Annotated in this window: 51 protein-coding genes, 1 tRNA gene and 1 other RNA gene (2 of these 53 only partly in view); 37 read left to right on the forward strand and 16 right to left on the reverse strand. The window is 45.5% G+C overall.

What is annotated here, in order from left to right; translation table 11 throughout:
• From J3U67_RS04245 to J3U67_RS04255, 3 genes are all read right to left on the reverse strand, one after another.
• Positions 1–621, reverse strand: partial view of a biotin--[acetyl-CoA-carboxylase] ligase gene (locus J3U67_RS04245; RefSeq protein ID WP_267403973.1) — the 5' portion only. 1107 nt of this gene lie to the left of the window's left edge; 621 of the gene's 1728 nt are visible here — the first part of the coding sequence; it begins with the start codon at positions 619–621; its stop codon lies off the left edge, out of view.
• A gap of 157 nt (positions 622–778) precedes the next feature.
• Complete coding sequence (apbC, locus tag J3U67_RS04250; protein ID WP_267403975.1) at positions 779–1858, reverse strand: iron-sulfur cluster carrier protein ApbC; 1080 nt, start codon at positions 1856–1858, stop codon at positions 779–781.
• Between the two features lie 89 nt (positions 1859–1947).
• Positions 1948–2472, reverse strand: coding sequence for a hypothetical protein (locus J3U67_RS04255; protein ID WP_267390923.1), 525 nt, complete (start codon positions 2470–2472; stop codon positions 1948–1950).
• A gap of 741 nt (positions 2473–3213) precedes the next feature.
• Here J3U67_RS04255 and J3U67_RS04260 point away from each other — a divergent pair.
• The 4 genes from J3U67_RS04260 (at position 3214) to bfr (J3U67_RS04275) (ending at position 7720) form a co-directional block, all read left to right on the forward strand.
• Positions 3214–4614 carry an OmpP1/FadL family transporter gene (locus J3U67_RS04260; protein WP_267403977.1) on the forward strand — a complete coding sequence of 467 codons (1401 nt, stop codon included), beginning with the start codon at positions 3214–3216 and terminating at the stop codon, positions 4612–4614.
• A 230-nt stretch (positions 4615–4844) separates the two neighbouring features.
• On the forward strand, positions 4845–5738 hold the full coding sequence (locus J3U67_RS04265; protein WP_267390921.1) for an SDR family oxidoreductase: 894 nt from the start codon (positions 4845–4847) through the stop codon (positions 5736–5738).
• A gap of 1033 nt (positions 5739–6771) precedes the next feature.
• Positions 6772–7236 carry a bacterioferritin gene (bfr, locus tag J3U67_RS04270; protein ID WP_267390920.1) on the forward strand — a complete coding sequence of 155 codons (465 nt, stop codon included), beginning with the start codon at positions 6772–6774 and terminating at the stop codon, positions 7234–7236.
• Positions 7237–7246: 10 nt separating this feature from the next.
• On the forward strand, positions 7247–7720 hold the full coding sequence (gene bfr / locus J3U67_RS04275) for a bacterioferritin (protein ID WP_267390919.1): 474 nt from the start codon (positions 7247–7249) through the stop codon (positions 7718–7720).
• A 77-nt stretch (positions 7721–7797) separates the two neighbouring features.
• On the opposite strand, the gene cysG is transcribed toward bfr (J3U67_RS04275), so the two are convergent.
• Positions 7798–9204 carry a siroheme synthase CysG gene (cysG, locus tag J3U67_RS04280; RefSeq protein ID WP_267403979.1) on the reverse strand — a complete coding sequence of 469 codons (1407 nt, stop codon included), beginning with the start codon at positions 9202–9204 and terminating at the stop codon, positions 7798–7800.
• A gap of 259 nt (positions 9205–9463) precedes the next feature.
• Here cysG and J3U67_RS04285 point away from each other — a divergent pair, with 259 nt between their 5' ends.
• The 8 genes from J3U67_RS04285 (at position 9464) to J3U67_RS04320 (ending at position 19039) form a co-directional block, all read left to right on the forward strand.
• Positions 9464–10186 carry a phosphoadenylyl-sulfate reductase gene (locus J3U67_RS04285; protein WP_267403981.1) on the forward strand — a complete coding sequence of 241 codons (723 nt, stop codon included), beginning with the start codon at positions 9464–9466 and terminating at the stop codon, positions 10184–10186.
• A gap of 63 nt (positions 10187–10249) precedes the next feature.
• Complete coding sequence (cysD, locus tag J3U67_RS04290) at positions 10250–11164, forward strand: sulfate adenylyltransferase subunit CysD (protein WP_100151521.1); 915 nt, start codon at positions 10250–10252, stop codon at positions 11162–11164.
• Positions 11164–11766, forward strand: a complete 603-nt coding sequence (locus tag J3U67_RS04295) for an RBBP9/YdeN family alpha/beta hydrolase (protein ID WP_267403983.1) — start codon at positions 11164–11166, stop codon at positions 11764–11766. The genes cysD and J3U67_RS04295 overlap by 1 nt, the downstream gene beginning before the upstream one ends.
• An 8-nt stretch (positions 11767–11774) precedes the next feature.
• Positions 11775–13070, forward strand: a complete 1296-nt coding sequence (locus J3U67_RS04300) for a sulfate adenylyltransferase subunit 1 (RefSeq protein ID WP_267403985.1) — start codon at positions 11775–11777, stop codon at positions 13068–13070.
• 487 nt (positions 13071–13557) lie between these two features.
• Entirely contained in the window at positions 13558–14220 is a 663-nt protein-coding gene (locus J3U67_RS04305) for a S24 family peptidase (RefSeq protein WP_267403987.1), read from the forward strand.
• Positions 14221–14857: 637 nt separating this feature from the next.
• Positions 14858–15835, forward strand: coding sequence for an L-lactate dehydrogenase (locus J3U67_RS04310; protein WP_100141086.1), 978 nt, complete (start codon positions 14858–14860; stop codon positions 15833–15835).
• 192 nt (positions 15836–16027) lie between these two features.
• The gene (locus J3U67_RS04315) at positions 16028–17812 is read left to right on the forward strand and encodes an assimilatory sulfite reductase (NADPH) flavoprotein subunit (RefSeq protein WP_267403989.1); all 1785 of its coding nucleotides are present in this window, start codon (positions 16028–16030) and stop codon (positions 17810–17812) included.
• Positions 17813–17902: 90 nt separating this feature from the next.
• On the forward strand, positions 17903–19039 hold the full coding sequence (locus tag J3U67_RS04320; protein ID WP_267403991.1) for an acyltransferase family protein: 1137 nt from the start codon (positions 17903–17905) through the stop codon (positions 19037–19039).
• A gap of 89 nt (positions 19040–19128) precedes the next feature.
• Here the strand turns inward: J3U67_RS04320 and J3U67_RS04325 are convergent, their stop codons facing one another.
• Both J3U67_RS04325 and rnpB read right to left on the reverse strand, forming a co-directional pair.
• Complete coding sequence (locus J3U67_RS04325) at positions 19129–20436, reverse strand: MFS transporter (RefSeq protein WP_267403993.1); 1308 nt, start codon at positions 20434–20436, stop codon at positions 19129–19131.
• Positions 20437–21042: 606 nt separating this feature from the next.
• Positions 21043–21399: RNase P RNA component class A (gene rnpB / locus J3U67_RS04330), an RNA gene on the reverse strand.
• Between the two features lie 142 nt (positions 21400–21541).
• Here rnpB and J3U67_RS04335 point away from each other — a divergent pair.
• The 3 genes from J3U67_RS04335 to J3U67_RS04345 all read left to right on the forward strand — a co-directional run bounded on the left by J3U67_RS04335 (position 21542) and on the right by J3U67_RS04345 (position 26370).
• Entirely contained in the window at positions 21542–23383 is a 1842-nt protein-coding gene (locus J3U67_RS04335) for an ABC transporter ATP-binding protein (protein ID WP_267390908.1), read from the forward strand.
• Positions 23384–23483: 100 nt separating this feature from the next.
• On the forward strand, positions 23484–25181 hold the full coding sequence (gene dld, locus J3U67_RS04340; protein WP_267403995.1) for a D-lactate dehydrogenase: 1698 nt from the start codon (positions 23484–23486) through the stop codon (positions 25179–25181).
• 199 nt (positions 25182–25380) lie between these two features.
• Positions 25381–26370, forward strand: a complete 990-nt coding sequence (locus J3U67_RS04345) for an aldo/keto reductase (protein ID WP_267390906.1) — start codon at positions 25381–25383, stop codon at positions 26368–26370.
• Between the two features lie 32 nt (positions 26371–26402).
• Here the strand turns inward: J3U67_RS04345 and J3U67_RS04350 are convergent, their stop codons facing one another.
• The gene (locus J3U67_RS04350) at positions 26403–27302 is read right to left on the reverse strand and encodes a LysR family transcriptional regulator (RefSeq protein WP_267390905.1); all 900 of its coding nucleotides are present in this window, start codon (positions 27300–27302) and stop codon (positions 26403–26405) included.
• A gap of 341 nt (positions 27303–27643) precedes the next feature.
• On the opposite strand from J3U67_RS04350, the gene mgtE reads away from it, so the two are divergent.
• Complete coding sequence (gene mgtE / locus J3U67_RS04355) at positions 27644–29077, forward strand: magnesium transporter (RefSeq protein ID WP_267390904.1); 1434 nt, start codon at positions 27644–27646, stop codon at positions 29075–29077.
• Positions 29078–29094: 17 nt separating this feature from the next.
• A complete protein-coding gene (gene prmC / locus J3U67_RS04360) occupies positions 29095–29940 on the forward strand; it encodes a peptide chain release factor N(5)-glutamine methyltransferase (RefSeq protein WP_267390903.1) in 846 nt (281 codons plus the stop codon).
• Between the two features lie 90 nt (positions 29941–30030).
• On the opposite strand, the gene J3U67_RS04365 is transcribed toward prmC, so the two are convergent.
• Together J3U67_RS04365 and J3U67_RS04370 are read right to left on the reverse strand one after the other, a co-directional pair.
• The gene (locus tag J3U67_RS04365; RefSeq protein WP_267390902.1) at positions 30031–30681 is read right to left on the reverse strand and encodes a site-2 protease family protein; all 651 of its coding nucleotides are present in this window, start codon (positions 30679–30681) and stop codon (positions 30031–30033) included.
• A 65-nt stretch (positions 30682–30746) separates the two neighbouring features.
• A complete protein-coding gene (locus J3U67_RS04370; protein WP_267403997.1) occupies positions 30747–31367 on the reverse strand; it encodes an L-threonylcarbamoyladenylate synthase in 621 nt (206 codons plus the stop codon).
• Between the two features lie 207 nt (positions 31368–31574).
• On the opposite strand from J3U67_RS04370, the gene J3U67_RS04375 reads away from it, so the two are divergent.
• The 6 genes from J3U67_RS04375 to J3U67_RS04400 all read left to right on the forward strand — a co-directional run bounded on the left by J3U67_RS04375 (position 31575) and on the right by J3U67_RS04400 (position 36409).
• Complete coding sequence (locus J3U67_RS04375) at positions 31575–32021, forward strand: macro domain-containing protein (protein ID WP_267390898.1); 447 nt, start codon at positions 31575–31577, stop codon at positions 32019–32021.
• Positions 32022–32036: 15 nt separating this feature from the next.
• Entirely contained in the window at positions 32037–32492 is a 456-nt protein-coding gene (locus J3U67_RS04380; protein ID WP_267390897.1) for a GNAT family N-acetyltransferase, read from the forward strand.
• A 324-nt stretch (positions 32493–32816) separates the two neighbouring features.
• A complete protein-coding gene (locus tag J3U67_RS04385; RefSeq protein ID WP_267403999.1) occupies positions 32817–33953 on the forward strand; it encodes an RNA ligase RtcB family protein in 1137 nt (378 codons plus the stop codon).
• Positions 33953–34561 (forward strand): peptide chain release factor H, encoded by a 609-nt coding sequence (gene prfH / locus J3U67_RS04390; protein WP_267404001.1) that lies wholly within the window; start codon positions 33953–33955, stop codon positions 34559–34561. The genes J3U67_RS04385 and prfH overlap by 1 nt, the downstream gene beginning before the upstream one ends.
• Positions 34562–35091: 530 nt before the next feature.
• The gene (locus J3U67_RS04395; protein WP_267390894.1) at positions 35092–35493 is read left to right on the forward strand and encodes a GFA family protein; all 402 of its coding nucleotides are present in this window, start codon (positions 35092–35094) and stop codon (positions 35491–35493) included.
• A gap of 280 nt (positions 35494–35773) precedes the next feature.
• Entirely contained in the window at positions 35774–36409 is a 636-nt protein-coding gene (locus J3U67_RS04400) for a DUF421 domain-containing protein (RefSeq protein ID WP_100141102.1), read from the forward strand.
• 65 nt (positions 36410–36474) lie between these two features.
• On the opposite strand, the gene J3U67_RS04405 is transcribed toward J3U67_RS04400, so the two are convergent.
• Positions 36475–37035 (reverse strand): NAD(P)H-dependent oxidoreductase, encoded by a 561-nt coding sequence (locus tag J3U67_RS04405; RefSeq protein ID WP_267404003.1) that lies wholly within the window; start codon positions 37033–37035, stop codon positions 36475–36477.
• Positions 37036–37143: 108 nt separating this feature from the next.
• Between J3U67_RS04405 and J3U67_RS04410 the strand changes: the two genes are divergently transcribed.
• Complete coding sequence (locus J3U67_RS04410; RefSeq protein ID WP_267404005.1) at positions 37144–37491, forward strand: winged helix-turn-helix transcriptional regulator; 348 nt, start codon at positions 37144–37146, stop codon at positions 37489–37491.
• Between the two features lie 384 nt (positions 37492–37875).
• Here the strand turns inward: J3U67_RS04410 and J3U67_RS04415 are convergent.
• Together J3U67_RS04415 and mutS are read right to left on the reverse strand one after the other, a co-directional pair.
• Positions 37876–37952, reverse strand: a tRNA-Met gene (locus J3U67_RS04415).
• 70 nt (positions 37953–38022) lie between these two features.
• The gene (gene mutS / locus J3U67_RS04420) at positions 38023–40647 is read right to left on the reverse strand and encodes a DNA mismatch repair protein MutS (RefSeq protein ID WP_267404007.1); all 2625 of its coding nucleotides are present in this window, start codon (positions 40645–40647) and stop codon (positions 38023–38025) included.
• 191 nt (positions 40648–40838) lie between these two features.
• Between mutS and J3U67_RS04425 the strand changes: the two genes are divergently transcribed.
• The 10 genes from J3U67_RS04425 (at position 40839) to rpoH (ending at position 51288) form a co-directional block, all read left to right on the forward strand.
• Positions 40839–42161: a murein transglycosylase A gene (locus J3U67_RS04425; RefSeq protein ID WP_100151540.1), complete on the forward strand. Its 1323-nt coding sequence runs from the start codon at positions 40839–40841 to the stop codon at positions 42159–42161.
• A 140-nt stretch (positions 42162–42301) separates the two neighbouring features.
• Positions 42302–43753, forward strand: a complete 1452-nt coding sequence (locus J3U67_RS04430) for a hypothetical protein (protein WP_100141107.1) — start codon at positions 42302–42304, stop codon at positions 43751–43753.
• Positions 43750–44898 (forward strand): hypothetical protein, encoded by a 1149-nt coding sequence (locus J3U67_RS04435; RefSeq protein ID WP_100141108.1) that lies wholly within the window; start codon positions 43750–43752, stop codon positions 44896–44898. Before J3U67_RS04430 ends, J3U67_RS04435 begins: the two co-directional genes overlap by 4 nt.
• Positions 44899–44918: 20 nt before the next feature.
• On the forward strand, positions 44919–45455 hold the full coding sequence (locus J3U67_RS04440) for a GTP-binding protein (protein WP_100141109.1): 537 nt from the start codon (positions 44919–44921) through the stop codon (positions 45453–45455).
• Between the two features lie 5 nt (positions 45456–45460).
• The gene (locus J3U67_RS04445) at positions 45461–46120 is read left to right on the forward strand and encodes a peptidase M23 (RefSeq protein WP_100141110.1); all 660 of its coding nucleotides are present in this window, start codon (positions 45461–45463) and stop codon (positions 46118–46120) included.
• Positions 46121–46141: 21 nt separating this feature from the next.
• Positions 46142–46507, forward strand: coding sequence for a roadblock/LC7 domain-containing protein (locus J3U67_RS04450; RefSeq protein WP_100091176.1), 366 nt, complete (start codon positions 46142–46144; stop codon positions 46505–46507).
• A gap of 558 nt (positions 46508–47065) precedes the next feature.
• The gene (gene ybeY, locus J3U67_RS04455; RefSeq protein WP_100141111.1) at positions 47066–47581 is read left to right on the forward strand and encodes an rRNA maturation RNase YbeY; all 516 of its coding nucleotides are present in this window, start codon (positions 47066–47068) and stop codon (positions 47579–47581) included.
• A 2-nt stretch (positions 47582–47583) separates the two neighbouring features.
• Positions 47584–48423, forward strand: a complete 840-nt coding sequence (locus tag J3U67_RS04460; RefSeq protein WP_267390884.1) for an HlyC/CorC family transporter — start codon at positions 47584–47586, stop codon at positions 48421–48423.
• 263 nt (positions 48424–48686) lie between these two features.
• Positions 48687–50216, forward strand: a complete 1530-nt coding sequence (gene lnt, locus J3U67_RS04465; protein WP_267404066.1) for an apolipoprotein N-acyltransferase — start codon at positions 48687–48689, stop codon at positions 50214–50216.
• A 223-nt stretch (positions 50217–50439) separates the two neighbouring features.
• The gene (gene rpoH, locus J3U67_RS04470) at positions 50440–51288 is read left to right on the forward strand and encodes an RNA polymerase sigma factor RpoH (RefSeq protein ID WP_100141113.1); all 849 of its coding nucleotides are present in this window, start codon (positions 50440–50442) and stop codon (positions 51286–51288) included.
• A gap of 92 nt (positions 51289–51380) precedes the next feature.
• Here the strand turns inward: rpoH and J3U67_RS04475 are convergent, their stop codons facing one another.
• A complete protein-coding gene (locus tag J3U67_RS04475) occupies positions 51381–52223 on the reverse strand; it encodes a GNAT family N-acetyltransferase (protein ID WP_267390882.1) in 843 nt (280 codons plus the stop codon).
• Positions 52224–52762: 539 nt separating this feature from the next.
• Between J3U67_RS04475 and J3U67_RS04480 the strand changes: the two genes are divergently transcribed.
• Together J3U67_RS04480 and J3U67_RS04485 are read left to right on the forward strand one after the other, a co-directional pair.
• Positions 52763–53101, forward strand: coding sequence for a P-II family nitrogen regulator (locus tag J3U67_RS04480; protein WP_267390881.1), 339 nt, complete (start codon positions 52763–52765; stop codon positions 53099–53101).
• Positions 53102–53141: 40 nt separating this feature from the next.
• On the forward strand, positions 53142–54458 hold the full coding sequence (locus J3U67_RS04485; protein WP_267404068.1) for an ammonium transporter: 1317 nt from the start codon (positions 53142–53144) through the stop codon (positions 54456–54458).
• An 83-nt stretch (positions 54459–54541) separates the two neighbouring features.
• On the opposite strand, the gene J3U67_RS04490 is transcribed toward J3U67_RS04485, so the two are convergent.
• Genes J3U67_RS04490 through orn form a run of 3 tightly spaced genes read right to left on the reverse strand, consistent with a single transcriptional unit; the run spans position 54542 to position 57251 of the window.
• Complete coding sequence (locus tag J3U67_RS04490) at positions 54542–55015, reverse strand: CinA family protein (protein WP_267390880.1); 474 nt, start codon at positions 55013–55015, stop codon at positions 54542–54544.
• Positions 54996–56654 carry a glucose-6-phosphate isomerase gene (gene pgi, locus J3U67_RS04495; protein WP_267391032.1) on the reverse strand — a complete coding sequence of 553 codons (1659 nt, stop codon included), beginning with the start codon at positions 56652–56654 and terminating at the stop codon, positions 54996–54998. Before pgi ends, J3U67_RS04490 begins: the two co-directional genes overlap by 20 nt.
• Positions 56655–56702: 48 nt before the next feature.
• The gene (gene orn, locus J3U67_RS04500) at positions 56703–57251 is read right to left on the reverse strand and encodes an oligoribonuclease (RefSeq protein ID WP_100141117.1); all 549 of its coding nucleotides are present in this window, start codon (positions 57249–57251) and stop codon (positions 56703–56705) included.
• A gap of 265 nt (positions 57252–57516) precedes the next feature.
• Here orn and J3U67_RS04505 point away from each other — a divergent pair, with 265 nt between their 5' ends.
• A protein-coding gene (locus tag J3U67_RS04505; protein WP_267390876.1) for a M48 family metallopeptidase crosses the window boundary here: on the forward strand, positions 57517–57671 show its beginning. Its footprint extends 1132 nt past the window's final position; 155 of the gene's 1287 nt are visible here — the first part of the coding sequence; its start codon is at positions 57517–57519; its stop codon lies beyond the right edge, outside the window.

The raw sequence follows: 57671 nt of genomic DNA on the forward strand, positions 1-57671 counted from the left end.
GCCAATGCCGATAACAGCGGTGGTTTGTTGCTGATGACTGACGGTTTCAATCAGGATGCCGCCAAGTTTGCTGTTGTCCAGCATCAGGTCATTGGGCCATTTAATTTGAGCGGGGATGCCGAGTTCGCGCAGGGTCTGGGAGATGGCCACTGCTACGATAAGTGCCAGTCCGCCAAGTTCGGCTTGTGGGCGCTGGAATGTCCAGCTCAGGCTAAACATCAGGCATTCGCCAATGCGATTTTGCCATGCTTTGCCCTGACGGCCGCGTCCGGCTGTTTGTTCGTAGGCCAGATAGATTTGTGGTGGGCTGTCTATGGGTACGTGGCGTACCTGTTCCAGCAGAATGGTGTTGGTGGAGGTGGTCTGAGCCAGCAGATGCGGTTCAAAGCCGTACTGGCGCGCGCAGTGATTGAAGGTGTTTTCGGGTATCAATGCCAGTGTTTTGGTAAGCTGCCAGACGCCATTGCGCTGACGCAGAAGACTTTGGATATGGGCAGGCATTTCCTGCCAGGCTGCGTTGAGCTGGGGTATTTTGCAGTTCAGGGTTTTTGCCAGTGTCTGTACTTCATGCGCCAGACCATCGGCAAGCAGGGCCAGTAAAGGCCAAAACGGTGTGTTCATAAAATGGCATGGCCATTGTTTTGCTGATAACAATGGTTTGGTTTAAGGGGCTGGTCTGCTGCATGGCCGGATGCAAGCAGGATTTATTAGTGGCTGTGTGTTCAAAATCAATGTGAATATTATCGCATGGTTTGGTGAAAGTATCTTTTTCTGCGGTTTATTCGACCACGATTTTTGGAAAACGCTGGCTATAGTCTTTGCCCTGATCGGCCAATGCCTGTACCAGCTGCCATGCTGCCTGCTGGTACAGGGCAGCAATTTGCGGATTTTGCTCTGCTAATGCGTAGGCCTGACCGTTATCCATGGCTTCGCGGACGGATAAGGTAAGTGGTAATTGGCCAAGCAGGGGAACACCAAGGTTGTGTGCCAGTTCCTTGCCGCCGTTGTGTCCAAATACGGGTTCGGCATGTCCGCAGTGGGAGCAGATATGGACGGACATGTTTTCGAGTACGCCGAAAATGGGAATGTTAACTTTCTGAAACATGTTGACGGCTTTGCGTGCGTCAATTAAGGCTACATCCTGAGGTGTTGTGACGACGACGGCGCCGGTTACGGGTATTTTCTGTGCCAGTGTTAGCTGGATGTCGCCGGTACCGGGCGGCAGGTCAATAATTAGGTAGTCTACATCATCCCATTGGCTTTGAAACAGGAGTTGCTGTAAAGCCTGACTGACCATAGGGCCACGCCAGATGACGGCCTGATCGGTATCGACGAGAAAACCGACGGACATTACCTGAATCTCACCCGTAGCCATGATCGGTATCATTTTACCCTGATGCTGACGCGGTTCTTGTCCGGCAACGCCAAACATGGTTGGCTGGCTGGGGCCGTAAATGTCGGCATCAAGCACGCCAACGCGTGCACCCATGCGGCTTAAAGCTACAGCCAGATTGGCACTGGTGGTGGATTTGCCGACGCCGCCTTTGCCGGAAGCGACGGCAATGATGTTTTTAACGCCGGCGATAGTTTGGATGCCGAGCTGAACTTTATGTGTACCGATGTCCAGCTGTACCTTTACGAACAGGGGTTTGTCGCCGAATTTGGCGGTGATGGCGTGAGCGATGCGCTGTTGCAGCTCGTGAATGAGGTGGGCTACTGGATAGGGAAAAACGAGCTCAAGGTGGATGCCGTCGTTGTCGATGATAATGTTGCGGACAGCTTGTTCACTGCCGAGTGTCCGGTTGCTGTCTGGCAGGGTGATGCTGTTAATCAGGGTGGTAAGGGATTGTGTGTCCATGCAATTTAAATCCGCTGCTGAATTTCTGGCGCATATTTTACCCTATATTGGCCTATGAACTGGTTAATGGGGCGGGCGGAAACCGGAATTTAGGCTGATGGCGGCATTTGATCAGGACTAATGATATGACCAGAATCTGGCTTGCAGGTATGTTGCCGGTTGCGTATCCACATTAAGCGCAGGCAAAGATAGGCAGGATAAAGCAAGAGAATGGAAACGATGAGGTAGCGCAAATTGTGCCATTCTACAACCATTTGCCCGTGTGCCAGTGCCCATCCTGCCCATAGCCATTGCCACCATGCGGGCAGGCTAAACGCGAGCACAATCAGTAAAGCGGCAATGCGGACCGGTGTGAGCGGCCAGAACTGATGCTGCTGCATGGCGCGGTTAAGTTGCAGCAGAACGATGAAGGCGAAGCTAAGAGTCAGTACCATGCCGCCGTTGGCGATGACCTGTAGCCAGCTGAAGGCAATATCCGGTGATAGGGGTAAGCTGTTGCCCGATACAGGTGTTTGTTCTAGTGAGACGCTGGCACCAATATTCAGGATGAAACTGTAAATCAAATCCAGCCAGAGCAGCATTAACGGCCAGGTGCGTTTCAAGCGTTGAAACATTGTTGTCTTACCATGAGAACAGATAATAATGCGACAGTGTAACCATTGCTGTATGGTGCTGTAAATGGCTGTCTGGTAGTTGTTTCTACTGAGAAAACCAGCAGATGTTGTTACAAGCTGGATAAAAAACGAATGCAAAGAGGTAGAAAGTATGGCTGATTGATGCCGCTTATTTGCTGGATGTTATGTATAAAAAATATTTAATGATTGCAAAGTCGGGCAAAAGCAGAAGCGGTGTACGTAGCCGTGGAAGCAGTGCAACCAAAGCAGGTTTTATACATGAATGCATGACCAGTAAATATTTATACTGTACGCGGTAAGTGTTGGTTTGCCTACAGCGGCTGCCAGACAGAGCCAGAGGCCGGCGGATGAAGCGGAGCATCTATATTTCAATAGAAGACTGAATAAAGCAATTATATGGCGTTCTGATATTTTCTATCAATGGAATGGGTGGTGCCTGTTATTTTTTATTCATTTGTGATTGGGGTAGAGAGATATTTTAGAATGCTGAAAGATATTGATTTTCAGTTGTGTTTCTGAATAAAAGTGGAATTCATTATGCATTTAGGGTAAAAAATAATTATATTCAGATATAAGCAATTTAATTTATCTGAATAATTGTAAGGACGGTAAACGGCAATGAAAGTTTTTTTGGGTTAGAATAAACACTCGAATTTTTATTTTTGATTTTGACCTTGTGAAAAGGTCTTTTTTATTTTCTGCTTTTTGAGAAAAGACATAATGACAAGACGTTTGCCAGTTGTGTTTGAAATGAGCGCTGTTGTGATCAGTGCCGCAGTTTTGAGTTCTCCTGTTTTGGCTTCCGGATATCATTTAGGTTTGCAGTCGGTGACGTCGGTAGCAGCCGGTAATGCGGCAGCGGCTGAAGCTGCTGATGCTACGACGATTGTTAGTAATCCGGCAGGCTTGGTGCATGTGGAGGGTACGCAGATTGATACTAATCTGTTTGTGATTAAACCGGATATTAAATATAAGAATGCGAGAGGAACGTTTTCGGATGGTTCTGCTGTCAGTGGTCCGGCACACGGTAATATTGCCAATACGGCTCAGTTGGTGCCGCAGCTGTATTTTTCTCATCGGCTGAATGAACGATGGGGTGTGGGGCTGGGTGTTTATATACCGTATGCGGCCAGAACCAATGATAGTTCCGCTTCGGTGCTGCGCTATAACGTGAATAAAACCAATGTGAAGGCGCTGGATATCAATCCGGCTGTGGCTTTTAAAATCAATGACCGGCATTCGCTGGGTGTGGGGCTGATCGCGCAGTATCTCCATGCAGAAGTGCAGAAATACGCTGATTTTACGCCGGTAGGCAGTGCGCAGACTAAAATTCCTCCAGCGATGCTGCATCAGCGGGCGCCAGGAGCATTTGATGCACGTGCTACGGTAAAAGGTAATGACTGGGGCTATGGTTTCAATGCGGGCTGGCTATGGGATGTGAATGATGATGTGCGGGTGGGTGTGAGCTATCGTTCTAAGATTAATCAGCATCTGCATGGTACAGCGCGCTGGCAGCCGGTAGGAAAGTATGCAAAACAGTATGCGCCACTGTTTGCGCAGTTTGGTTTTAAAGAGCTGGAAGGGGCGCAGGTACAAATTACCACGCCTGAAGTGGTATCGGTGCACGGGATGTGGAAAGTGAATCCACAATGGAATCTATTTGGTAATGTGAGCTGGACGCGCTCTTCACGCCTGCATGAGCTGGATATCAATTTTGAAAATGATAAGGCGATTGATCCGGTACATGGTGCCACTTCGCATACCACGCATATTGCAACCAACTGGCGTGATACCTATGCAGTTGGTGTAGGGGCTTCCTATCAGCAAACCCCACGCCTGCAATGGCGTTTTGGTGTGAATTATGATCAGTCGCCGGTACGCAGTTCGTCTACACGCCTGTCTACTATTCCAGATGGTAACCGCTGGCTGTTTGGCGCCGGTGCTAAATATGATGTAAATAAAAAGGATACGGTGGCGGTGTCGTATGCCTATCTGCATATCCAGCATACGCGAATGAATCAGCAGGATGATGGGGCACACGTGTCGAGTAATGTGCGTGGAGAGGCGGATTACCGTTCGCATGCACATATCGCTGGTGTTTCGTATACGCATCGCTTCTGATATCAGCCTAGGCAGTATACATGCAGGACAGTATAGGTACTGTCCTGCATTTGTTTTGCCCAGTAGTTTTGCATGATTTGTCTTTTCGTTCTCAAGCCATTGAGATTAATAAATTTTAACTAGAATATTGACATAAATTACAAGTAGTTTTCTTTTCTGTTTCATAATCTGTCGTATGATGGTTTTGCTGTTCCATCTGGATAAAGCATTGTTAAACAAGGAGATGTATTATGAAGCATCAAGAAGGTTTACAAGATCCTAAAACCAAGTACTACCATCAGGATTATGCCAAACAACGTCAGCCAGCGCCCGGCCTGCAAAGCAGAATGGACCCTGTACCTGATTGTGGTGAAAAAAGCTATGAAGGTCATGGCCGTTTGTGTGGGCGCAAGATTTTGGTAACGGGTGCCGATTCCGGTATTGGTCGTGCTGCTGCCATTGCGTATGCGCGTGAAGGTGCGGATCTGGCGATTAATTATCTGCCGGAAGAAGAAGAGGATGCTAAACAGGTTGCAGCACTGGTACAGGAAGCTGGCCGTAAGGTTGTGTGTCTGCCGGGTGACTTAAGTGATGAGCATTTCTGCAAACAGTTAGTAGAAAAAACGCATCAGCAGTTAGGCGGTCTGGACGGTCTGACTTTGGTGGCTGGTAAGCAGACGGCTGTTGAGCGGTTTTGTGATATCAGTACGGAACAGTTAAAAAAAACATTCGAAATTAATGTTTTTTCGCTTTTTTGGGTGATTCAGGCTGCAATGCCGCATTTGCCTGCCGGTGCCACTATTGTGACCACCAGCTCTGTACAGGCTTATGAACCCAGCCCGAATCTGATAGATTATGCCTCTACAAAGGCCGCTATTGTGGCTTTTACGCAGGGTCTTGCTAAACAGGTAGCTGCTAAAGGAATTCGCGTGAATTCTGTGGCTCCCGGCCCTATCTGGACTGCTCTGGAAATTACCGGCGGTCAGCCGCCTGAAGCCATTCCAAAATTTGGTCAGAGCGAATCTATTCTTGGCCGTGCCGGCCAGCCTGCCGAACTGGCTTCTACTTATGTTTTCCTGATGTCGGATGAATCCAGCTATGTAACCGCTCAGGTGTATGGTGTGACCGGCGGTATTTTGCTGTAAGACATTTTGTTGTTTTTCTAATAAATCCGTACTGAAATTCGGTTTCTGTACCGGTGTAATACCGGCAGTAAAATGAGTTTCAGTGCGGATTTTTATTTTTTCTGTGAGCAAAAACCATATTTGTTTCGCTATTGGTGCATAAAAATATTTATTTGTAATATTTATATTTCTCATTTTTGTTTTTTTCATACAATAGATAAAAAAATGATATTTTGCATCGCGGAGGATAAATTGGGAGTGAAGAAGCAGTAGTGATATTTCCTTTTTGCCGCAATTCACTTATGTACTGGATAAGAAAGAAGCATGTGTCAGCAGGACGCGCTGCAAGCTGTGTTCAGGAGAGGGTGCCTAGATTTCCTGCCGAAATAAAAGGCTGGCTGAGGTATAGAGCTGGACGGAATGAAAATGGTTATGTTTTACGCTAATTGCTTGTTGATTCTGTATATTTTGGCCGCTAAGGATGCAGACTAATGGTGAAATTATGTTAATTTATATAAATTTTATTATAAATTTGCCGTCTGTGATGGTTTAGTTGAATGATTCTAATAAAGTGTGATAACCATTATTGTTTTAATACTATGTTTTTATGGAATTTTTCTGTTAATTTTGATTTTTTCAATTAATTATTATGAAAATTACTCTTATTTAGATTAAAAATAGTCATGATATTTAATGTTATGATAAGCCCAAACAGTTGTATTGGTTAGGGTAATGTAATTTTAACACCTGATTTAGTGCAACTGTTCAAGGGGGAAAAGGGTTGCAGGTTAATTTTAGCCTGCAACCCCAGACTGCAGAAAATATTGGTTCAGGATATTTATCCTCTACGTATAAGTTACTATCCGACAGTGGTTTTTTGCTTAAGAAGCAAGACAAATACGCTGCTCACGGGTAGAAAAATAACAGACATAATTTTTCATTAAATGGTTATCTGCGCTTGATGCTTGTCGCGTCAGGCCGGTAGTGGTTTAGTGATTCATCACAACTGCTTGGTAAGTAAGATGCAGCAGTTTTGAGTAAAAAGGATGCAAACATGGAAGGTAAAAAGGTTGTATTGGAATGTTTAAACCGTTTACTGGCAGGAGAGCTGGCCGCACGTGACCAGTATTTTGCCCATTCGCGGATGTATGAAGATATGGGCTATATGAAGCTGTTTCAGCGTATAGACCATGAGATGCAGGAAGAAACCGACCATGCGCACCAGTTTATTCACCGTATTCTGATGCTGAACGGCAAACCGGAAATGGTACCGGATGCGATTAATGTGGGCACGGATGTAGTCAGCATGCTGGAAAATGATCTGGCTACAGAGCTAAGCGTGCGCCAGAATTTAAAAGATGCGATTAAGCTATGTGAGCAGGAGCAGGATTATGTGACGCGTCAGTTTCTGGTGGCTCAGCTGAAAGATACGGAAGAAGACCATGCACACTGGTTAGAACAACAATTGCGCCAAATTGAGGTGATGGGCTTGCCCAATTATCTGCAAAGCCAGCTGTAAGGAGAACGATATGCAGGGAGATCGTTTGGCCATTCAGGCATTGAATAAAAATCTGGGTTTGTTGTTGGTTTCCATCAATCAATATTTTCTGCATGCTCGTATTCTGCGCAACTGGGGTTTCAACGAGCTGGGTGAGACTTTATATAAGCATTCGATTCGCGATATGAAGAGCGCAGACGCGCTGATTGAACGTATCCTGCTTCTGGAAGGTCTGCCGAATCTACAGGAGTACGGCAAAATTCTGGTGGGTGAGAATATTACTGAGATTCTGCAGTGTGACCAACGGGCAGAGCAGGCCAAACACATTGCTCTGGCTGATGCCATAGCTGTGTGTGAAAACCAGCTGGATTTTGTGTCACGTGATTTGCTTGAACAGCAAAAAGCGGTGAATGAGGAATATTTGGACTGGCTGGGTACGCAGCTTGATCTGATTAAAGAAGTTGGATTGAATAATTTTGCGCAGTCTGCGGCAGTAACAGATTGAGCGATTCCAGTGAACAAACAGGATAACAGCACTTGTTCACAAGTGCTGTTTTTTTGTGTTTGCTGTAGGCGCTGATACTAAGCCGCTACTACGCTTTCGTGTGCACTGCTGGGCTGAAACCATGCCAGCTGCTGGCGCAGACTGACTACTTCCCCAATCACAATCAATGCCGGTGTGGCAGCTTGTTGTGCCAGGGAGGCTAGCTGGTGGAGCTGGCCGGTTGATACGGTTTGCTGTGGTAGCGTGCCTTGCGAGATGATTGCTACCGGTGTGGTGGCGGCTCGTCCATGGGCAATCAGCTGGCGGCTGATTTCCGCTGCCGTGAGGGTACCCATATAAATCACCAGTGTTTGCTGAGCACCTGCTAGTGTGTGCCAGCCATGTGACTGTGCAGCCAGCTGCTGATGGCCGGTTATAAACAGCACACTCTGGGCATAATCCCGATGGGTAAGCGGAATACCGGCATAGGCGGTAGCGCCTAGGCCAGCACTGATGCCAGGAATGACTCTGAAAGGAATTCCCGCTGCCTGTAATACCGCACATTCTTCACCACCACGGCCGAACACAAAAGGATCACCGCCTTTTAGGCGCGCAACACGTTTACCTTGCTGTGCCCACTTTACCAGCAGCTCATTGGTCTGTTGCTGTTGTACCTGATGGTTGCCACAGCGCTTACCAACGCTGATTTTCAGGGCATCGCGGCGTACCAGCTCAAGTACCTCTGCCGATACCAATGCATCATATAAAACCACATCTGCTGCCTGAAGTGCCTGTAAGGCGTGCAAAGTGAGCAGACCGGCATCACCTGGGCCGGCACCAACCAGCACCACTTCACCCTGTAGTAGTGGCTGGTGGGCATTTAGTTGCTGCTGCAACAGCGATTCTGCTGCCTTTTCATCACCACTGGCCACATACTGGGAAAAGCGGCTGTGCTGAAATAATTGCTCCCAGAAGCGGCGGCGTTCGCTCAAATGCTGAAAGGTTTGTTTTACCTGTGTCCGCCAGCGTCCGGCCAGCGCCGCTGCTTTGCCGATTGAAAACGGCAGTAGCGTTTCTATTTGCTGACGAATCAGCCGCGCCAACACTGGTGCGTGGCCGCCGCTGCTTATAGCCACCTGTATTGGACTGCGGTCAATCAATGCCGGCACGATAAACGAACAACATGCCGGCTGGTCGACACAATTGCAGAATGTTGCCGCTGCTTCGGCTGCCAGAAATACCTGCCGATTTAAGGCAGGGTCGTTAGTAGCGGCCACTACCAGAAACACACCACTTAGCAGCGCAGGACTAAATTCTGTGGCGATGTGTTCGGCTTGCTGTGCGGCAAACCAATCCTGAAAACGGCTGGTGGTTTGCTGTGCCACCACCTTTAGTTGTGCTCCGGCCTGTAGCAGGGCATTAGCCTTGCGTTCGGCCACCTGTCCGCCGCCCACCAGTAACACTTTGCGCTGGTGTAATTGAGTAAATATGGGGTAGTGATTCATGTTGGTTTGTCTTTGTTGTGTGCACGCTATCTTATAAGTGCCACTGTGTGGCTGAAAAAGAAGCTTTTTTTCTAACCAAATCGTTGGCGGTTATATCTGTATGAGCCATGTTCGGGACGGAAGTTTGGTTATAAAGAAAGAAATTTTTATTCTTTCCTTGCCGCAGGCTACGCTTGCTACTATCTGAATCAGACAGACAGTAAGCTGCTTAAACAGTTGCTGGCATTAATAAATTGTGCTTTCAGGAACTTAAAAGAATATGTTGCGCCCCCGCTTGTGGAGCCCACCGCATGATGCGGCCGCCACCCAACGCTTGCCGGTACTTACTGCCGAACTACAAAACCGTTTAGAGCAGATTGTCAGCCAGCATCAGCACGTTAAATTTGCTTCTAGTCTGGCCGTTGAAGACATGGTGATTACCGATGTGATTGTGCGCGCGCAGCTGCCTGTAGAGGTATTTACCCTTAATACTGGTGCGCTCAATAGTGAAACCTGTCAGTTGTTAGACGCCGCCGGCCAGCACTGGGGTATCCAGATTGTTGAATATCGGCCAGATGAGGCGGCTGTTGATGCGTATGTGGCTGCACATGGCAAGCTGGCTTTCTATGACAGTGTTGCTCTGAGGCGCGAATGCTGCCATATCCGCAAAATCGAACCGCTCAACCGTGCACTCAGTGATGCAGATGCATGGATTACCGGACAGCGGCGCGAGCAGTCCAGTACCCGTACCGAGCTGGCATTGGTTGAGCAAGATCAGACTCATGCGATGGCCAAATACAATCCGCTGGCTGATTGGCTGGAAACTGATGTGTGGGCTTATGCCGAAGTGAAGCAACTGCCGGTAAATGCTTTGTATATGCAGGGCTATCCGAGCATCGGCTGTGAGCCGTGTACGCGTCCGGTAAAAGTGGGTGAGGATATTCGGGCTGGCCGCTGGTGGTGGGAGAGCCACGATAGTAAAGAATGTGGTTTGCATAAATAAGCAGAATTTAACTCAGGCTTGCAGGTGCGCTGTCATGCGCTGCAGCCACTACGGAATAAACCAATGAGTATTCAAAACAAACATCTGGATTGGCTGGAAGCGGAATCCATCTACATTATCCGCGAAGTGGTCGCTGAAGCACGCCATCCGGCGCTGCTGTTTTCCGGTGGCAAGGATTCGGTAGTGCTGCTGGCACTGGCAGTAAAAGCGTTTCAGATACCTGGTCACAGTCTGCAATTACCGCTAACACTGGTGCACATCGATACTGGCCACAACTATCCCGAAGTGATTGCGTTTCGTGATGCCACTGTACAGCGGCTGGGTGCGAAACTGGTGGTGGGCAGTGTGGAAGAATCCATTCGCCGAGGCAGTGTTACCTTGCGCCGAGCTACCGATTCGCGCAATGCCGCCCAGGCTGTCACCTTGTTGGAAACCATTGAAGCCAACGGCTTTGATGCATTAATGGGCGGTGCACGTCGCGATGAGGAAAAAGCGCGTGCTAAAGAACGCATATTCTCGTTCCGCGATGAATTTGGTCAGTGGGACCCGAAAAACCAGCGTCCGGAATTATGGGATTTATATAATACTCGTCTCCATCCGGGCGAAAACATGCGTGTTTTTCCAATTTCGAACTGGACCGAACTGGATATCTGGCAATACATTGCGCGTGAACAGCTGGCTTTACCTGACATCTATTATGCTCACCAGCGTGAGGTGGTGGAGCGCGGAAACATGCTGGTGCCGGTAACGCCACTGACACCGAAAAAAGAGGGCGAAGTGAGCGTGGTACGCAGTGTACGTTTCCGTACAGTAGGCGATATTTCCTGTACTTGTCCAGTGGCGAGCGAAGCCGCAACCGCCGCTGAAATAATAGCTGAGACGGCACAAACCACGATTTCCGAGCGCAACGCCACGCGCATGGACGATCAAGTTTCGGAAGCGGCCATGGAAGAGCGTAAGAAAGCAGGTTATTTCTGATGGCTGCCACACTCACCAATTCAGCGCCTCAGGTCTATATTGTGCATGGCTTTCAAAGCAGCCCAGATGATAACTGGTTTGAGTGGCTGGCTCGGCAGGCGCGTTCTGCCGGTGCTGTTGTCACCATACCGGCAATGCCTGCACCCGATTATCCGCAAGCAGCGGTATGGCAGCAGACACTGGATCAGATTATCGGCCAGCCTGAAGCTCAGACCATACTGGTCGGCCACAGCCTCGGCGTTATTACCCTGCTGCGTTTTCTTAGCCGTCACCAGCCTGCAAAGCTGGGCGGATTGATACTGGCCGCTGGTTTTGCCTCGCGCCTGCCTACGCTGCATATACTGGATGAATATATCGATGCCAGCCAGCCTGATTTCAGTGCATTACAGCACATCAGCATGCCGGTGCACAGTATTATTTCCACCAACGATCCCTATGTGCCAGAAGCCGCCAGCCAATCCATTGCAGCATCACTGCACAGCCACATCGATTATGTATCCCATGGTGGCCACCTGATGGCTGAAGACGGCTTCAGCGAATTGACTCCAGCGTGGCAGAGCCTGAAGCAGATGCTGACGCAGGTCGTTACCACCAACCAATGAGACATCGAATGAGTACTGATTCCGTATTGCGATTTATTACAGCCGGCAGCGTGGACGATGGTAAATCCACTCTAATTGGACGTCTGCTGTTTGACAGCCAGTCTTTGCTGGCTGATCAGGTAGCCTCACTGTATCGCGGCAAGCACAAGCGCACTGCCGAGGGCGTTCCTGATTTCGCCCAGCTTACTGACGGGTTGGCGGCCGAGCGGGAGCAGGGCATTACCATTGATGTTGCTTACCGCTATTTTGCAACGCCGGCACGCAAATTCATCATTGCTGATACCCCCGGCCATGAACAATATACCCGCAATATGGTGACTGGAGCCTCTACTGCCGATGCCGCCATCATTCTAATAGATGCCACACGGTTGGATTTCAGCGAACAGACACCGGCCTTACTGCCGCAAACCCGTCGCCACAGCGCCATTCTGAAACTGCTGGGTACACCGCACATCATCGTAGCGGTAAACAAACTTGATTTGCTGGATTACAGCGAAGAAAAATTCAACGCGATTAAACGTGCCTACAGCGAGCTGGCTGCCGCTTTAGATTTGCGCCGCGTCAGCTATGTACCAATATCGGCGCTAAACGGCGACAATATTGTTACTGCTAGCGCACATATGCCTTGGTTTCAAGGGCAACCGCTGCTGCCTTTATTGGAAAGCTTGCCCGCTGCTAATCGTCATAGTCAGTTGCTGAAGGCACCCGCTCTCTATCCAGTACAGCGCGTCGCACGGCTGGATGGCAGCAGTGCTGATGATTTTCGCGGCTATCAGGGTCGGCTAGAACAAGGGTGCCTGAAAATAGGCGAGCCCGTACGTATCGAACCAGCCGGCCAGAGTAGCACCATTGCAGCCATATACAGTCCGGATGGTGCCGTAGATCAGGCTCAGACAGGTGATGTGCTCACTTTAGTGTTGGCTGATGATGTAGATGTATCCCGTGGAGACAGTATTGTCGCTGCCGGCAGTGATTTGCATCCGGTCAGCAACATCAGTGCATCGTTGTGCTGGTTTGACAGTAAACCACTCAACTCAGCCAGACGGTACTGGCTCAAGCATGGTTCGCAAACGGTGTATGCAAAAATCAGAAAGGTTGAATATCTGCTGGATGTGCAAAGTCTCAATCATCAGGAGGACACCGACAGCCTGCAACTAAACGACATTGGACGGGTACAAATCAGCGTGCAAAAACCACTTATTGCCACTACCTACGAGGCCAATCCGGCGGCTGGTGCCTTTATCCTAATCGATGAAGCGACCAATCATACCGTTGCAGCCGGCATGATTGTTGCCTTATCTTAGGCGTCACATGCATAAAAGTTCGCGGTGAAAATATACTGTCTCCGCGCAACACAGTATGCAGAAAACATGAATGCTGTTGTATCTTGTTTATGCTTTGCAGGTATAGGTGCAGCAGTTTAGGTGGCAGGTGTTGATAAAAACACACATATACGACAAACGAGTTAATATTATGTAAAAATATGTTATATGGATAAAATCAATCCAGCTTCATAATTGAATTTGAATAAGAGGTTTGTGTAAAAAACAGATAAAAATGATGTAAAAATTAATTTTTTTGATGTTGGGCTGAGAGAAGAAAGAGAATGTTAACTAAGCCTGCTAGCGAATTATCATCTTAATATTATTATATAAAGTGGATGGTATAATTTTTACAGTGAAATAGGGAATAAACTGACATGTTTTATATATTGAAAATAACTATTGCTATAAACAAAACATAACACAAATTAAGTTAACATCATTATGTCTTTTAATCGGGAGATAACAGATGTTAAGCGATCGCATCAAACAGGCGCGGCAGCGTATCGCCCTGTCACAGCAACAGGTAGCCGATAAAATGGGCGTCTCCAAAACCGCAGTATTCAAATGGGAAAACGGCAATTACGAACCCAAAAATTTGGACATACTGGCCAACATACTGGGTGTAAGTCTTACCTGGCTGCGTGAAGGTCGCGGTAATCCTTTTCCAGCGCAACCAGACGATATTCCTGCTGCTATAGATTCCGGCCCGTATAATCAGGATGAGGTAGCTGTCTGCCTGTACCCCTCCATTGAGCTGGCCGGCTGTGTGCGTTCCAAACAGGCACATAAACAGCATTGCAAAAAATTCAGCCTGAGTACCGAGCTTTTAGAGCGTAAAAAAATCAATGCAGAGATGGTAGTATGTTTTCCAGTGAGCGACAACAGCATGGAACCGATTTTTCCACACGGGACCATTTTTGCTGTCGACTTAAACCGTACCAGCATCATCGATGGCAACCTGTATTTGATAAAGCAAAATCACCGCTATCGCGTCCGGAAACTGTACTCCATGCCGAATGAAGAAGTACGACTGCACGCTTACAATACTGCTGAGTATCAGGATGAATGCGCCCCTGTCAAACAGATCATCATCATTGGTCGAGTATTTTATTATGCCGTAGAGCTGTAAATGCACACTCTACTTGCAGACTGTCATATTCAAGAGATGGTGCAGGATGCACTTTTTTCTGCTCTTACATTGGCCAAACGGGTTGCCTGCCGGGTTTCAGAGAGGCTGATTTTGTTTAATATCTACCAGTTTGGAAAAGCCTAAGCAGAATATAGCCGGCAAATGCATCCCAACCGCTTACCCCATCACCTACTATCTTCTATTCTCTCATTTTTGCACACAAACTATATCAGCAAATCTTAAATTCGTTAAACCGAATCACACATCTCATTTAACATTATTTCAATCCATCGCCTCTTGTATGTGTTTATTAGAATCTGAACAATTGAATTCAGCTGATTTAAACCTACCGTAATCATAAATAAGAAAAGCGGCTCTAAACCAGTAAAAACAATTATTCAAATGTTAGCTGGCAGACGTTTGCTATTATTCAAAATTAAACATAAATATACAAAATGCCATAAAATTAGCTGAAAACATAAAAAAATCATACAAAAAAATATTTAATGACATATTTCACCAAAAAATGTAATTAATGATGAATATAAATAAAAAATGCATATAGCATGTACAAATTTGCTACAATTTATGCATAAATTCGCATAGATTTGCATTTACGTTAGAAAGAGGTTGAATTATGTTACAGCCCACCAATGCCAAAAATCATCAGAAAATTGTTCTGGTTGGTGCCGGTGCCGTAGGTTCCACATTTGCCTATGCAGCCACGCTGCAAGGTATCGGTCAGGAACTGGTGATTGTCGACGTAGCGCGGGATAAGGCGCATGGAGATGCAAAAGATATTGCAGATGCATTACTCTTTACTTACCCCAAAAACATTTACGCCGGCAATTACAGCGACGCCGCCGATGCTGATATTGTTGTGATTACCGCCGGTGCAGCGCAAAAGCCAGGTGAAAGCCGTCTGGATCTGGTTAACCGTAATTTGCATATTATCAAAAGTATTGTTACACATGTCGTCGAATCCGGTTTTAACGGCATCTTTCTAGTGGCTTCCAATCCCGTGGATATCCTTACCTATGCCACATGGAAACTGTCAGGTTTTCCGGCCGAGCGTGTAATCGGTTCTGGTACCTCACTGGATTCAGCCCGCTTGTGCAAATATGTTGGCTATCTTCTCAATGTTGACCCGCGTACCGTAAGCGGTTACATACTGGGAGAACATGGCGACACCGAATTTCCGGCATGGTCACATCTGAGTGTTGGTGGCCTGACAATGGAAGAGTGGATTAAAGGCGATCCACGCTTTACCGAAGCAGACCTTGATATTATTGCTGACCGCGTGGTCAATGCTGCCTACGACATCATCCGTCTCAAAGGGGCTACTTATTATGGAGTAGGTGCTGCACTGGCGCGCATATGTCGGGCGCTTTTGGATGATGAAAACACCATACTACCGGTTTCCGTCTATCTCAATGGACAGTATGGTGTCAAAGACATGTATATCGGCACCCCTGCAGTGCTTGACCGTCACGGTGTGCGTCAGGTTATAGAAATTCCCCTAAACGAAAAAGAGCAAAGTCTGATGAGTGCCTCCGCCAGCCATCTGGATGAAGTGATGCGCAATGCCTTTCCCGAAATCGGTATCAAGCGTTAAAACAGACAGTCTTAAAACAATCCAGATTCCTCTTCTCAAGGCAGCCTGCGGGCTGCCTTTTTATATATGCTTGCCGATTCTAACTAAATAAGTGCCATTTCTTTCTCAAACTTCCCAGTGCTTGCTAGTATGGCCGGATGGAATTCTACCGCCGAATAATGACATTAATCATCACCTTACCGAGCACAAACCATGACCATCCCTCTATCTCCCGAATTATTGCAATCGTTAAATCAGCTGTCGCCAACGCAGCTGGCGTGGCTCTCTGGCTATACATGGGCACAAAGCCAGCAGACAGTTACCACCTCCTCTGCTACGGCGACCGCAGCCGCCATCAACAGCACAGCACCAATAGCGCGCAACGTACGGGTATTGTCTGCATCACAAACCGGTAATGCTCGCCGCGTGTCTGAAAACCTGCAACTGAAACTAGAAGCAGCCGGTATCAGTGCCACCCTAACTGCTTGCGGCGATTACAAAAACAAACAACTGGTCAGTGAAGACATTCTTCTACTTGTCACCTCCACACAGGGAGAGGGCGAACCACCGGAAGAAGCTTTGCCGTTGTATAAATACCTATCTGGTAAAAAAGCACCTGTGCTGAATCAGCTTCACTTTGCCGTGCTAGGCCTAGGTGACAGCAGCTATCCGCAATTTTGCCAGTGTGGCAAGGATTTTGACCAACTACTGGCACAGCTTGGTGGCGAGCGTCTGGCCGAACGGGTAGATTGTGACGTTGACTACCAGAGCAGTGCAGCCGCGTGGCAGGACACAATTGTTGCCATCATCAGTGAGCTGAACACTACTCAGGCTGGCGAAAATACAGAGGTTCAGCAAAGCGTTGTAGCCGCTCAGACCGCGGTATTCACTCGAGCTGCGCCTTTTACTGCCAGCCTGAGCCTGCGTCAACGTATTACCACCCCCAATGCCAGTAAAGATGTCGAACACGTCGAAATAGACCTCAGTGGCTCTGGTATCCGCTATCAACCTGGGGATGCGCTGGGCGTGTACTATCAAAACGCAGACACACTGGTAGACGAAATTTTGCAACATGCACAGGTCGATAAAGCAGCATCAGTACGGCTGAGCGATGGTCGCGAAATACCTGTTGCACAGGCATTACAGCAGGAGCTCGACATTACCCAAAACACACCAGCGCTGGTTCAGGCCTATGCGCAGCAGATACAGAATACAGAGCTTAATGAAATCATTGCCGATGCCGAGGCACTCAGACAGCTGATAGCCACCACCCCGCCGGTGAGTCTGCTGGCTACCTACCCCCATGTACTCAGCGCACAAGCACTACACGACCTGTTTCGTCCACTGACCCCGCGCCTGTATTCCATTGCTTCCAGTCAGGACGAAGTTGGCGAAGAAGTCCATTTAACGGTCGGCGTGGTACGCTTCAGCCAACGAGGGCAGCAATACACCGGCGGCGCCTCCGGTTTTCTGGGAGAGCACTTGCAAGAGGGCGAACCTGTACGCGTATTTATCGAAGAAAACCACCGCTTCCGCTTACCTGAAGATGGCACTACGCCTATTATCATGATTGCCGCCGGCACCGGTATCGCACCATTCCGTGCATTTATGCAGCAGCGCGACGCTGACGGGGCCAGTGGCGACAACTGGCTGTTTTTTGGGAATCAGAAATTTACCGATGATTTCCTTTATCAGGCTGAATGGCTGCAATACCGCAAAAACGGATTGCTGACACGTTACGATTTCGCATGGAGCCGGCAGGCTAATGAAAAAATCTATGTGCAGCACAAACTGCGTGAACAAGCCGCCGATATCTGGGCATGGCTGCAACGCGGTGCACATATCTATGTGTGCGGCGATGCCACTAAAATGGCACGAGATGTAGAGCAAGCCCTCTTAGACATCGTGTCAGCACAAGGGCAGCTTAGCACCGAAGACGCTGATGAATACCTGAGTGAACTTAGACAAGAGCAGCGGTATCAGCGCGATGTCTATTGAACCTTACATCATTCTGGTAATAAAAATTCAACTATCCTAACCAAACCCGTTAATATGTCGTGGTAGCCAACCATATTACTGGGCAGTATTATGCTTTATTCATACCAGATGTATGTCTGGATACTGGGATTATTACTACTATCTTGGATACTGTTCGGTTCACGGCTGTTTGCTTTTATGGACGCAGCCGAAGACAGGCGCGTTGCACGGTTGGATGGCCTACGCTTTATACTGGCATTTAGCGTCGCTATGCACCATTTTGTTTATAGTTACTATTATCTACATGGCCAACCATGGACACCCGCGGTATTTAGCCATAATCAGCTCAATCTGCGTATGGGTCCTTTCGGCGTCAGCCTGTTTTTTATGCTGTCAGGCTATCTGTTTGCCCGAAGCAGTCCGGCTTCGTGGCTGACGTTTTACCGCAAGCGCTTTCTGCGAATCGCCCCGCTGTTTTATCTGTCCTCCGCCTGTTGCGTACTGCTGGCGCTGTATCTGCAACGGCACACATTCATCAGCCGCGATATGCTGCTAAACCTATATTACTGGTTTGATGCCGGCATCAGCGGCAGTAAACCTGCCCTGTTTGGCATGCAGGATGCGCGCCTAATAAACGCTGGTGTGGCATGGAGCTTATACTGGGAATGGGCATTCTATTTCTCCCTGCCATTGTGGTGTCTCCTGCGCCATAAAACCTGTCTGTTACCATTGGCATTGGTTGTCTTATTTATCTCAGCTTATGGAATCGCTGCATTCAATGCACAAAAAGCGTATTTTATTGCCTGCTTTGCCGTCGGCGTACTTGCCAGAGCGGTGTCCGACACCGTACAAGCACCCAAAAAATTGTGTGATTACGGGAGCGTGCTTATTCTGCTGCTGATTTTTAGTATCACAAATGGCCGCTACCAAATCAGCTTTCTCCCCTTGTATGGACTACTCTTTATCCTCATCGCGTTGGGTGGTGATCTTTTCGGATTACTGCGATTGAAAGCCTTCGTGCGGCTGGGTGATGCCAGCTACAGCATTTATCTGCTGCACGGAATAGGTTGGTTTTGTCTGAATAAAACCATACAGCTTAATACAATTAACTTGAGTCAGACCGAATACACTTTATTGGCTACCCTAGTATTGGTGAGTGTATTGATTATTTGCACGCTTACATATCAGTATATTGAAAAACCGTTTATGGCCTTAGGCCGACATCAATCACCGTGGCTGAAGCAATAAAGTTTTTGTACCAACTAACAAACTGTCCAGAATAGAATAACTATTCTGGACAGTTTGTAGTATAAAGAAGCAAAAATTATCTTCGCGTACTAATTATCTTCGCGCTGATTATCTGAATTTTGTAAGGTATCATGCACATGCTGCTCAGCACTATGTGCATCATATGGCGTGTCTGTAGCTGCATTATTGCGTGGATCAAGCTCAGCGGTCATCGGTCCCACATTACCCGATACCGGTACATAAACACTGCGCTGGGAAACCGGAACAGAGGGCTGCATAAACGCGTAAATTGCCAGCAAAGCAGCCATAATTGCATAAACGCTATAAAAACCGAAATGGTTAAATAGCTGCATCATTGTACCCAGCAGCAATGGTGCCACTAATGAACCCAGACCATATACAAACAGCAGGCAGCGGTTAACTTCCACCGTATTCATATTGGCTGGCAGTACATCATTGGCTCGTGCAAGCCCCAGAGCATACATGGGAAAGCTACTGCAACCAATGGCCAGCGCAATCACACATTGTGCCCAGATATTGCCCGGTAGAATGAGTAACAGCATCATGCCACTGATTGCTGCTGTCGTGGCGACACAGGCGCAGCCGAAAATGGTGCGCGGACGGCCAAATTTATTTGAGAGCCACGCAATAAATAGCTGAATCGTGAAACCGCCCACCATTGCCGAGCCCAGAAAAAGAGAAACTTTAGGCAAACTGTAGCCCAGTTTCAGCATAAACACCGAGCCCATGGTAAAAAAGCCATTGATGAATATGCCGGCCATAAAGCAGGCTATCCACGCCAGCGGTACGATCGATAGCACATGCGGTAGACTAATCCGCTCTCGCTTTGGAATCTCCGGCTGCTTCATTCTGGTTAGCCCTACCGGCAGTGTCGCCGCTATCACCAATATTGCTGCCAGCGTAAAGATGTTATTACTGGACATATTCAGACTCAGCAGCAAAACACTGGTAGCAGAAGAAATGTAATACACCACTTCATATAAGGCCAGTATCTTAGCGCGTGTCTGTGGCACACTACGCGCCGTAAACCAGCTTTCCACCACCATCAGCAAACTGTAATGACAAAACCCCAATACAGCACGCAGCACACCCCACATCCACAGCTGTTCCACCATCAGATGGGCGAGGGCGGCAATGGCAAACAGCGCACCAAAAACACTGAAGCTGCGAATATGACCAACACGCGAAATAATACGGTGGGAGACAATGGCGGATATAGTACCACCAATAAAAAAGCCAGCATTCAGCACCCCAATGGTGATATTACTGACTCCCATCTGGGACAGTTTCACCCCAGCCGAATTCAGAAACAGCCCGTAACCGGAAAACAGAAAAAAAATCGAACCGTACAAAGACAGAAACTGACGTGTATGCATGCTGATACCGAAAATTAAACAATTGCCAAGCCTGACATAAAACAGCTGTCAGTGTAAAGCTTGTTGCAAGCAGAATAAACGTTAAATTAACAGACAATGTAATGACCGCTCATACACCAGCCCCTGCTACAGCATGTATCACGCCTGAAGTTTAACCGCGCTTAATAATCGTTAGCATCGGCTGTAAGCAGTCTTAGTATGCAAACAAAAACCTAATTTTTCAAATACAGACAAACAGATACCGCCTGATGGCCATTTATGTTTAGTAAATCAGGGCAATCGTGTCTAATACCTAATTTTTTCCCATTTGTGATCACTAGGTTCGCTCCATCAGCGCGAAAGTAAAACCATAATTTTGCGTTTTGTTGTTCTTATTACATATGTCTGACACTGGACAAAGATACAATAATTAATAAAGCAGCAAAGCAGATAATAAAAGGGTAAACGCAGTAGATTGAGTTAGTGAATCTGAAAGCTATCAGCACCCGACCCACACGATTTGCCAATCCGTACTCAACAGTGACAGCATTGGTAATAAATGATTAGCCGGTACATGGCTGCTAGAGAAAAAGTAGCCAGAGCAAAAAATTTAGAAAGATACAAGGGCACATCAGACAACCGATAAGCCGGGTTCTGTCGTGGACAGTCATTCATCTGGGCGACACATTACTGTGCCGCTCAAGCAACCTACCCGAATGCTCGGCGAGCAGCGTCAGCGCATTCTGTTTGGTCTTGCTCCGAATGGGGTTTGGCCTGCTACACGTTGTTACCAACGGCACGGTGCGCTCTTACCGCACCATTTCACCCTTACCTGTGCTATGAAACATAGCCATCGGCGGTTATGCTTTCTGTTCCACTTTCCGTCGCCTCATGGCGCCCGGCTGTTAGCCGGCATTCTGCTCTGCGGAGCCCGGACTTTCCTCCATGCACTTAAAAGTACACAGCGACTGTCTGGTATGCTGATGTGCCGGCGCGATTTTAACACAAACCCTCAAAGCTGATTTATATTTCAGATTATGTATAATGATTTCATTCATCATTATTCCTGCCGTCCCCGCAGCGTGTACCGCCGCTTTGGCACCATTATGCAGAAAGTTTATGCAGTATGTTACTGAACCGATTCTTCAGCTGGTTTGAAAACCGCATTGATGCATACCCTGAAACCTTGCCGCAGCCGCCAAAAAAAGGTGTACTGCCATTTATCTGGAGCTGTCTAGAAGGCGCGCGGCTGTGGCTACTGGTGATGGTTATAATGACCATAGGTACTGGGATACTAGAAGCACTGGTGTTTCGCTTTCTCGGCACCGTTATCGATTGGCTGGGGGCGTATGCACCGGCCAGATTGTGGCCGGAAAAAGGCCACGAACTGCTGCTAATGGCAGCGGTCATGGTGTTCAGCATATTCTGGTCTTTCCTATCTTCCAACGTACAGTTTCAGACGCTTCAGGGTGCCTTTCCGATGCGCCTGCGCTGGAATTTTCATCGTCTGATGCTTGGCCAAAGCATGGGTTTTTATCAAGACGAATTTGCCGGACGCGTGTCAGCTAAAGTGATGCAAACGGCCTTGGCGGTGCGCGACACTGTGATGTCAGTAGCCAATATGCTGGTGTATGTGCTGGTGTATTTCGTCACCAGCGGCATCATACTGGCCGGTATGGACGGTTGGCTGTTGCTACCCTTTATCATGTGGATTGTGCTGTTTGTACTGGTATTGCGCTTTCTGATTCCGCGCCTATCCAAAACGGCACAGCAGCAGGCAGATGCACGCAGCCTGATGACCGGACGCATCACCGATGCCTATACTAACATTGCCACCGTGAAACTGTTTTCTCACAGCGCGCGTGAAGCAGCTTATGCCAAAGCTTCCATGCAGGAGTTTCTGGTTACAGTGAATGCTCAGATGAGGCTGGCAACTTTGCTAGACAGCCTGAGTACCGCCATCAATATTTTATTGGTGGTCAGCTCAGCTGGTCTGGGCATCTGGCTATGGATAAACGGGCAAGTGGGAGTCGGCGCCATTGCCACCGCTACGGCTATGGCCTCACGCATCAATGGGCTGTCACGCTGGGTAATGTGGGAAAGTGCGCGCCTGTTTGAAAACATTGGTACCGTTGAAGACGGCATGAACATCTTATCCCGTCCTCATGCCATAGTCGACAAACCTAAAGCTTTGCCATTAAAAGTAAACCACGGCGCCATTGATTTTGAGCATGTCAGCTTTGCCTACAGTGCTGACAAACCCCTATTAAACGATTTTAATCTGCACATCCGCGCCGGCGAAAAAGTCGGTCTGGTCGGACGTAGTGGTGCAGGTAAAACCACACTTACTAACCTGTTACTGCGGTTTTATGACGTGCAGAGTGGGCGCATTTTAATAGACGGGCAGGATATCCGCGATGTCACACAAGACAGTTTGCGTGCTGCACTAGGGCTCGTTACACAGGATACATCGTTGCTGCACCGTTCCGTGCGGGACAATATTGTCTATGGCCGCCCTGATGCTTCTGAATCAGCCATGCAGCAGGCGGCACAGCAGGCCGCTGCAGACGGCTTTATTCCGGCTCTGAGCGATGCCCGAGGACGACATGGCTATGATGCACACGTCGGAGAGCGTGGTGTGAAACTGTCCGGTGGCCAACGTCAGCGCATTGCTATTGCGCGGGTGATTTTAAAAGATGCGCCGATTCTGCTGTTAGATGAAGCCACCAGCGCCCTAGATTCAGAAGTAGAAGCCGCAATTCAGGAAAACCTGACCCGTCTGATGCAGGGCAAAACTGTAGTGGCTATTGCCCATCGCCTATCAACCATTGCCGCCATGGATCGACTGATTGTCATGGACAAAGGACAGATAGTCGAGCAAGGCACCCATAGCGAGCTGCTGGCTCGAAACGGTGTTTATGCCATGTTGTGGCAGCGCCAGAGCGGCGGTTTTTTGCCTGAGAACTAAATATAACCAGTGCACCACAACTCTTTTCGTTAACATATAACTGTTCTACAATGGCTGCAATTGATTTTGAATAATTAACGCTATAACAAGGAGAAGTCGTATGGATGTCCATACACAGTCACAACTGATTCAAACATTACAGGGGATAGTTGGTAACGAGCACACCCTTACTGATCCTGCGCACACCTTGCCATACCGGCAGGGTATTCGGTTTGGTGTGGGCAATGCGTTAGCCGTCGTGCTTCCGGGCACACTGGTTGAACAGTGGCGTGTGTTAAAAGCCTGTGTCGAAGCCGATGTAATTGTTATAACCCAATCTGCCAATACCGGGCTCACCGGTGGTTCCACACCGGATGGCAACGATTACGACCGGCCAATTGTGATAGTCAGCACCCGTCGGCTGGATGGTATTCAGGTGATTGAAAATGGTGAACAAGTCGTGTGTCTGCCTGGCAGTACCCTCTACCGGCTGGAAAAAGAACTGAAAAAATACCAGCGCGGCCCGCATTCAGTGATTGGTTCATCCTGTATCGGAGCTTCAGTAATGGGTGGCGTCTGCAATAACTCTGGCGGTTCGCTTATTCAGCGTGGCCCCGCTTATACCCAGATGGCGGTTTTCGCCCAGCTAGATGAAAACAGCCAGCTACATCTGGTTAATCACCTTGGCATAGAGCTGGGAGACGATCCCGAAACCATTCTGACTAATCTGCAAAACCGCCATTACACCGAAAAAGATATCAAACGCGATGCAGGTATGGGGCATGACCACGACTACCGTAACCACGTACGCGAAATTGATGCCGACACACCAGCGCGCTTTAACGCCGATCCTGCGCGCCACTATGAAGCTTCCGGCAGTGCCGGTCGTCTGATGGTTTTTGCCGTACGTCTGGATACATTCCCACTGGAAAAAACCTCTGCCGTATTCTACATCGGCAGTAATGATACTCATGAGCTAGACGACATCCGTCGCCATATTCTCGGTACCTTTAAAAATCTGCCGGTATCCGGCGAATACATGCACCGCGAAGCTTTTGATATCGCTGCTGTATACGGCAAAGACATATTTGTAGCCATCCAGAAATTCGGTACCGATGCGATGCCGCGTCTGTTTGCCTTCAAGAATTTCGTCGACCGCACCATGGCCAAAATTCCGTTTTTTCCCAAGAATTTCTCTGACCATTTTGCCGTATTCATCTGTAAATTCCTGCCCCAGCACTTACCGCAGTCCATCCGCGATTATCGAGACCGTTATGAGCATCACCTAATATTGAAAATGGCAGATGAAGGCATTGCCGAAGCTGAAGCATTTTTAAAAAACTTTTTTGAGCAGAAAAGCGGCAGCTATTTCCGCTGTAACGAAAAAGAAGCAGAAGCTGCCATGCTGCATCGTTTTGCCGCGGCTGGCGCCGCTACTACCTACCGCAATGTGCACAGCGATACCGTAGAAAACATTGTTGCACTGGATGTGGCTTTGCGCCGCAATGATACAGAATGGTTTGAAACCTTACCTGACAGCATCAATCAGCACTTTATCCATAAAATGTACTACGGCCACTTCTTCTGCCATGTATTCCATCAGGATTACATCGCCAAAAAAGGAACCGACTGCAATAAAGTTGAAGACGAAATGCTGGTACTGCTGGATCAACGTGGTGCACAATATCCGGCCGAACACAATGTCGGACACCTGTATCATGCCAAGCCGGAATTAAAAAAATTCTATCGTCAACTCGATCCAACCAACAGCTTCAATCCCGGTATCGGCAAAACCTCGAAAAAGAAATACTGGGCGTAAACTTTTCCCCTCTCAGCCACCGGCCGACAATATCGGACGGTGGTTTTTTTTCAGCCGCGAAACTGGTTGCCATATTCTGCACATATTTATGAATGTTATTCATAAGCCTATAAACATCACAACACTTAATCCGCACATACACACAGAGTAAGCTGCGTCAAACGACATCTTTGGTTTAACAGACATAAAGGAAAGAAACATGCAGCAACGTTATCTCGGTAAAAACAGGCTAGCCGTATCTGCTCTGGGGCTAGGGTGTATGGGATTAAGTCATGGCTACGGACCAGCTACAGACATTCCTCAAGCCATCGAGCTGATTCGGGCTGCCGTGGCACAAGGTGTCACTTTCTTCGATACCGCCGAAGTTTACGGACCGTATCTCAACGAAGAGCTAGTGGGGCAAGCATTAAAACCTTATCGTCAGCAAGTGGTGATTGCCACCAAATTCGGTTTCACATATGGAGACGACAACAAACAGCAAATACTAAACAGTCATCCTGAAACCATACGCAAGACCGTAGAAGGTTCCTTGAGGCGCCTACAGACAGATGTTATCGATCTGCTGTATCAGCATCGCGTTGATCCAGATGTACCGATTGAAGATGTGGCCGGAACAGTCAAAGATTTGATTGCAGAAGGTAAAGTAAAACATTTTGGCATGTCTGAGGCCGGTGCCGCCACTATTCGCCGTGCTCATGCCATACAACCGCTTACCGCCCTGCAAAGCGAGTACTCCATGTGGTGGCGGGAGCCGGAAAAAGAAATCATCCCCCTACTGGAAGAGCTTGGCATAGGTCTGGTGCCATTCAGTCCACTTGGTAAAGGTTTCCTGACCGGTACCATCAATGCTTCCACTGTATTCAGTGCCGATGATTTCCGCCGGCGTGTACCCCGTTTTGCTCCAGAAGCACTGGCCGCTAATGAAAAACTTGCCGCTCTGGTACAGAAACTGGCACAGGCTCATCAGGCCACCGCTGCCCAGATTGCACTGGCCTGGCTGCTGGCACAAAAACCATGGATTGTTCCGATACCGGGCACCACCAAACAAGAGCGTTTGAAAGAAAATCTGGGTGCTGCTGATATTCAGTTGTCTGCAACAGACATAGCTGATATCAATCAGGCGCTTAATCAAATTGCCGTAGTTGGTGACCGGTATCTTCCCGAGCAACAAGCTCGAGTAGGACGCTGACCCACCAACCAAATAAGGAGCATCGCCGCTCCTTATTTTGTCAGCCGTAAAGCATCAATCATCAGCGCAAAGGCCCGTGGATGCCTCTGCCGGCTCGGATAATACAAGTAATAACCAGGAAAAACTGGGCAATAGTCTTTCAGTACCTGAATCAGCTCACCATTGGCCACCATCTGCGATACCATATCATCCGGCACATAAGCCACCCCAAATCCGGATAATGTTGCATCAATGCGTTCCGGTAGCTGATTAAAAGTAAGCTGGCCGTTTACCTTAACCCGCATCGGCCGGCCATCCTGAATAAATTCCCACTGGTATAACTTATTGGCGCTAGGTAAACGCACATTGATACACTGATGGTGCTGCAAATCAGCCGGTGTAGCGGGCATTCCATGTTTCTCAAAATATTCAGCCGTCGCCACCACAGCAAAGCGTATATCATCACTCAGCCTCACCGCCACCATATCTTTATCAACACTCTCCCCTAAACGCACTCCAGCATCAAAACCATTCTGCACAATATCCACAAACTGATTATCAATAAACAGTTCTACATTAATCTGTGGATACTGCTTCAAAAACGGTTTCAGTCTCGGCCACAGCACACTGTGAGCAGCATGTTCACTGACAGACAGTCGAATATAGCCACTAGGTGTACCATTTTGTTCAACCAGACTTTGCAAAGTCTGCTCCAACTCATCTAAGCGCGGTTGCAGACTAGCAATAATCTGTGCACCCAGAGCTGTAGGCGCCACACTGCGAGTTGTCCGCGTTAAAAGACGAATCTGTAATTTTTGCTCCAGCACCTTAATCGCATGGCTAAGCGCAGACTGCGAAATACCCAGCTTACTTGCCGCGCGGGTAAAACTTCTTTCTTCGGCAATGGTTAATAAATATTGAAATTCATTGAAATGTTCTTTAAGTATTTCCATTTCTCACCCTGCATAGCGCACATTTTATTTTTTAAATATTGATAAACAGAAACCACAAACAGCGCACACGCGCATCTACAGCATTAGTAAATCATCCAGCGGCGATAAAAACCGTTCAAAAATAAAAAGCCTTTGCCGCCTAAAGAAGCTTTGAACCGGCTAAGTTCTGAAACAGCAAGCGCATAGACTTAAAATCCGTGTACAATACCCGCAGCCACAGCCTGCCGCAGCAGGCTGTTAATTTATCATATCAGGCCAGCACTGTTGTGACAGGATAAACATACCTGTATGCAGACGTAGTCATCTGCTCTACGGTGCACACCAATTAGGACGACTCAACAATGGAAAGCCAAAGCAACATCAGCGAGCTGGAGCGCCTGCATCTGGATACCGACCACATCTGTGCGCTTGTAGCGACCCTGTTACCGGTTGCTGAGCATATTCATTCTCCCACCCAGTCCTATTTACAGACTCCGGAACAAAAACAGGCTCTGAACGAGCTAATAGACGCCCTGCATGAGCTTCATCCGGCGGACATGGCTACCTTGCTCGAATCTCTACCATTACAGGAGCGTATGCTGGTATGGCGGTTGGCTACCCCGACAGAAGACGGCGAAGTATTACTCGAAGTATCGGATCCAGTACGCGAAACTCTGATTGAAAACATGGCGCAGCAGGAGCTGTTGGCCGCGGTTGGCAATCTGGACGCCGACGAGCTGGCCGAACTGGCACCCGATTTACCTAAAGAAGTTGTTTACGAAGCCTTAAGTAGTCGCGATGAAGAAGAGCGGGCACAAATTACCTCAGCCATGTCGTTCGAAGACAATCAGGTCGGCGCCCTCATGGATTTTGAGCTGGTCAGCATCCGCGCAGATGTGACCTGTGAAGTGGTACTACGCTATCTTCGGCGCTTTGAACGCCTGCCCGACCATACCGACAAAATCTTCGTAGTCGATAACTATGATGTCCTACAAGGCGTCCTGCCCATACGTAGTCTGCTGGTTGCTGACCCTGATTTACTCGTATCCAGCGTCATGGCCGATGATGTGGTAACTTTTCGTCCAGAAGATGATGCCGAAGAAGCCGCTGCCGCGTTTGAACGTTACGATTTGGTTACCGCACCTGTGGTAGACAACAACCTTAAACTTATCGGCCGCATCACCGTAGATGAAATGGTAGACGTTATTCGCGAAGAATCCGAAAACGACATGCTGAACATGGCCGGTTTGCGCGAAGAAGAAGACCTGTTTGCCCCCGTTATCGACTCCGTCAGAAACCGCTGGATATGGCTAGCTGTTAACCTATGTACCGCTTTTATCGCCAGCCGTGTGATTGGCATGTTTGAAAATTCAATTGAAAAAATCGTTGCACTGGCTACCCTCATGCCGATAGTAGCCGGCATAGGCGGCAATTCCGGCAATCAGACCATCACCATGATTGTGCGTGCCATGACTTCCGGCCAGATAAGCAACAGTCAGGCGTGGCGGCTGCTGCGTAAAGAAGAGGGCGTCGCACTAGTAAACGGCCTGATATGGGGTTCAGTAATGGGGCTCGTGTCCTATTTTCTCTATCACAGCATCGGTATAGGACTGGTGATGGTAGCGGCAATGACGCTGAATTTGTTACTGGCAGCCACCGTTGGAGTACTAATTCCAGTGTGTATGCAGAAATCCGGCCGTGATCCCGCGCTTGGTAGCAGCGTGCTGATTACCGCAGTTACCGATTCCGGCGGGTTTTTTATCTTCTTGGGGCTGGCAACCTTATTCTTGTTGTAAATCGGCTGTAACAGAATATGACCAAACCCAATACCCCAGTTACCCTAGAAAGTTGGTTAAACAACTCCGGTCTGCCGCGGTTGGAAGCACGCATGCTGCTCCAGCACGTACTGACAATAAGCCATAGCCACATAATAGCCCATGGCACACGGCTTCTTAGCAACAGCGAGTTGGCAAGTTTGAATCAACTGTGCCAGCGAAGACTAGCAGGCGAACCTCTGGCCTATCTACTCGGTTGGCGCGAATTCTATGGCCGGCGTTTTCAGGTTTCAGAAGCAGTGCTGATTCCTCGTCCAGAAACAGAACATCTTGTCGACGCAGTACTGGCGCATTTGCCGGCACAGGGCACCCTTTGGGATTTAGGTACCGGCAGTGGTGCCATCGCCGTAACCATAGCCTGCGAACGACCTGATGCACAAATATGGGCGGCAGACATCAGTGAGGAAGCACTGGCAGTCGCACAAGCCAATGCCAGCGCGCTGCAAGCGCAAGTGCGGTTCGGGCAGGGTTCATGGTATCAGGCACAGCCGCAGCCAGCGCCCCACAGCGTGGATGTCATTGTCTCCAATCCTCCCTATATCGACGCCCAAGACCCGCATTTGCAGCAGGGTGATTTACGTTTTGAACCGCAGCAAGCACTTACAGATAATCACAATGGTCTGAGTGCTTTCGAAACCATTATTGCCGGCGCCAAAGATTTTCTGCGGGCGGATGGATGGTTGCTATTCGAGCACGGATATGATCAAGGGGAGGCAGTGCGAAATATATTATCGCAGTATAAATTCAGAAAAATCCAGACGCTTGCCGATTTGGCCGGTCTGGACAGAGTGACATTGGGACAGATAAAGAGCGAAGCACCATAATCAACTATTCACATATAAAACCATTAGGCCATAGAAAAGATTCTATGGCCTAATAGCTAGTATAATTACCAGTATATAAACAATTTGTGCTTAGAACAGACTAACAATAAACAGCATTAGTGAAGTAACAAAGTTAATAAATGGCTGCAAAATAAACATCAGCAAACCACTGATAATCAAAAATAAAATTATCCACGTTCCATATGGAGCCAGCTTTCGATACTGCATCGAAGCGCGGGGTGAGAGAAAACTATCAATAAACTGAGCACCCGGTTGAGGCGGAATCGGTAGCAGGCTGAAAAAGCAAAATACCGCATTAAACCGAATACCCATTAACCCCATTAGCGCCATCGGTTTTTGAAAATATTCAGGTACCCACTGACTGATAATCATCACAACTGCCCAGCATAGACACATCAGAAGATTAGCAAGCGGGCTGGCAATGGCTACCAAACGTTCACCTTTACGTCTGTTTCTAAAATTGCGTGGATCAATCGGCACCGGCTTAGCCCAGCCAACCATCAAATAGCCCTGTAAAACAATCATCGTGAATATTGGAATAATAATGGTGCCAACAATATCAATGTATTTGGCCGGATTCAGGCTTAGCCTGCCCATTGTTTCTGCTGTACGGTCACCACAAAAACGTGCCATATACCCACATGCTGCTTCAGAGAGCGTAATGGCCAGTAAAATAGGCAGAATTGCCAGAACAAAATAAGCCCAATCAAAGTTTTGCAAGGTAAAATCCTTCAGATGCTAAAATAAACAACCACTGTGGGTAAAACATAGTACCAGCTTGTCCATTACAAACCAAATACAGCAACATTCCCCTTACCAGCTCGTACCAGATCAATTCCATCGGTCATATCAATTACCGTAGTCGGCTCTGTACCACACCAACCGCCATCAATCACCAGATCAACCTCATGTTCCAGCTGGTCACGAATCTCATAAGGGTCAGTTAAGGGTTCATTTTCATGGGGCAGCATCAGTGTGCACGACAGCATCGGCTCCCCCAGATTCTGCAATAGCGCCAAAGCAATCCGGTTGTCCGGTACCCGCAACCCAATAGTTTTACGTTTCGGATGCAGCGTGCGCGCCGGTACCTCTTTAGTGGCTTGCAAAATAAAAGTATAACTACCCGGAGTAGAAGATTTCAGCAGCCGGAACTGACTGTTATCCACTTTGGCGTAAATACCTAGCTGACTCAGATCATGACACATCAACGTCAGATGGTGTTTCTGGTCAATACCACGGATACGCAGAATCCGTTCCATTGCCTCCTTATTACCTAGCTGACAGCCCAACGCATAACAGGAATCAGTTGGATAAACAACCACACCACCATGGCGTACAATATCCGCTGTCTGTGCAATCAAACGTTCCTGCGGATTGTCAGGATGAATAGCAAAAAACTGAGCCATACACGTCTTCCTTATTTCACATTTATTACAATAAAGAGCTATTCTAAACACAAGCCTGTCAAACTGACAGGTAAAATATGCCAATTGCTGATAAAGAAACATGACTGACCGTAAAGCGGTACAGCCAGCATAAAATGGCGCTGCAAAATTTACAGAATTTAAAGGGGAAATTCATCATGCAGCTTGAAGTTATCCTGAGAAATTTACTTGAATAACCGGTCGAAGCCATCGTCAACATATGGAATCGCAATATTATTCCGTGATGGTTACTGTTGCCGCAGGGGGGTATCCGGTGCCATCAGGAAAAAAGCCGGCTATGCCCCTTTTCGCGAACTTGGCCGAACAGGTGCACTTAAATTAGGTTACGCAGTGGTAACCAGTGCCGGTAAATTGCCTTATCAAGCCATTATCCACGTAGCCGGTATCAACATGTTCTGGCGTGCCAGTGCCTATTCAATTCGTACTTCAGTTATTTCTGCCATGCACATAGTCAATACCCGCAATTATACTTCAGTCGCCTTTCCTCTGATTGGTGCCGGCTCAGGTGGCTTTAGTCCAGAGCAGGCACTGCGGCTTATGCAGGAAACATTTTTACTGATTGATACTAACGCATTGGTAATGATTGTAAAATATGTGTCCCCTAAATCACATTAGTAGAAAAATTATCTAATGTTAAATCAAATTACAATCATCCGAGCAACATCAGAACAGCTTGATGATGCCATCAAGCTTTTTACCAGCTATCGGCAGTTCTATGGCCTGACGGACAAACAGACAGCAAGCAGAAATTTTATTCAAGAAAGACTGGAAAAGCAGGATTCCGCCATCTTCATTGCCTATGATCAACAACAAGCTTGCGGGTTTGTACAGCTATATTTTTCCTTTTCTTCATTATCCGTATCGCCCACAATCATACTCAATGACCTATATGTCCCTGAAAACCACAGACAAAAAGGCATTGCCACACAACTGATGCAATACGTCACAAAATTTGCACGTGATAATGGCTACAGTGGTATTTCATTGTGTACCGCCAACGACAACCACAAGGCAAGGGCCCTATATGAACAGGCTGGCTATCAGATTGATGAACAATTTGTTTATTATTTTTTAAACTTAAAATAAGGCCAACAAGTGTGCCGAATCAGCCTGAAAGTGGTGAAACAGCCACAACGCACCAGCCGACCAGAAAAAAACAACTGAATATTTGACGGCCAGTAGAAGCTGATTTAAAGTACCGCACTCATCAAATTATTCATATTGCAACGGAAAGGAATCATTATGTTTGTACTACCTATCCCTTGCAGGTCAATCCAGGGCTAATCACCTCCTGATCCTTGGCTTCGGCCTGCCAATTTCTTTACAGCACGTTATTCCTGTTCATTTCTAATAAACAAGGATGACAACGCCTGCTTATTATTTAAATAAAATAAATTGGAATGGATCAGAATGGGCAATTCTATTCAGCAGCCGTCTGCCGGCATCACCCTCATTGTCACCCCCGAACTGTGGTTAGAAGGCGAAGCTATCAAGCAGCTGCACACAACAGCAGCACTGCCTGACATCAGCTATGCAGCTGCCATGCCGGATATTCATCCCGGCCGCGGCTATCCTATTGGCGCTGCTTTTTTTACTACACAACTTATTTATCCAGCACTGATTGGCGGCGATATTGGCTGCGGCATGTCATTATGGCAAACATCACTTAAAACCCATGCCATGAATCAGGCCAAACTAATCAAACAACTGGGCAATCTCGACCAGCCACTGAGTGCATCAGAATGCATCAGCCTCTGGCCAGATATACAGCCGCTACAACAGCATAACTTTGCATCCGGCACCATAGGCGGAGGCAATCATTTTGCCGAATTACAAATGTTGGATACCATTTATTTAGCTGAAATCGCCGAACATATCGGTTTAAATAAGCAGCACCTGCAACTAATGGTACACAGTGGTTCTCGTGGACTCGGTGGTGCGATTCTGGACAAACACATCAGGCAGTTTGGTCATCAGGGCTTAATCGCAGACAGCGAAGCCGGTAAATCCTATCTGACACAGCATAATCAGGCATTGGCCTATGCACGGCAAAATCGGGAACTGATTGCCCGCCGCATACTGACAAATCTGCGTGCACAAGGGCAAAAACTGGCAGACATCAGCCATAACTTTATCGAAGCGGCCTGCATCCATGGCGAAAGCGGCTGGCTGCACCGTAAAGGTGCCGCACCTGCCACACAAGGGCTAGTCGTGATACCGGGTTCGCGCGGCGATTACAGCTATCTGGTGCAACCATTGGATACCCCAATCGCTCTTTACTCCCTCGCACATGGTGCAGGACGCAAATGGCAGCGCTCAGCCTGCAAAGGCAGACTATCCCGACGCTATACCGTCGAACAGCTAAGCCGTACTGTCCATGGCAGCCGTGTAATTTGTGCTGACCGTGAACTTATCTATGAAGAAGCACCGCAGGCCTATAAATCCATCGACAGCGTCATTACTGCCATGGTACAGGCTGAATTAATCCGGCCAATAGCCCGTTTCAAACCAGTTATCACCTATAAAGTAAAAACGGAGAAAAAATAATGCTGCTTTTACAATTATCAGCGGCTTACGGACCCGCTGAATGCTGTCTGGCCGTAGCAAAAGCACTGGCTCGCCTGCAACACGAAGCCATAGAGATTCAGGTTGAAATAGACATATTGGAGCAAGAACAGTCAAAGCATGGACTTCACTCAGTACTGCTTGCTCTTAATGGTGAGCTAGAAAGATCCTTAGCTAAACAGTGGGTGGGAACCATTCAATGGATTTGTCCCAGCCCCTACCGCCCAAAACACAAACGTAAAAACTGGTTTATCGGAGCCGCGTGTTACGAGACAATTACCCAGCATCAATCTGATGAAATTATCTTTGACACCATGCGTGCCTCCGGTGCGGGAGGTCAGCATATTAACAAAACAGAATCGGCTGTCCGAGCCACCCACCTAGCCAGCGGTATCAGCGTAAAAATCCAGACTGCACGTAGCCAACATACCAATAAAAAACTGGCTGTTCTACTGCTACAATACAAACTGGCGCAACAGAAACAACAGTTATACGCCAAACACAAAGCAAAGCGTCATCAGCACCATCATCAAATAGCGCGCGGAAATCCCACACGAATATTTATCGGACAGGATTTCAAACCTTTATAATGTTTTAGACCAGTGCATCCATCGTCTATAAAGCTGATTACTTTATTTTCATAGTACACAACTGAGCTTACAGCACTTAAGCTCAGTTGAATTAATTAAACCAAAGAAAGAGATAATCAAAAAAGTGTTTTTCTGTGGGGTAGGAGAGTCAGACAACAAAAAATAGTTGTGTAACATTTCTCCATATACCTGAAAAAAGTAATTAAAGCAAAACGAATAGCATGATCCATTTCACATTCTGATTTATTCACTCTATCGAATAAAATGTTTAGCACAATCAAAGATTCTTGCCTCAATTCATTCGATTTAATCCACAATGTTACGGTGATAAATACGCATCAGTACAAAAACCAGTCAGCTTAGCAGTGATAATAATATTGAGCACAGAAATCACCGACTACAGATTCAGATAAACCCTCTCACACAAAAATCTAGTCAATAAAGAAATGTTTAGCGTCAATCTGATAATATTGTGCTAGTGTCAATGCACCAAAAGATAGCAATTTACAGGAAAAGTACTGGAGAAATATATGCTGACAGGAAGCTGTTTATGTACTGCAATCCAATACCAGATTGCCATGAGTGACCAAATTGAAAAAATGGTCTTCTGCCACTGTCAACGCTGCCGCAAATGGAGTGGTTCCGCATTTAATTCAGCGGTTCAAATAAACAGCGATGCTTTCACAATCCTATCAGGTCGGGATAAGCTAAAAAAATTTTCAGTTAATGGCGTAAACCGTTTTTTCTGTTCTGAATGTGGATCAAACCTCTATACTTCACGAGACAGTATGCCAAATATTTATCGTTTGCGTGCTGGCACACTAAATACAGCAATTTACCCCCAGCAAAAAATACATATTTACACTCAATCCAAAGCAAACTGGGATTCTATCTGTGATGGTGGCTTACAATTTGACGAAAATATAATATAACGAAGAAATAAAAATATATTCAAATCACAGAGACAGCTCAGCACAAAAAAGACATAAAAATACTTGTGTTTAAACCAACACAGAAAAATTCTGTATTCAAAAAAAGAACATTTAAGGAAATTAATGTAAATAAGCCATAAAAAACAGGTGTCAACCATAGTCTGCCGCAAATATAACAGCTACAGTAAACACATCATGGTATCGATAAAACCATGATTGCAAAAACCAAAAATGCAAATCATGTTGGACTAAAGCCACCGCACAGACAAAGGAAGCCACCTTGAATCCCATCTACATCAACATCATCTTCAAAATGCTGGTCGCTTTCTGCATCCTGCTGGTGTACATCAATTTATCCGGCAAAGGTGCACTTGCCCCGATTTCAGCTATTGATCAAGTAGGTAACGTCGTATTGGGTGCAATAATCGGCGGCCCCCTATACAATCCCTCCATCAGCATCACCTTACTCATGAGCGCCTCCATTTTCTGGGCTGGCCTGTTATTACTGGTTCGTTATGCCACATTTAAACGCAGTATCGCCAAGGATTTTGTCGACGGCACATCAATCCGACTGATGAAAAACGGCATCTTACTATCACAGAATTTCCGTCAGGCCAAACTATCCATCCGAGATTTCATTATGCTGCTTCATCAGCGTGGTTATACCAGTCTGGAAATGCTCAGTGATGTCTGGTTTGAATACAATGGCCAAATGACCGTAGTAAAAAAAGGTGACCCAGCAATGGCAGTTGTTGTGATTGAAAACGGCGTTATCAATTATCCCAGTCTTGAATCTTTGGGTCATAATGAAGAATGGCTAGAAAAAGAACTAGACCGTCTAGGACAGAAACTAGATGAAGTTTTCCTAGCCGAAGTACATGAACATAAACTGTGGGTTTATCCAGATATCAAATAAACAAATTAAAATCTTATTTAAAATTCATACACACACATTCCTAGAAGACTGGTTCTTCATCAGAGCTACTTCAGCATTTCACATGTTTTCATCCAGTGTATATAGTCTCTGGCACTATTATCAATTTCTTCCTGAGTTATGCCATAACCAGCTTCAGGTTCATTATTAGCGCCATATACAGCAAATACAGATTGATAATTAGCCTGCACATAATTCATAGTTAATTCGAATGGCTTTAAAATATCTTCCAATGAAACATGAAAGCGACCTTCAGGAGCATAATCACTTTTTCTGATACCGGCAGAAACCGCCAAGCCAACTTTTTTATTCTTCAACTTAAGCCCGTTGCGCCCAAAAGCCCAACCATATGTTAAAACCTCATCTAACCATAATTTTAACAACGGTGGGCAATTAAACCAGTAAAGAGGAAACTGTAAAATCAGATTTCGGTGATTTTCAATCAAAATTTGTTCTGAAACAGCATTTATCACATTACTCGAGTAAGATGCATATAAATCATGAATCGTTACCTGATCAGCATAAACAGATAGTTCATTAATCCAGCATTGATTTACTTTAGAAGAAGCTAAATCAGGATGAGCGACAACCACCAGCGTTTCTTTCATAACAGACAATCCAAAGCTTAATAATTAACGAAATATAATAATTCACCCAAAAACTGATTCAAAGTACGGTAAATAAAGATAGATACTAACCAAAAGGGAAGTGAAAAGATGTCAGAACACCATTGCAGTAAAGAAGAGCTCGAAAATAGTGGTTTTAACTACACTCTTTCTATTATCAGGGGAAAATACAAAATACTCATTCTTTACTGGCTTAATGAAAACCAGCCAGTGATGCGTTTTAACGAACTTAAACGCCGCATCAACAGCATATCTTATAAAACCTTAAGCAACACATTAAAAGAAATGGAGCAAGATAAACTGATATTCCGAAAAGAATATCCACAAATACCGCCTAAAGTAGAATATGGATTATTAGAACGGGGAAAATCTCTGGTTCCCGTTTTAGATTTAATGTGTCAGTGGGGTAACCAGCATAAAAATGATACTTTAATATAATTATTTTTATAAATAATCTGCTTAGCAATTAAATATATGTATAAATTAATAAATTACAAGTTTTACAGCCGGAGGTAATAACCATTAAGAATATATATTTTCAAGAAATTTAGAATTAAATAAATTGCAGATACTTCTTGATAAACAAATACAAATAACTTGAAATCAAGAAAGTTAATCCGGAATGGAGCAAACATAAAACTCAAACTTACTAGTTTAGCGCTTAGATAATGTTCACCAACAGAAAAATCCTGAATAAGAGCAAAGAGCTGTCTAGGTGAGAATGAAAAGTGCTGGCATAACCGAATAAAAGATCTTACGCATAGCTCGTATCGATTAAACACCAAAATAAAATGCCCTGTTAAAAACAGGGCATTTAAAATCTGGTTGCGGGGGCAGGATTCGAACCTACGACCTTCGGGTTATGAGCCCGACGAGCTACCATGCTGCTCCACCCCGCGTCTGGTAAGAAAGTCATTATACGCATTAACAAAACAAAGTCAACAACTAAACCTATTTTTCATACATATTTTATGATGTCGTCTGATTTGATAGATGATTTTTCCAGCAATGTACAAGGTCATAAATAGCGGTAAGAGCCGCTTTTGGGGTCAATTCATCCGGATTAAGCGCATTAAGCAGGACTGATAAATCGGCTGGCATCAAAACAGCCGGATTATCCTTACCGGTGTAGCTCTGGGTTACTTCATCTGACTCTTGTTCAGTTGTCTGCGTCTGAAACATATCTAATTGCGCCTGGTCACGAGACGCATGCTGTTCCAGTGTCTGCAAGTGCCGGTAAGCCGCATTCAGCGCACGTACCGGTAGTCCCGCCAATTTGGCTACCGCAATACCATAGCTTTTACTGGCCGGCCCTGGTTCAATATGGTGTAAAAACACAATATCTTGTCCCTGTTCCAGTGCTGACAGATGCATGTTAAAAGCATGCGCATACTGTTCCGGTAGACGGGTCAATTCAAAATAATGCGTGGCAAAAAGTGTATAGCTACGATTTTTTTGCAGTAGATGTTCAGCAATAGCCTGTGCCAGCGCCAAACCATCAAAAGTAGATGTACCACGTCCTACTTCATCCATCAGCACCAAAGAACGCTCAGTTGCATGATGCAAAATATAAGCCGTTTCCGACATTTCTACCATAAAGGTAGAACGATTACCGGCCAGATCATCCGAAGCACCAATACGGGTAAAAATCTGGTCAAATTCACCCAGAGTGCAGCTGGCTGCCGGTACTGGGGCTCCAATATGCGCCAGCAGGACAATCAAAGCCACTTGCCGCATATACGTAGATTTACCACCCATATTTGGTCCAGTAAGCAACATCAGACGCCGCTTATCATCCAGCTGGGTATCATTAGCAGTAAACTGACTGACCTGAGCAGCCACTACCGGATGACGTCCCTGACTAATCTGTAAACAAGGATAATTTACGAATTCAGGGAAGCAGTAATGTTCTTCATCCGCATATTTTGCCAACGTAGCCAGCACATCCAGACTGGCCGCAGCGCGGGCACAGCGTTGCAATACGGGTAGTTCTGCCTGCAATTGCAGCAACAAAGCATCATATAGCTGTTTTTCCCGTGCCAGTGCATTCTGTTGCGCACTCAATACCTTTTCTTCAAAAGCCTTCAACTCTGGCGTCACATAACGTTCTGCATTTTTTAAAGTCTGGCGACGCTGATAATCTGCAGGTGCCTGTTCTGACTGTAGCTTGCTCAGCTCAATATAAAAACCATGCACACGGTTAAATTCCACTTTCAAACTGGATAATCCCGTACGTTCACGTTCACGGCTTTCCAATTGCTGCAAAAATTCATCGCCATGATTCTGTAAACGGCGCAACTCATCTAGCTCAGCATCAAAACCATCATTTATCACACCACCATCACGTAACCATACAGCTGGTTCGGCCATGATGGCTTTGCTTAGCTGCCGTGCAATCGGTGCAGCAGGCGGAAACTGTTCAAGCAGCGTCTGTACCAGCGAGCTCTGGTCAGACTCCTGCAAACTAAATGCCGACAATATTGCCAGACTATCACGCAAAGCTGATAAATCACGTGGCCGTGCACTGCCAATAGCAATACGAGCTGCAATTCGCTCAATGTCCGCCACCTGATTCAGCATGGCCACTATTTGCTTACGCAGAGAAGAGAGTGTTGCCACGGCCTGTTGACGAGCCACAATCTGTCCGCGTCTGCGCAATGGCTGATGCAACCATTGTGCTAGCAGCCTGCTGCCCATATGTGTCGCGCATGTATCCAATACCGAAAACAAAGTAGGCGCTTTCTGTCCATTTAACGTCTGAGTTATTTCCAGATTGCGCCGCGTAGCCGCATCCATACCAATATAAGTGGTTTCCTGCTCCAGCGTCAGACTGTCCAGATGCTTTGGCAGCTGCATCTGGGTCTGCTGAACATAATTTAATAACGCTCCTGCCGCACCAATAGCGGCATCATGGTCACCGATCTGTAGACCAAAAGCGCGTAAATCCTGACTGCCAAAATAACGTTGAATCAGGCGTGCTCCAGTATCAGCAGCAAATTGCCATGCGTGTAAACGAGTCAGTTTTCGGTTTTGTTCATCCAGATTGAGCTTTTCCAGTGTCTGGTCAGATATCAAGATTTCCGCTGCCTGCAGACGTGCCAGCTCATTTGACAAAGCTTCTGGTACAATTATTTTGCAGCGGAATTCCCCGCTTTGCAGGGACAGCCAGGCCACACCAAGCTGTTTTTTTAATAAAGAAACCGCTACCATACGATTGGTTTCCTTATCCTCCAGCAAAGCTGAATCAGTCAGCGTCCCTGGCGTTACGATGCGCACAACTTTCCGTTCCACCGGCCCTTTACCTGCGCCCACCTCACCCGTCTGCTCACAAATCGCCACACTTTTACCCAGCTTTACCAGTCTGGCCAAATATTGTTCCACTGCATGATAAGGCACCCCGGCCATCTTCACCGGCTCGCCGTTGATCTGCCCGCGGGTAGTTAGCGTAATATCCAGTAAACGAGCTGCTTGCACTGCATCATCAAGAAACAGCTCATAGAAATCGCCCATCCGGTAAAACAACAGCTTGTCCTGATGGTCAGCCTTAATGGCCATATATTGCGTCATCATCGGTGTCAGGGAAGGTTTACTCATGGTGTAGGCAAGATATTTGATTTGGCTAAAAAAGCTATTGTAACAGAGTGTTCAGCCTGAATTGATGCTCTAGCACATATTCACAACAGCTACCACCACCTGTCTACCCTTGTTTAAAAGGGCTAAGGACTGTCATAATAATAAAAATACGGTAAGAATCTGTACCATTCATTACACAAGAACATGTCCAAATGAAACCATCAATAAAATTTAGCTCAATACGTCGTTGGCTATTATGGTTTAGCGTTTTATGTCTTGCTGCCTGTGGCATCACACACAAACCGACAGATAAAATTTTGTCCGGTATCAGTGGTCCAGCTATTGCACCCGGCAAGCCATTGCCACCCAGTTACGTCTTCACACCGGGGAAAGCTGGTGTCAGCTATCGCGTCGTTAATTATCACGATTTGCCCCAATGGTCAGACCAATCATTTGCAGACAGCCTAGAAGCATTCAAAACCAGCTGCGGCAAACTGCAAATGCAGCCTGCATGGCAGCCGGTATGTCAGCAAGCTGCCCGAACAGGCAGACACAATCATCAAGCAAAAGCTTTTTTTGAAAGCTATTTCACGCCATGGCAGGTCAGTCAGAATGGACAACTCGCCGGCACAGTTACTGGTTATTACGAACCCATGCTACAGGGCGATACTAAACAAACAGCTCAGGCACGGTTTCCAATTTACGGCATCCCCAATGACTTTATTGTCGTACCGCTTACAAGCGGCCAGCGTCAGGGGATAGTGCGCATTCGCCTCACCGGACCCAACAGCGGAGTCATCACACCGACCGGTAATTACACTGCCAATCTGGCTGCTTTTCCCCTCAATGAGAAAACACGGGCATTAAAAGGTCGAATCAGCGGCAGCCAGCTGGTACCTTATTACACTCGGGCACAGATTAATGCCGGAGCCCTCAATGGCAAAGCCCCCATTCTGGGTTACGCTAATGATCCAGTAGAATTATTCTTTCTACATGTACAGGGTTCCGGACAATTAAAAACACCAGATGGACAGATGCTGCGTCTCAGCTATGCCGACAAAAATGACTACCCATACGTTTCCATTGGTAAATATATGGCCGGCAAGGGATATTTGCCACTTGCGCAAACTTCAATGCAAGGTATCAAAGCATGGTTACAGCGGCATCCACAGCAACTGGCCGAAGTGCTGGGTCAGAATCCGAGCTACGTTTTTTTCCGGGCCACAGCAGAGCCGGCTAGCGGACCTACCGGTGCATTAGGTGTTCCACTGACTAAGGGCTATTCCGCCGCAGTAGACAGTCATTTTGTCAACCTCGGTGCCCCATTGTTCGTCGCTACCACTCATCCAGCTAATGGTTTCGGCTTAAACCGGCTCTTGATGGCACAGGATACCGGCAGTGCCATCAACGGTGCTGTGAGAGTGGATTATTTCTGGGGTTATGGCGATGAAGCCGGCGCATTGGCTGGTAAAATGAAATATCCTGGTTATGTATGGCAACTGTTACCTAACGGAATGCTGCCCCAGGTCAAATAAAAATCTGGCGAACAAATGCAAGCTAAGGTAAAATAGTTACAGTATTGACAATTGTATGTGAAGCGTTACCGTAAATGAAAAACATGCATTTAACCATGCGCTCATGCTTCTGGCAGATAATCGTAAAAGGGATGTAAATTATGGAATTATATTTACCAATTACCCTTTTAGTCATATTGCTGGTTGCATTGCTTATTCTGAAAAAGCGTCAGAAAGCGGGCGACCATGCTAAAAGTAAAGATACTGCTCGTAAAAAGCAGTCTGCTTCCAAAAGTAAGAAAAAAACTGGAAGTAAAACTGTAGATGCTCAGACGGCACCCGCAGCACAAGAAACAGCAGAAGCACTTGATGGCGACGATTGGGACTGGCAGCCAACTAGGCCTGATAAAGCCACAGTATCTGTTGCCACTGTGGATCACCTGACTGAATATAAAGTTTACAAACAGTTTGGCTATTTCCAGAAAGCAGCAGACTCACTCTCTGCCTATCTGGAACAGAATGCCGACCAGTTAAGCCCGGCAATGGCCAATACATTGGTCAACGAGCTGGCCGGACTGTGTCTGGAAGCCAAAAATACCGACAAACTTGCCGAAGTCATTGATCTGTATCGCAAGTGTTTAAATCGGACTGAGCTAGAAAATCTGATTCGTCAGGGGCTTGCCCTGGATGAAAATCATCTGGGTTTGCGTGTTCTGGCCGAAGACTTGCTGCAGTGGGATGTCAAGGAAACTGAAAAAGAAGTCGGAATCAATCAGGATAAAAAACCTGAAGATATACAGCCGGCGGTTGAATCAGCCAATAATGGGTCAAACACCGACGAACAGCCGCATGAATTGTTAGTCGAAGGCAATGTTGGTAATTTTAAAATTAGAGGGGATGAGCGTGACGTACTGCTAAGCTTCTCTAAACCGGAAAACAGCTACGGACTGTTGAAAGAGCAGTTGCCCTACGATGCTGCTATCCGCTGTCTGAATAAAGCCATCAAAACATCCAAAAAACCGGCGGGTTTGATTATTGATGCTCTGGTGCTGGATTACCGCCACAATAATATTAATGTATTCGCTCAGCATTTATGGCGTTTATATTATACGCTTGGTCAATATGGTAATGTCGTAAAAGAGCGTATGCTTGGATGGGGCTATAGCCTTGGACAACATCCGATGTTTGAGCAGTTAGAAACCAGACCTAGTGAAACCGTACTGCGTGATATTGGGGTAACGCAGGGTTATCTACCCATGAATAGCAGTGCACTGAAGGCCAAGCGTTTATCACTGGTTGATAAGGCTTCTTCAGATAATGATGTGGCTGAAACACCGGCCGAACGCGTATTGCGTGATGTGGAATCATTGCTTACATTCGGTCAATTTGATGAAGCCATGGATTTACTGGAAAAATCAGTTCTGCTTTATCCACAGGAGTCCCAGCTCTACATTACTTTATTTGACTTATACGAACGTGCAGAAGAATGGACACGTCTGGAAAAAATGTTACAGGTTATCCGTGCTGAAATTCAGACCCCGCCTGAGGAAGTTGTACTGGCTATGAGTCAATTATTGAAACGTATTAACCACGGTGGTGTGCAAAATCAATGATGAACAATTCAATACCTAAAGTAAAAACTGCCTATGTTTTGCTCGTCAATGTGGATGATCGCCAGACAGCCATGTTGCGCATGGCATTCAAAATGTACAATAGCGTTAACTATCAGCTGATACAGCCTGAAGATAACCTCAAACCCGAGTTGGTTCTGGTAGATGGTGACACAGCCGATGGTGAAGAAGTATGGCAACAGACCAAAAAGAAATATCCTGAAGCTGTAGTCGTATTTTTCGGACGTAATGCGCCGTCATTTACTGCTCCTTATCTGATGAAACCCATCAGATTCGATACCCTGTTTCAACATCTGCGTAATTTACAGCAGGGCAATGGTGTTTGGCTGGCTGATAAAGCTGCTGCACACAAGGAAACGGCCAGCGAGGAAACCGTAACTGCCGAGAGACTAGAGCAGCACAACGCGTCTGAACATACTCAGCAAGCCGTATCAGTAGTACGTTTTCACACAAAAGGAACATTGCTGGGCATGGTGCAAAAGCTGGCACAGCAATCAGAAGATACTGCAATCCTGTTTGAAAACAAACCTGTGTTGATAGTGTTTCCAAGTGTTGAAAAAGTATTACTGGCTGTTGATAATGATGCTTTACAACAATTGTGTATGCAGACTGATGCAGAATGGCAGACTAAAACTGTCCCAGCTTCCGCACCTACCGCACAGTTGCATGACAAAGCTAAACTTACCTTACAGTCCTGTATATGGCAGCTATCAATTTGGACAGCTCGCGGCCGCCTAATCGATCCGATTACACCAGATACAATCATCAAGCTGAAAGCTTGGCCGAATATGACTCGTCTGGCGTTTTTACCTGAAGCTATGCGTCTATCCGCTTTTCTGGTACGTACGCCCGTAGCACTCAACACTTTATACAAGTTGTTGCCCGTATCTTTGGAAGATGTCCTGAACTACATAGCTGCTACTTATTCAATTGGTTCCCTGATTATTGAGCAGCCGCTGACTCATTCTGCTGCGCAACAGGAAAAAGAAATGGTTCTGACCCGGAAAGCACCACAGAAGGTTTCCAAACCAGATGGTGGTGCACCAACGTCAGAGTATAATGAAAGCGATGACGACAAGCCGAAAGGTTTACTGGCACGTTTGATGGGTCGCTTGCGTGGCAATTAATACCTAAGCAGGGAGTAATCATGGTTGAAAACAAAATTATCTTTACCGGCCCGGTTGGGGTGGGAAAAACAACTGCTATCGCTGCATTATCGGATGATCCTCCGGTACAGACAGATGCCAGTGCGTCGGACATGACTCAGGACAGAAAAGGCTATACTACTGTCGCCATGGACTATGGTGTTATTCGATTGGACGATAATACCAAAGTTCATCTATATGGTACCCCAGGTCAGGAACGCTTCGATTTCATGTGGAGTATTCTGAGTAAGGGCAGTATGGGTTTAATTCTGTTACTGGATAATACTCGCCAGAATCCATTGAAAGATTTGAAATTCTTCCTGACTTCTTTTCACGATTTGCTGGAAGATGCACCAGTTGTTGTGGGTGTGACCAAAATGGATTTAAATCCACAGCCAGGTGTGGATGTTTATCAGCAGTATCTGGCACAACACAATCTAAATGTACCTGTGTTTGAAGTTGATGCACGCAATGAAGATGACGTGAAACAACTGGTTACTGCTATGCTGTATTCCATTGATCCGGGATTGGAAGGATAGTCAGTATGGATTCTACATTACAGTTACATCATGATTTATATCCAAAAGTAATGCCGGCTGGTGCATTTTATGCAGTGTCTAGCCCTAGTCACAGTGCAAGCCGTATGTTACTGGCTAACATTCTGCAGGCAGACATAAACGCCAAATTAACTGAAGAGCGTTTAAAGCAATGGGCTGAGACAGATGATGTTCATACTGCATTGAATTTATTATATCGCTTGCAACGTCTGGAATTTTTATATGGTGAAGCCAAACCAAGCTCACAGCTGGTGAAGGTAACATCAGATGGATTCGAAGATATTCTGGGTCAATTGTCAGACAGCCATAAGGCATTGCTGGTTGATCAGGATGGTTTTTATTTTGCTAATGTCGGTTTTAATCATGAGACTGCCGAAGAAGTGGCCAATCTGGCCAGCGAGGCAACACGGCTGACTGAAAAACACAGCCTACTGATTAAAAATAACCTCAATATATACAACAACGCTATCGGGATATGTGATCCTGCCGGTCAGAGTGAATTAACATTCTTCCCTTTATATATAGGGAATACCAAAAATATTTTGGTCACTGCCGGATTGCCATTACTCAACAGTGAGGCTTTCGTCACTATGGTACGTGGCCTGTATGTATTGGCTGGTGAAGACATTCATGTGGTAAATGAATAACATCAATAGAAAGACATCAAGATGCAAGAACAATTACTGGTTTCGGTATTAAGCGATTTAAACAGCTCCTCGGCTGACATTACCGCATCTGCTGTAATTTCCTCCGATGGTCTGCCGGTAGCAACCTTGTTACCAAATGGTGTTGATCCGGATCGCGTTGGTGCAATGGCGGCAGCTTTGCTTGCTCTGGGTAACCGCACATCACGTGAATTACAGTGTGATGAACTGGAGCAAGTTATGGTAAAGGGTAAACATGGTTATATTCTGCTGATTCAAGCAGGTGATACCAATGTACTGGCTGTGACAGCCAATGAAGGTGCCAAATTAGGTTTGATTTTGTTGGATGCTCGTCGTGCTGCCCGCAGCATTGTGGATATTTTACGATAACAGAAAATTCAGCATACAGCCCTGTTTATAAAGCTTAAACAGGGCGGTAGCCTATTATAGCCATACTTTAAATAAGTTCATGTCTGAAGTAACCCATTTATAACTTCATATCATCTTCTGGCATAATCAATTTGCTAGATATCTTTAACCATAAGTAGATTCATGTTTCCTATCTCAAAGCAGAATCTACTTATGGATTTATTATTTCACTTTAGCGTTTATCACTGAATTCAGATGGATATATTGTTTATGAATTCATAATAGTGATTCAAATTGTCTCAGATTGCATTTAGACTAAAAAATGATTTCTTTTCAGCAATATTAAAAACATACCACGTGATATTACTTCTGTAATTGTTTATAGACTAAGCCTAAGTTGACAACAATTTTTTTGATATCACTGGCAACTTGTTTGAAATCTTCTTATCTTAAAAACATGCAAGCCTATCTTGAATTCATTGATAAAGATTCAGTTCACAGTCTAATCAAAATTGCAGAGTAATGCATTTCCCAGCCGAAATTGCTAAAATATCTGTATTAGGATACAAAAATGATTAAATGAAAGTTGCCAAAAAAAGCCTTTTTTTACAGCATTTAAATGCTGTATTCAGTTTACATTTTGATAATCACAGTGATGCACAAAATATTCCTACACTCAGCCAATGGCGTCAGTGGATATGGCAAACCTGCAAAAATAGTTTTAAACGTGCCAATATTGCTATTCTTTTATGCAATGAAACAGAAGCACGCCAGTTTAATCATGATTATCGGCATAAAGATTATGCGACTAATATATTAAGCTTTGCACTAAATGAGGGCGAAAATATATTTATGCCGGACAAAGGAGAGCTGAATGGGGATCTTATTTTTTGCCCGCAGGTGATTGAGAAAGAAGCTGCTGAACAACAAAAGCCACTGATAGCACATTATGCCCATCTGACAGTCCACGGAGTCTTGCATCTGATGGGTTATGATCATATTGAAGATGAAGAAGCAGAAATTATGGAAGCGCTTGAAATCCGTATCCTGCATCAGTTAGGATATGCAAATCCATATGCACAGGATGAATATTGATTATGGACGAAAGTTCGTCGAAACCCGGTTTTTTTGAGCGACTGGTAAATCGTATCTCTGGAGAGGCTCCAGAGACTGAAGCTGAAGTTTTACAAACGTTACGGGAAGCACATGAACGGCAGGTTTTTGATGCTGATACATTGCAATGTCTGGAAAATGTGCTGGATTTTGCTGATCTGGAAGTGCGTGATGCAATGATAACGCGTAGCCAGATGGATGTAATCAAAATTGAAGATCCGCTGGATAAAATAATTGCCTATATTATTGACACCACTCATTCACGTTTCCCCGTAATCGGAGAAGATAAAGATCAGATTTTGGGTATCCTACATGCTAAGGACTTGCTTAAGTACTGGGGCAGAAGCGAACATTTTCAGTTAGAACAGGTAATACGACCGGCTGTCTTTGTGCCAGAGGGAAAATCCCTGAATACATTACTCAAGGAATTTCGTGAACAACGGAATCATATGGCCATTGTCGTCGATGAATATGGTGGCACTTCTGGATTGGTGACGTTTGAAGATGTGATTGAACCAATCATAGGTGATATTGAGGATGAATTTGATGAAGATGATAGTGCCGACAATATCTTCGCAGTTTCAGCTGAACGTTTTCGCGTCAATGCAGTAACCGAAATAGAAGACATCAACGAATTTTTTGGTACCGATTATTCAGATGACGAAGTTGATACCATAGGAGGTCTGGTGATTCAAGAGTTGGGCCATATGCCGGTACGTGGCGAAAAAATTACTATTGGAAAATTAAATTTTACTGTCGCCCGTGCCGATGCAAGGCGTCTACAGACTTTAATGGTAACGGTAAAAAATAGTACTCATTCATAAACCAGATAAGGTTAAAGCTTAAACTATATTAAATTTTATCTGTGTTGCATATATTTCAAGATTGGAAGGAATAATAAATCCAGTCTGATTGCGTAGATACCCACCATAACAGATTATAGTAAACAGATATTTATTCTTTATTGCTTATAGCTACAATACGAGTTTAAAGTCATTACTGATTATAAAAATCTGTATCTACTAAACCGGTTAAAACGCTGGAGAAGATAGAAGTGACCAAACAAAAGGATAAGTCGGCACAGCCTATTTATGAATTCAAATATGGTGCTGTTTTAGCCAAACCTTGGCTGTACTGGCCACTTCTATTCTTATCTGCTGCTCTGGTGCCTTTTGCTTATGCCCCCTATTATCATTTCTGGCTCTTACCTGTTTTATTGGCCATATTGCTGATTTTACAATCAGTACGGCCACAATGGCGTGTTCGTTCAGCGTATCTTTGGGCATTCACAGCCTATACTGTTTTACTCTACTGGATAGATATTGCATTGCATGATGTAGCTGGTTTACCGCAGATAATGGCCTGGCCATTAACTTTGCTGCTGCCTGCCTATCTAGCTGTTTATCCTGCTCTAGTATTCTGGCTACTCGGAAAATTCAGAATTTCTCGTAGCGTTCGTCATGCACTAGTTTTACCGTTGCTATGGGCGTTGGCAGAATTCGTACGGGAACGGGCACTGACCGGTTTCGGCTGGGGTATATGGGGTTATAGCCAGATAGCTGATTCACCTTTAGCTGGTCTTGCACCTTTAGGCGGAATTTTTCTGGTTACCGTGTTTACTGTTGCCACTGGTTCATGGTTAGCAGAGTTGTTACTGGCTAAATCAATTAAGACTAAAACAGGGTGTGGTATCAGCTTATTGAGCGTGTGGCTACTCGGTGCAATTTTATTGCATTGTCAGTTCACTCAGCCTGACGGTACGCATGCATCAGTGGCTTTAGCACAGGGTAATATTCCCCAATCTTTTAAATGGGATGAACGATCTTTACAGCCAACACTTAGGCGTTATCTTGACCTCATAAACAGTACGCACGCCAATATTGTTATTCTGCCCGAAACAGCCATTCCAGTAATGCGGCAGGATATGTCACCAAAGCAGCTAGCTATATTTACCCAGCTAGCGCGAAACAATGGCTCTGCTTTAGCAGTTGGTATTCCTCAGTATACCGCCGATGGATCAGGTTATCTGAATTCGGTAGTAAATTTTACAGCCCCACTATCCGTCAGTGGATTACCTTACTATGCGAAAAATCACCTAGTGCCATTTGGAGAATATATTCCATTACCTTTTCTACTGGGCGGGTTGTATCGCTGGATGGATATGCCGCTAGCCGGATTTTCTCGCGGTGGTGCTGTTCAAGCACCTTTAAAGCTGGCTAATCAGCGTGTAGCCTTTAATATATGTTATGAAGATGGTTTTGGTGATGAAATCATTAATTCGGCCAGTCAGGCCAGTATGCTGGCCAATGTAAGTAATATGGCTTGGTATGGACACTCCCATGCTATGGAACAGCATATGCAGCAATCTCAGGCTAGGGCATTGGAAACAGGGCGTTATATGGTTCGAGCCACTAATACCGGTATGACAGCCATTATCAATCCCAAAGGTCAGATTGTCGCACATCTGAAACCGGATACAGCAGGTGTGCTGGAAGGTAAAATTTACGGCTACAAGGGCATTACACCCTATATGTGGCTGGGTAGCAGCTGGCCCTTAGCTATTATTAGCTTGATTTTATTATTAATAATCTATGTTTTTAGTCGTTGTCGTTGTTGAATAAATTATCCTGATGTGTATAATCATTAAAATATACAATCGAAATTGATAAAATACATTATTTTACCAATGATGAACAATTCATAAATAGTGATTGAAGTACATTCTTATTTTAATTACAATGATAAATTATTAGTTGGGTTATTGATTGATTTTTAGGTAACAAACAATGTGTTGCAGTTACATTAATAGCAATAACCTAACACGAACAGAAAGGATAGGCATGAATACAGCTTTTGCATTACCCGTGCCGACTGGGCATGGTAGTTTGGAGCAATACATTCATACCGTAAATAATATTCCTATGCTTTCTCCCGAGGAAGAACAGGATTTAGCGGTACGCCAGACCGAAGGAGATTTAGAGGCTGCAAAAAAATTGATTCTGTCACACTTGCGTGTAGTGGTTTCTATTGCACGTGGATATGATGGTTATGGCCTGAATCAGGCTGATTTGATTCAGGAAGGCAATATTGGTTTGATGAAAGCCGTAAAACGTTTTCAGCCTAGCCGGGGCGTACGATTATTTTCGTTTGCGGTACATTGGATCAAAGCAGAAATTCATGAATTTATTTTACGTAACTGGCGCTTAGTACGTGTAGCTACCACCAAACCGCAGCGTAAACTGTTTTTTAATTTACGTAGCATGCGTAAATCAATGGCCGCTTTAAGTAATAAAGAAGCCCAGTCCATTGCAGATGATCTTGGCGTAAAATTGTCAGAAGTGCTGGAAATGGAACAGCGCATGACTGGTAAGGATATGTCTTTACTGGCTGAAAATGATGATGAAGACAATTTTGCACCGATAGACTGGTTAACAGACAGTTCTAACGAACCAACACAGGTACTGGCTCAGCAAGCTCATTACGCTTTACAGACTGATGGTCTGCAAACAGCTCTGGCCAAATTAGATGAACGCAGCCGTCATATTGTGGAAAGTCGCTGGCTTGCGGATGATGGCGGATTAACCTTACATGATCTGGCTGGTGAATATGGTGTTTCTGCCGAACGTATTCGTCAGATTGAAGCTAAAGCAATGCAGAAATTACGTGGTTATTTGGCCGAAGCAGAATGATGAAGTTGAATAAAAAAACCGGATTGAAGAATTTATTCAATCCGGTTTTTTTAATGAAACAATGGTTGATTGAGCTATTTTACTAATTATTATCATTCAATCGTAAAACTGAATTTATGGCATGTTAATATAAAACCATGTTTCAGGTATAAGTGATGCATATTAGTGTTATCAGATGAAACACTTGAATCTGCATGAATACACTTACATTGTTCTTTAAGTCCGATGGCTTTCAATGCATCTAATATTTGGCTGATCTGATGATCCTGAACCGGTAAGTGATGGCTGGCCAAATCATCTATATGTAAATGTCGTCCGGCTGTGAAGTTGGTGACGATACGAAATCCGCAAACAGTTACTGCATTTTGTTTACCTTCTTCAAATATTCCCAGCAATCTATAACCTTCTGCTTGCTGAATAGTTACCAATTCCTGAAACTGTGTGATATCCCGAATATCAGGATGTAACATATGTAATGCAGCAAAGGCAGAGCTTATTTCGGCTGGTTTCAGTTCTCGTAATTGACTGACTGGAATCTGAGAAATTGTTTCGACAGAGGTTGAAGAGTCGATTTGTTTGGTGTGTTTCGCTACGATATTTTCCTGTGCAACAGCATCTGTCAGGCTGATTTGTCTGTGTTCCTGTTCTTCTAATAAAGCTTTGCAATCCAGAATGCGCAGATCGTTATCGTGCGCAAAATCCATCATGAAATTAAAGGCTGTGGCGCTAATCTGTTCTAGCTTGCGATCGACTGCTACGCAGCGGATATTATCAACCAGAATAGGACGAACCCATTGGTGATAAGACAGTCTGTGTCCTTGATCGAAAGAAGACAATACCCCGCATAAACGTTCAGCCCAGTCACTTGGGCGAAAGCGTTTACCATTACTTGTCATGCCTTGAATAACGATTTCGTATGGATTGCAAATTAGCATGCTGGCCTCTTAACAGAAACAAATGTTTCAATGACGTATATGTATTTATTTTGCTATTAGGGTGCAATTATACCTGATTGTATCTGTCAGATGCATGTCACTTGAGTGGGGCTGTTCTAAGAATAGTTATAAATTTCAAAGGGTATATGTAGTTTTATAACATTGAAGTTTGGCTTTAGGAAAAAAGACTGATTGAGGTAAAGAAAATTTCCAAAAGGGAGCCACCAATCATTTGTTGTTTTGAATTAATATTTATGATGATTGTGCTTAAATAATTATATTTTTGATTGTAATTGTTTAGTTTCATGCCTTATATGGGGATTGCTTCATCAAAAGATAGAGATCAAATCAACAGAACACGGCATTTGATACCTCAGTAATTTTGATACATCTTTGCAAATTTAAAAGAAAGATGTATGGTGTGATTAGTCACTTTAGATAACTGTAAACTACGCTACTTAGTTAAGTATACTGGTTTGAATAAATTATGGTTCTGCCTGATTGATGATAGATAGTGAAATTCGATGATGGGGTGTTATATGAAAAAAATCACTGCAATGATTAAACCATTCAAATTGGATGATGTTCGTGAAGCATTGGCTGAGATAGGTGTACAAGGAATGACGGTAAGTGAGGTAAAAGGTTTTGGCCGGCAAAAAGGGCATACTGAAATTTATCGTGGAGCGGAATATGAAGTGGATTTTTTACCCAAAATCAAAATGGAAATTGTTCTGACGGAAGAACTGGTTGAGCGTGCTATTGAAGTGATTGTTACTTGTGCCAGAACAGGTAAGGTGGGTGACGGTAAAGTATTTGTTTCGCATGTCGATGAGGTAGTGCGTATCCGTACCGGAGAATCAGGTGATGCGGCGGTGTAAATACAGACGTATTATTTAATAAGGAAATAAAATGAATCAAATAAATAAATGTTTGTTAGCTGCTCCCTTGCTGATGCCATTGCCGCTGCTAGCAGGCGATTTGTCCGACTGGTGGCGGCCACTGTCGGAAATAAATGCTGGTAATACTGCATGGGTGATGACATCCGCCGTACTTGTTTTGCTGATGACCGTACCAGGACTTGCATTGTTTTATGGCGGTATGGTGCGCAAAAAAAATGTGTTAGGTACCATGATGCACAGTTTTGTTGTGGCAGCATTGGTCAGTGTTTTGTGGATGATAGTAGGATACTCACTGGCTTTTACTCCAGGAAATGCTTTCATTGGCGGGCTAGACAGATTTATGCTTGTTGGCATGGGATTGGATAAAACCAGAGAAATGGCTACCATCGTAAATGGTAGTGGTACTGTTCCCGAGTCCGTATTTATGTTTTTCCAAATGACGTTTGCGATTATTTCTACTGCGATTGTTACCGGTGCTTTTGCTGAGCGTCTTAAATTCTCTGCATTATTGGTTTTTTCTGGATTGTGGGTAACTTTAGTTTACGCTCCGGTTTGTCACTGGGTATGGGGTGGTGGCTTTATGGCTGACTCACATACGCCAGTTCTTGATTTTGCGGGGGGTACTGTCGTTCATATTAATGCCGGTATTGCTGGTCTGGTAGCGGCATTGGTAATTGGTAAACGTCTCGGTTATGGCAAAGATGTTATGGCTCCTCATAATATGGTATTAACATTAACTGGTGCTGCGATGTTATGGGTGGGCTGGTTTGGTTTTAATGCTGGTTCTGCAGGTGCGGCGGATGCTTCAGCGGGCATGGCTATGGCGGTCACTCAGGTAGCGGCGGCTTCAGCTGCATTGACATGGATGCTTTGTGAAAAATTGGCCGGACATAAACCCTCTGCTTTAGGGATGGCTTCCGGAGCCGTATCCGGACTGGTTGGGATTACACCGGCTGCTGGCTTTGTTGGTCCTCAGGCTGCACTGGTAATTGGCATTCTAACGGCGGTAGCAGCATATTTTGCTGCTGTGTTTTTAAAACGCAGATTTGGCTATGATGATTCGCTTGATGCTTTCGGTATTCATGGTTTTGGCGGAATAGTGGGTTCGATCTTAACCGGTATGCTATTCAGTAATGCTATTTTCGGAGGTGAATCCACTGTTGGCAGTCAACTGCTGGCACAAGTTAAAGACGTTGCAATTACCGTTGTTTATAGTGTAGTAATGACATATCTGATTCTTAAAATAGCAGCACTAGCATGCCGTGGTTTGCGTATCGATCATGATGCTGAGCGTGAAGGCATGGATGTCAGCATTCATGGTGAACGTATTGAATAATTAATTTGTTTGTGCAGAAAATAAAACAAGCTGGCCGGTATTGTTTACGGCCAGCTTCTTATTTTTTAGACAGATTTATTTTCTTAGCGGTATAAATAATGACGCAAAAACCGCAGTGCATATTCCACAGCCTGTGCTCGAATGACGTCACGATCTCCCTTGAAAAGGTGTTGTTTGGCCCAAATGCGTTGTTTGGTAGCCAATCCGAACCAGACCGTGCCAACAGGTTTTTCAGTACTGCCGCCAGTTGGTCCGGCAATACCGGAGATAGAAAGGGCATAATCAGCTTTGGCGTCAATCAGTGCTCCTAGAGCCATTTCACGTACACATTCTTCACTTACAGCACCATAATGTCGTAAAGTAACTTCATTAACATTGAGCAAGTGTTGCTTTGCTTGATTGCTGTAAGTTACATAGCCCATATTAAACCAGCCGGAACTTCCTGGAAGTTGAGTTAACTCAGCTGCCAGTAGGCCACCGGTACAAGATTCTGCACAGGTTACAGTGTGTCCGAGTTCTTCTAGTTTTGTGGTGATATCATGCAGGGTTTGTCTCATGGTGATGTTTTCTAAAGTAGTCTATGAGGCCATTGGTAGATGCATCATGGCTAAGCGTATCTGTGTTGCTCAATTCGGGTTCTATGTGTTTCGCCAGAACTTTTCCGTACTCTACGCCCCATTGGTCGAAAGAGTTTATCCCCCATACCACGCCCTGAACGAAGACTTTATGTTCATACATGGCTAGCAACATCCCCAGATTAAAAGGATTGATTTCATCTAGCAGCAAGGTATTAGATGGTTGATTACCAGGAAATACTTTTTGTGGAGCCATGATATCACGACGTTTATTGTCTAAAGTCATGAGTTCTGCATAGGCTTCAGCCAGTGTTTTGCCATGCATTAAGGCCTCAGTCTGAGCAAATGCATTGGCTACAAGTACCTTGTGTTGCGTACTGACACGGTAGAAACTGTTAATCGGAATGATAAAGTCAGAGGATATCAGACGTGGCCCTTGATGAAGGAGCTGAAAAAAAGCATGCTGGCAGTTTACGCCCTCTTCACCCCAGATGATTGGCCCCGTATCAAAATCCAGTCGCTCTCCATAACGGCTTACCTGTTTGCCATTACTTTCCATATCCAGTTGTTGTAAATGTGCTGCGAGACGGCGCAATCCGTGGTCATACGGGATAATTGCATGGCTGGTGGTGGTATAAAATGTGTGATACCACAGGCCAATCAAACCAAGTAAAACGGGAATGTTGTGTCTTAATGGCGCATGAAAGAAATGTTCATCCATTGCCCGACCGCCGGCGAGGAAATTTTGAAAGTTATCTTTACCAATGGCAAAGATAACTGACAGACCAATTGTTGACCAGACAGAGTAGCGACCGCCCACCCACTCAAACATAGCGTATATGTGCTCAGGTTTTATGCCAAAAGCCTGTGCTTTATCAATTGCACTGGTAATAGCAATGAAATGGCGGCCGATATCAGTTTCACGCAAGCCATGCTGTATAAACCAGCTTCGTGCAGTCTGTGCGTTCAGTAAGGTTTCTGGTGTAGTAAAGGATTTGCTGGCAATAATAAAAATTGTTGTAGCAGGGTTTACTTTTTCTAATACCTGCGTCAAATTGGCGCCATCAACATTGGCTACATAATGAATATTCAATCCAGATTGCTGAAACGGTCGTAATGCCAATGTAACCATTTCCGGCCCTAAATGAGAACCACCAATACCGATGTTGATAATATCCGTAATACGGTTTCCCTGAGCTCCTGTGTATTCTCCACAACGAACCGCTTCGGCAAAGCTATAGGCACGTTCAAGTTCATGATGAATATCGGGAACGATATTGTGATCATCGACATAGACTTCAGCCTGAGGGGGAAGCCGGAGCGCTGTGTGCAACACTGCGCGGTTTTCACTGACATTGATTTTTTCGCCGCGCCGCATTTTATCTGTCCAGCCTCGTACATCGGCAATATTGGCCAGCTCTATTAATAATGTCAGAGTATCTTCAGTAATGCGGTTTTTGCTGTAATCCAGTAATAGGCCATTTAATTGCTCATGCATTTGTTCAAAACGATCCGGCTGTTGCCGAAATAGATCACGCATGTGCAAAAAACGGGTACTGCGCTGATGTTGATGTAGCTGTGCCCAGATGGCTGTCTGATTAATAGGACAAGATGGATTCATCATAACCGGAAAATTTTTCAGCAAAGAATAAAGGCGGAGTATACAAAATCAGGCAGATACTGTTAAGAAATGTTTGCGATAATAAGCCATTTCTTCAATACTTTCCTTAATATCATCCAGAGCCTGATGAGCGCCTTTTTTGCTTATACCCTTTGCAACAGGCGGGTTCCAACGTTTAGCCAATTCTTTTAATGTAGATACATCCAAATTGCGATAGTGAAAGTAAGCTTCCAGTTTCGGCATATATCGCACCATAAAGCGACGGTCCTGATGAATCGAATTGCCGCACATTGGTGAAGCTTTTTCGGGTACCCACTCACTGATAAAGGCTAACAATTTTTCTTCCGCTTCCGCTTCAGTCAAGGTAGAAGCCCTTACTTTATCTATCAAGCCTGTACGTGTGTGGGTAGACGTATTCCATTTGTCCATATGATTAATAATACTATCTGGCTGATGAATAACTAGTACTTCAGACTGAGCTAAAATATTAAGATCACTATCGGTTATGATCATGGCGACTTCAATAATCCGGTCAGTATCCGGATTTAAGCCAGTCATTTCCATATCCAGCCAGACAAGATTTTTATCGTTTTGCATATCTTAATCTTGATTGATAACAAAACATCATTTTAGCTGCTTTCTCTAATGGCTGATAGCTTATTTTTTTACGGTAAATTAAAAGATAATTTGAAAATTTATTCTGGTTTAGAAACTAATAAATACAGGCATGAAAATTTATTAAACAGGCTAAAAGCGTGGTAAATTTCTATTTAAAAAAAGGGATTTTCGAATTGCCGCTTTTATCCACCCATAACGTACAAACTCCGCTACAATCATTATTTTTAAGCTATAGTGTGTTTTTATGGCGTTTTATCTTTCTGCCCAAACAGTCTATCTACTATTTCTTTTATTTTTCGTATCTACAACCTGTGGTCAGTTGTATCTGTCTGTACGTCAGAGTAAAGCTGTATTAGCGCATCGAAGCCGCGTACCTGCTGCATTCTTAGCCAACGTATC

It is taken from the genome of Snodgrassella sp. B3837 (assembly GCF_026535955.1).
Taxonomy (GTDB): domain Bacteria; phylum Pseudomonadota; class Gammaproteobacteria; order Burkholderiales; family Neisseriaceae; genus Snodgrassella; species Snodgrassella alvi_E.

Coding starts and splice junctions, on each gene's coding strand:
- apbC (WP_267403975.1), bottom strand. CDS start 1,858: ATGGACACACAATCCCTTACCACCCTGATTAACAGCATCACCCTGCCA.
- J3U67_RS04255 (WP_267390923.1), bottom strand. CDS start 2,472: ATGTTTCAACGCTTGAAACGCACCTGGCCGTTAATGCTGCTCTGGCTG.
- J3U67_RS04260 (WP_267403977.1), top strand. CDS start 3,214: ATGACAAGACGTTTGCCAGTTGTGTTTGAAATGAGCGCTGTTGTGATC.
- J3U67_RS04265 (WP_267390921.1), top strand. CDS start 4,845: ATGAAGCATCAAGAAGGTTTACAAGATCCTAAAACCAAGTACTACCAT.
- bfr (WP_267390920.1), top strand. CDS start 6,772: ATGGAAGGTAAAAAGGTTGTATTGGAATGTTTAAACCGTTTACTGGCA.
- bfr (WP_267390919.1), top strand. CDS start 7,247: ATGCAGGGAGATCGTTTGGCCATTCAGGCATTGAATAAAAATCTGGGT.
- cysG (WP_267403979.1), bottom strand. CDS start 9,204: ATGAATCACTACCCCATATTTACTCAATTACACCAGCGCAAAGTGTTA.
- J3U67_RS04285 (WP_267403981.1), top strand. CDS start 9,464: ATGTTGCGCCCCCGCTTGTGGAGCCCACCGCATGATGCGGCCGCCACC.
- cysD (WP_100151521.1), top strand. CDS start 10,250: ATGAGTATTCAAAACAAACATCTGGATTGGCTGGAAGCGGAATCCATC.
- J3U67_RS04295 (WP_267403983.1), top strand. CDS start 11,164: ATGGCTGCCACACTCACCAATTCAGCGCCTCAGGTCTATATTGTGCAT.
- J3U67_RS04300 (WP_267403985.1), top strand. CDS start 11,775: ATGAGTACTGATTCCGTATTGCGATTTATTACAGCCGGCAGCGTGGAC.
- J3U67_RS04305 (WP_267403987.1), top strand. CDS start 13,558: ATGTTAAGCGATCGCATCAAACAGGCGCGGCAGCGTATCGCCCTGTCA.
- J3U67_RS04310 (WP_100141086.1), top strand. CDS start 14,858: ATGTTACAGCCCACCAATGCCAAAAATCATCAGAAAATTGTTCTGGTT.
- J3U67_RS04315 (WP_267403989.1), top strand. CDS start 16,028: ATGACCATCCCTCTATCTCCCGAATTATTGCAATCGTTAAATCAGCTG.
- J3U67_RS04320 (WP_267403991.1), top strand. CDS start 17,903: ATGCTTTATTCATACCAGATGTATGTCTGGATACTGGGATTATTACTA.
- J3U67_RS04325 (WP_267403993.1), bottom strand. CDS start 20,436: ATGCATACACGTCAGTTTCTGTCTTTGTACGGTTCGATTTTTTTTCTG.
- J3U67_RS04335 (WP_267390908.1), top strand. CDS start 21,542: ATGTTACTGAACCGATTCTTCAGCTGGTTTGAAAACCGCATTGATGCA.
- dld (WP_267403995.1), top strand. CDS start 23,484: ATGGATGTCCATACACAGTCACAACTGATTCAAACATTACAGGGGATA.
- J3U67_RS04345 (WP_267390906.1), top strand. CDS start 25,381: ATGCAGCAACGTTATCTCGGTAAAAACAGGCTAGCCGTATCTGCTCTG.
- J3U67_RS04350 (WP_267390905.1), bottom strand. CDS start 27,302: ATGGAAATACTTAAAGAACATTTCAATGAATTTCAATATTTATTAACC.
- mgtE (WP_267390904.1), top strand. CDS start 27,644: ATGGAAAGCCAAAGCAACATCAGCGAGCTGGAGCGCCTGCATCTGGAT.
- prmC (WP_267390903.1), top strand. CDS start 29,095: ATGACCAAACCCAATACCCCAGTTACCCTAGAAAGTTGGTTAAACAAC.
- J3U67_RS04370 (WP_267403997.1), bottom strand. CDS start 31,367: ATGGCTCAGTTTTTTGCTATTCATCCTGACAATCCGCAGGAACGTTTG.
- J3U67_RS04380 (WP_267390897.1), top strand. CDS start 32,037: ATGTTAAATCAAATTACAATCATCCGAGCAACATCAGAACAGCTTGAT.
- J3U67_RS04385 (WP_267403999.1), top strand. CDS start 32,817: ATGGGCAATTCTATTCAGCAGCCGTCTGCCGGCATCACCCTCATTGTC.
- prfH (WP_267404001.1), top strand. CDS start 33,953: ATGCTGCTTTTACAATTATCAGCGGCTTACGGACCCGCTGAATGCTGT.
- J3U67_RS04395 (WP_267390894.1), top strand. CDS start 35,092: ATGCTGACAGGAAGCTGTTTATGTACTGCAATCCAATACCAGATTGCC.
- J3U67_RS04405 (WP_267404003.1), bottom strand. CDS start 37,035: ATGAAAGAAACGCTGGTGGTTGTCGCTCATCCTGATTTAGCTTCTTCT.
- J3U67_RS04410 (WP_267404005.1), top strand. CDS start 37,144: ATGTCAGAACACCATTGCAGTAAAGAAGAGCTCGAAAATAGTGGTTTT.
- mutS (WP_267404007.1), bottom strand. CDS start 40,647: ATGAGTAAACCTTCCCTGACACCGATGATGACGCAATATATGGCCATT.
- J3U67_RS04425 (WP_100151540.1), top strand. CDS start 40,839: ATGAAACCATCAATAAAATTTAGCTCAATACGTCGTTGGCTATTATGG.
- J3U67_RS04430 (WP_100141107.1), top strand. CDS start 42,302: ATGGAATTATATTTACCAATTACCCTTTTAGTCATATTGCTGGTTGCA.
- J3U67_RS04435 (WP_100141108.1), top strand. CDS start 43,750: ATGATGAACAATTCAATACCTAAAGTAAAAACTGCCTATGTTTTGCTC.
- J3U67_RS04440 (WP_100141109.1), top strand. CDS start 44,919: ATGGTTGAAAACAAAATTATCTTTACCGGCCCGGTTGGGGTGGGAAAA.
- J3U67_RS04445 (WP_100141110.1), top strand. CDS start 45,461: ATGGATTCTACATTACAGTTACATCATGATTTATATCCAAAAGTAATG.
- J3U67_RS04450 (WP_100091176.1), top strand. CDS start 46,142: ATGCAAGAACAATTACTGGTTTCGGTATTAAGCGATTTAAACAGCTCC.
- ybeY (WP_100141111.1), top strand. CDS start 47,066: ATGAAAGTTGCCAAAAAAAGCCTTTTTTTACAGCATTTAAATGCTGTA.
- J3U67_RS04460 (WP_267390884.1), top strand. CDS start 47,584: ATGGACGAAAGTTCGTCGAAACCCGGTTTTTTTGAGCGACTGGTAAAT.
- rpoH (WP_100141113.1), top strand. CDS start 50,440: ATGAATACAGCTTTTGCATTACCCGTGCCGACTGGGCATGGTAGTTTG.
- J3U67_RS04475 (WP_267390882.1), bottom strand. CDS start 52,223: ATGCTAATTTGCAATCCATACGAAATCGTTATTCAAGGCATGACAAGT.
- J3U67_RS04480 (WP_267390881.1), top strand. CDS start 52,763: ATGAAAAAAATCACTGCAATGATTAAACCATTCAAATTGGATGATGTT.
- J3U67_RS04490 (WP_267390880.1), bottom strand. CDS start 55,015: ATGAGACAAACCCTGCATGATATCACCACAAAACTAGAAGAACTCGGA.
- pgi (WP_267391032.1), bottom strand. CDS start 56,654: ATGAATCCATCTTGTCCTATTAATCAGACAGCCATCTGGGCACAGCTA.
- orn (WP_100141117.1), bottom strand. CDS start 57,251: ATGCAAAACGATAAAAATCTTGTCTGGCTGGATATGGAAATGACTGGC.